Annotated in this window: 62 protein-coding genes and 2 other annotated features (1 of these 64 running past the window's edge); of the genes, 56 read left to right on the forward strand and 6 right to left on the reverse strand. The window is 37.8% G+C overall.

Translation table 11 applies throughout. The features are described from left to right. Positions 1-106: 106 nt before the first annotated feature. Positions 107-931 (reverse strand): aminoglycoside N(3)-acetyltransferase, encoded by an 825-nt coding sequence (locus AMD00_RS18410; RefSeq protein ID WP_053418501.1) that lies wholly within the window; start codon positions 929-931, stop codon positions 107-109. A gap of 92 nt (positions 932-1,023) precedes the next feature. Between AMD00_RS18410 and AMD00_RS18415 the strand changes: the two genes are divergently transcribed. From AMD00_RS18415 to AMD00_RS18425, 3 genes are all read left to right on the forward strand, one after another. Beyond that, a complete protein-coding gene (locus AMD00_RS18415; RefSeq protein ID WP_053418502.1) occupies positions 1,024-2,007 on the forward strand; it encodes a DUF4003 family protein in 984 nt (327 codons plus the stop codon). Positions 2,008-2,082: 75 nt separating this feature from the next. After that, positions 2,083-3,510: an aldehyde dehydrogenase family protein gene (locus AMD00_RS18420; protein ID WP_053418503.1), complete on the forward strand. Its 1,428-nt coding sequence runs from the start codon at positions 2,083-2,085 to the stop codon at positions 3,508-3,510. 242 nt (positions 3,511-3,752) lie between these two features. Next, positions 3,753-4,229, forward strand: coding sequence for an acyl-CoA thioesterase (locus AMD00_RS18425; RefSeq protein ID WP_053418504.1), 477 nt, complete (start codon positions 3,753-3,755; stop codon positions 4,227-4,229). A gap of 49 nt (positions 4,230-4,278) precedes the next feature. On the opposite strand, the gene AMD00_RS18430 is transcribed toward AMD00_RS18425, so the two are convergent. Next, on the reverse strand, positions 4,279-4,890 hold the full coding sequence (locus AMD00_RS18430) for a histidine phosphatase family protein (RefSeq protein WP_053418505.1): 612 nt from the start codon (positions 4,888-4,890) through the stop codon (positions 4,279-4,281). 105 nt (positions 4,891-4,995) lie between these two features. Here AMD00_RS18430 and AMD00_RS18435 point away from each other — a divergent pair, with 105 nt between their 5' ends. The 6 genes from AMD00_RS18435 to AMD00_RS18460 all read left to right on the forward strand — a co-directional run bounded on the left by AMD00_RS18435 (position 4,996) and on the right by AMD00_RS18460 (position 9,835). Further along, positions 4,996-5,943 carry a hypothetical protein gene (locus tag AMD00_RS18435; protein WP_053418506.1) on the forward strand — a complete coding sequence of 316 codons (948 nt, stop codon included), beginning with the start codon at positions 4,996-4,998 and terminating at the stop codon, positions 5,941-5,943. Between the two features lie 148 nt (positions 5,944-6,091). Then, a complete protein-coding gene (locus AMD00_RS18440; protein ID WP_053418507.1) occupies positions 6,092-6,871 on the forward strand; it encodes a hypothetical protein in 780 nt (259 codons plus the stop codon). Then, a complete protein-coding gene (locus AMD00_RS18445; protein ID WP_053418508.1) occupies positions 6,868-7,233 on the forward strand; it encodes a GntR family transcriptional regulator in 366 nt (121 codons plus the stop codon). The genes AMD00_RS18440 and AMD00_RS18445 overlap by 4 nt, the downstream gene beginning before the upstream one ends. A gap of 2 nt (positions 7,234-7,235) precedes the next feature. Then, positions 7,236-7,946: an ABC transporter ATP-binding protein gene (locus AMD00_RS18450; RefSeq protein ID WP_053418509.1), complete on the forward strand. Its 711-nt coding sequence runs from the start codon at positions 7,236-7,238 to the stop codon at positions 7,944-7,946. Further along, the gene (locus AMD00_RS18455) at positions 7,936-8,859 is read left to right on the forward strand and encodes an ABC transporter ATP-binding protein (protein WP_053418510.1); all 924 of its coding nucleotides are present in this window, start codon (positions 7,936-7,938) and stop codon (positions 8,857-8,859) included. The genes AMD00_RS18450 and AMD00_RS18455 overlap by 11 nt, the downstream gene beginning before the upstream one ends. Beyond that, positions 8,828-9,835, forward strand: a complete 1,008-nt coding sequence (locus AMD00_RS18460; protein WP_227751959.1) for an ABC transporter permease subunit — start codon at positions 8,828-8,830, stop codon at positions 9,833-9,835. Before AMD00_RS18455 ends, AMD00_RS18460 begins: the two co-directional genes overlap by 32 nt. A 98-nt stretch (positions 9,836-9,933) precedes the next feature. Here the strand turns inward: AMD00_RS18460 and AMD00_RS18465 are convergent, their stop codons facing one another. Further along, positions 9,934-11,244, reverse strand: a complete 1,311-nt coding sequence (locus AMD00_RS18465; RefSeq protein WP_245639562.1) for a globin-coupled sensor protein — start codon at positions 11,242-11,244, stop codon at positions 9,934-9,936. A gap of 323 nt (positions 11,245-11,567) precedes the next feature. Here AMD00_RS18465 and AMD00_RS18470 point away from each other — a divergent pair, with 323 nt between their 5' ends. Continuing rightward, complete coding sequence (locus AMD00_RS18470; protein WP_053418512.1) at positions 11,568-11,771, forward strand: hypothetical protein; 204 nt, start codon at positions 11,568-11,570, stop codon at positions 11,769-11,771. 40 nt (positions 11,772-11,811) lie between these two features. Here the strand turns inward: AMD00_RS18470 and corA are convergent, their stop codons facing one another. Both corA and AMD00_RS18480 read right to left on the reverse strand, forming a co-directional pair. Continuing rightward, positions 11,812-12,774 carry a magnesium/cobalt transporter CorA gene (gene corA, locus AMD00_RS18475; RefSeq protein ID WP_053418513.1) on the reverse strand — a complete coding sequence of 321 codons (963 nt, stop codon included), beginning with the start codon at positions 12,772-12,774 and terminating at the stop codon, positions 11,812-11,814. 147 nt (positions 12,775-12,921) lie between these two features. Beyond that, a complete protein-coding gene (locus AMD00_RS18480; protein WP_053418514.1) occupies positions 12,922-13,191 on the reverse strand; it encodes a hypothetical protein in 270 nt (89 codons plus the stop codon). 149 nt (positions 13,192-13,340) lie between these two features. Between AMD00_RS18480 and AMD00_RS18485 the strand changes: the two genes are divergently transcribed. The 6 genes from AMD00_RS18485 (at position 13,341) to radA (ending at position 20,040) form a co-directional block, all read left to right on the forward strand. Next, positions 13,341-13,646 carry a DUF4870 domain-containing protein gene (locus AMD00_RS18485; RefSeq protein ID WP_053418515.1) on the forward strand — a complete coding sequence of 102 codons (306 nt, stop codon included), beginning with the start codon at positions 13,341-13,343 and terminating at the stop codon, positions 13,644-13,646. 291 nt (positions 13,647-13,937) lie between these two features. Continuing rightward, positions 13,938-14,408: a CtsR family transcriptional regulator gene (locus AMD00_RS18490; protein WP_053418516.1), complete on the forward strand. Its 471-nt coding sequence runs from the start codon at positions 13,938-13,940 to the stop codon at positions 14,406-14,408. Positions 14,409-14,423: 15 nt separating this feature from the next. Continuing rightward, on the forward strand, positions 14,424-14,987 hold the full coding sequence (locus AMD00_RS18495) for a nucleotide excision repair protein (RefSeq protein ID WP_053418517.1): 564 nt from the start codon (positions 14,424-14,426) through the stop codon (positions 14,985-14,987). Beyond that, positions 14,977-16,098, forward strand: a complete 1,122-nt coding sequence (locus tag AMD00_RS18500) for a protein arginine kinase (protein WP_053418518.1) — start codon at positions 14,977-14,979, stop codon at positions 16,096-16,098. The genes AMD00_RS18495 and AMD00_RS18500 overlap by 11 nt, the downstream gene beginning before the upstream one ends. Next, positions 16,088-18,526, forward strand: coding sequence for an ATP-dependent Clp protease ATP-binding subunit (locus tag AMD00_RS18505; RefSeq protein WP_053418519.1), 2,439 nt, complete (start codon positions 16,088-16,090; stop codon positions 18,524-18,526). The genes AMD00_RS18500 and AMD00_RS18505 overlap by 11 nt, the downstream gene beginning before the upstream one ends. 137 nt (positions 18,527-18,663) lie before the next feature. Further along, positions 18,664-20,040, forward strand: coding sequence for a DNA repair protein RadA (gene radA, locus AMD00_RS18510; protein WP_053418520.1), 1,377 nt, complete (start codon positions 18,664-18,666; stop codon positions 20,038-20,040). 41 nt (positions 20,041-20,081) lie between these two features. On the opposite strand, the gene AMD00_RS18515 is transcribed toward radA, so the two are convergent. After that, on the reverse strand, positions 20,082-20,744 hold the full coding sequence (locus tag AMD00_RS18515; protein ID WP_053418521.1) for an acetate uptake transporter: 663 nt from the start codon (positions 20,742-20,744) through the stop codon (positions 20,082-20,084). 309 nt (positions 20,745-21,053) lie between these two features. Between AMD00_RS18515 and AMD00_RS18520 the strand changes: the two genes are divergently transcribed. The 40 genes from AMD00_RS18520 to rpmC all read left to right on the forward strand — a co-directional run. After that, positions 21,054-22,151: a PIN/TRAM domain-containing protein gene (locus AMD00_RS18520; RefSeq protein WP_053418522.1), complete on the forward strand. Its 1,098-nt coding sequence runs from the start codon at positions 21,054-21,056 to the stop codon at positions 22,149-22,151. Positions 22,152-22,214: 63 nt separating this feature from the next. Beyond that, entirely contained in the window at positions 22,215-22,904 is a 690-nt protein-coding gene (gene ispD, locus AMD00_RS18525; RefSeq protein ID WP_281173089.1) for a 2-C-methyl-D-erythritol 4-phosphate cytidylyltransferase, read from the forward strand. A 2-nt stretch (positions 22,905-22,906) separates the two neighbouring features. Next, entirely contained in the window at positions 22,907-23,383 is a 477-nt protein-coding gene (gene ispF / locus AMD00_RS18530; protein WP_053418523.1) for a 2-C-methyl-D-erythritol 2,4-cyclodiphosphate synthase, read from the forward strand. A gap of 76 nt (positions 23,384-23,459) precedes the next feature. Continuing rightward, positions 23,460-24,920 carry a glutamate--tRNA ligase gene (gene gltX / locus AMD00_RS18535; RefSeq protein ID WP_053418524.1) on the forward strand — a complete coding sequence of 487 codons (1,461 nt, stop codon included), beginning with the start codon at positions 23,460-23,462 and terminating at the stop codon, positions 24,918-24,920. Between the two features lie 49 nt (positions 24,921-24,969). Further along, positions 24,970-25,192: a binding site (T-box leader), on the forward strand. 51 nt (positions 25,193-25,243) lie between these two features. Continuing rightward, on the forward strand, positions 25,244-25,891 hold the full coding sequence (cysE, locus tag AMD00_RS18540; protein WP_053418525.1) for a serine O-acetyltransferase: 648 nt from the start codon (positions 25,244-25,246) through the stop codon (positions 25,889-25,891). 6 nt (positions 25,892-25,897) lie between these two features. Then, positions 25,898-27,298 (forward strand): cysteine--tRNA ligase, encoded by a 1,401-nt coding sequence (gene cysS, locus AMD00_RS18545; RefSeq protein ID WP_053418526.1) that lies wholly within the window; start codon positions 25,898-25,900, stop codon positions 27,296-27,298. Then, on the forward strand, positions 27,283-27,744 hold the full coding sequence (locus tag AMD00_RS18550) for a Mini-ribonuclease 3 (protein WP_083446299.1): 462 nt from the start codon (positions 27,283-27,285) through the stop codon (positions 27,742-27,744). Before cysS ends, AMD00_RS18550 begins: the two co-directional genes overlap by 16 nt. Then, positions 27,722-28,471 (forward strand): 23S rRNA (guanosine(2251)-2'-O)-methyltransferase RlmB, encoded by a 750-nt coding sequence (gene rlmB / locus AMD00_RS18555; protein ID WP_053418528.1) that lies wholly within the window; start codon positions 27,722-27,724, stop codon positions 28,469-28,471. The genes AMD00_RS18550 and rlmB overlap by 23 nt, the downstream gene beginning before the upstream one ends. Positions 28,472-28,481: 10 nt before the next feature. Next, complete coding sequence (locus AMD00_RS18560; protein ID WP_053418584.1) at positions 28,482-29,000, forward strand: NYN domain-containing protein; 519 nt, start codon at positions 28,482-28,484, stop codon at positions 28,998-29,000. Positions 29,001-29,062: 62 nt separating this feature from the next. Beyond that, positions 29,063-29,707: an RNA polymerase sporulation sigma factor SigH gene (gene sigH, locus AMD00_RS18565; protein WP_193738000.1), complete on the forward strand. Its 645-nt coding sequence runs from the start codon at positions 29,063-29,065 to the stop codon at positions 29,705-29,707. An 86-nt stretch (positions 29,708-29,793) separates the two neighbouring features. Next, entirely contained in the window at positions 29,794-29,943 is a 150-nt protein-coding gene (gene rpmG / locus AMD00_RS22985) for a 50S ribosomal protein L33 (RefSeq protein ID WP_083446300.1), read from the forward strand. Between the two features lie 44 nt (positions 29,944-29,987). Beyond that, positions 29,988-30,173, forward strand: a complete 186-nt coding sequence (gene secE, locus AMD00_RS18570) for a preprotein translocase subunit SecE (RefSeq protein ID WP_038179025.1) — start codon at positions 29,988-29,990, stop codon at positions 30,171-30,173. A 103-nt stretch (positions 30,174-30,276) separates the two neighbouring features. After that, a complete protein-coding gene (gene nusG / locus AMD00_RS18575) occupies positions 30,277-30,810 on the forward strand; it encodes a transcription termination/antitermination protein NusG (RefSeq protein WP_053418529.1) in 534 nt (177 codons plus the stop codon). Positions 30,811-30,986: 176 nt separating this feature from the next. Then, positions 30,987-31,412, forward strand: coding sequence for a 50S ribosomal protein L11 (gene rplK, locus AMD00_RS18580; protein WP_053418530.1), 426 nt, complete (start codon positions 30,987-30,989; stop codon positions 31,410-31,412). A 129-nt stretch (positions 31,413-31,541) separates the two neighbouring features. Then, positions 31,542-32,243, forward strand: coding sequence for a 50S ribosomal protein L1 (rplA, locus tag AMD00_RS18585; RefSeq protein WP_053418531.1), 702 nt, complete (start codon positions 31,542-31,544; stop codon positions 32,241-32,243). Positions 32,244-32,290: 47 nt separating this feature from the next. After that, positions 32,291-32,435: a sequence feature (ribosomal protein L10 leader region), on the forward strand. 32 nt (positions 32,436-32,467) lie between these two features. Continuing rightward, positions 32,468-32,968 (forward strand): 50S ribosomal protein L10, encoded by a 501-nt coding sequence (rplJ, locus tag AMD00_RS18590; protein WP_038179033.1) that lies wholly within the window; start codon positions 32,468-32,470, stop codon positions 32,966-32,968. A gap of 74 nt (positions 32,969-33,042) precedes the next feature. After that, a complete protein-coding gene (rplL, locus tag AMD00_RS18595; RefSeq protein ID WP_053418532.1) occupies positions 33,043-33,402 on the forward strand; it encodes a 50S ribosomal protein L7/L12 in 360 nt (119 codons plus the stop codon). A 77-nt stretch (positions 33,403-33,479) separates the two neighbouring features. Continuing rightward, the gene (locus AMD00_RS18600; RefSeq protein WP_053418533.1) at positions 33,480-34,079 is read left to right on the forward strand and encodes a class I SAM-dependent methyltransferase; all 600 of its coding nucleotides are present in this window, start codon (positions 33,480-33,482) and stop codon (positions 34,077-34,079) included. 241 nt (positions 34,080-34,320) lie between these two features. Next, entirely contained in the window at positions 34,321-37,884 is a 3,564-nt protein-coding gene (gene rpoB / locus AMD00_RS18605; protein WP_193738002.1) for a DNA-directed RNA polymerase subunit beta, read from the forward strand. A 130-nt stretch (positions 37,885-38,014) separates the two neighbouring features. Continuing rightward, positions 38,015-41,614 (forward strand): DNA-directed RNA polymerase subunit beta', encoded by a 3,600-nt coding sequence (gene rpoC, locus AMD00_RS18610; protein WP_053418535.1) that lies wholly within the window; start codon positions 38,015-38,017, stop codon positions 41,612-41,614. Positions 41,615-41,746: 132 nt separating this feature from the next. Further along, positions 41,747-41,995 carry a ribosomal L7Ae/L30e/S12e/Gadd45 family protein gene (locus AMD00_RS18615; RefSeq protein ID WP_053418536.1) on the forward strand — a complete coding sequence of 83 codons (249 nt, stop codon included), beginning with the start codon at positions 41,747-41,749 and terminating at the stop codon, positions 41,993-41,995. 100 nt (positions 41,996-42,095) lie between these two features. Further along, positions 42,096-42,515, forward strand: a complete 420-nt coding sequence (gene rpsL / locus AMD00_RS18620; RefSeq protein ID WP_053418537.1) for a 30S ribosomal protein S12 — start codon at positions 42,096-42,098, stop codon at positions 42,513-42,515. A gap of 35 nt (positions 42,516-42,550) precedes the next feature. Continuing rightward, positions 42,551-43,021 (forward strand): 30S ribosomal protein S7, encoded by a 471-nt coding sequence (gene rpsG / locus AMD00_RS18625; RefSeq protein ID WP_038179053.1) that lies wholly within the window; start codon positions 42,551-42,553, stop codon positions 43,019-43,021. A gap of 43 nt (positions 43,022-43,064) precedes the next feature. After that, the gene (fusA, locus tag AMD00_RS18630) at positions 43,065-45,143 is read left to right on the forward strand and encodes an elongation factor G (RefSeq protein WP_053418538.1); all 2,079 of its coding nucleotides are present in this window, start codon (positions 43,065-43,067) and stop codon (positions 45,141-45,143) included. A gap of 136 nt (positions 45,144-45,279) precedes the next feature. Next, entirely contained in the window at positions 45,280-46,467 is a 1,188-nt protein-coding gene (tuf, locus tag AMD00_RS18635) for an elongation factor Tu (RefSeq protein ID WP_038179057.1), read from the forward strand. Positions 46,468-46,612: 145 nt separating this feature from the next. Continuing rightward, positions 46,613-47,296 (forward strand): response regulator transcription factor, encoded by a 684-nt coding sequence (locus tag AMD00_RS18640; protein ID WP_053418586.1) that lies wholly within the window; start codon positions 46,613-46,615, stop codon positions 47,294-47,296. A 6-nt stretch (positions 47,297-47,302) separates the two neighbouring features. Then, entirely contained in the window at positions 47,303-48,328 is a 1,026-nt protein-coding gene (locus tag AMD00_RS18645; protein ID WP_053418539.1) for a sensor histidine kinase, read from the forward strand. Positions 48,329-48,427: 99 nt separating this feature from the next. Next, complete coding sequence (locus tag AMD00_RS18650; protein WP_053418540.1) at positions 48,428-49,189, forward strand: ABC transporter ATP-binding protein; 762 nt, start codon at positions 48,428-48,430, stop codon at positions 49,187-49,189. Next, the gene (locus tag AMD00_RS18655) at positions 49,179-51,167 is read left to right on the forward strand and encodes an FtsX-like permease family protein (RefSeq protein WP_053418541.1); all 1,989 of its coding nucleotides are present in this window, start codon (positions 49,179-49,181) and stop codon (positions 51,165-51,167) included. The genes AMD00_RS18650 and AMD00_RS18655 overlap by 11 nt, the downstream gene beginning before the upstream one ends. Before the next feature lie 124 nt (positions 51,168-51,291). Next, positions 51,292-52,608, forward strand: coding sequence for a Na+/H+ antiporter family protein (locus AMD00_RS18660; RefSeq protein ID WP_053418542.1), 1,317 nt, complete (start codon positions 51,292-51,294; stop codon positions 52,606-52,608). A 315-nt stretch (positions 52,609-52,923) separates the two neighbouring features. Then, positions 52,924-53,232 carry a 30S ribosomal protein S10 gene (gene rpsJ, locus AMD00_RS18665; protein WP_004233624.1) on the forward strand — a complete coding sequence of 103 codons (309 nt, stop codon included), beginning with the start codon at positions 52,924-52,926 and terminating at the stop codon, positions 53,230-53,232. 47 nt (positions 53,233-53,279) lie between these two features. After that, entirely contained in the window at positions 53,280-53,909 is a 630-nt protein-coding gene (rplC, locus tag AMD00_RS18670) for a 50S ribosomal protein L3 (RefSeq protein ID WP_053418543.1), read from the forward strand. A 26-nt stretch (positions 53,910-53,935) separates the two neighbouring features. Further along, positions 53,936-54,559, forward strand: coding sequence for a 50S ribosomal protein L4 (rplD, locus tag AMD00_RS18675; RefSeq protein WP_038179069.1), 624 nt, complete (start codon positions 53,936-53,938; stop codon positions 54,557-54,559). Continuing rightward, positions 54,559-54,840, forward strand: a complete 282-nt coding sequence (rplW, locus tag AMD00_RS18680; protein WP_038179071.1) for a 50S ribosomal protein L23 — start codon at positions 54,559-54,561, stop codon at positions 54,838-54,840. The genes rplD and rplW overlap by 1 nt, the downstream gene beginning before the upstream one ends. Positions 54,841-54,881: 41 nt before the next feature. Then, the gene (rplB, locus tag AMD00_RS18685) at positions 54,882-55,712 is read left to right on the forward strand and encodes a 50S ribosomal protein L2 (RefSeq protein ID WP_053418544.1); all 831 of its coding nucleotides are present in this window, start codon (positions 54,882-54,884) and stop codon (positions 55,710-55,712) included. A gap of 60 nt (positions 55,713-55,772) precedes the next feature. Further along, positions 55,773-56,054 (forward strand): 30S ribosomal protein S19, encoded by a 282-nt coding sequence (rpsS, locus tag AMD00_RS18690; protein WP_038179075.1) that lies wholly within the window; start codon positions 55,773-55,775, stop codon positions 56,052-56,054. A gap of 21 nt (positions 56,055-56,075) precedes the next feature. After that, positions 56,076-56,420, forward strand: a complete 345-nt coding sequence (gene rplV / locus AMD00_RS18695; RefSeq protein ID WP_038179077.1) for a 50S ribosomal protein L22 — start codon at positions 56,076-56,078, stop codon at positions 56,418-56,420. A gap of 3 nt (positions 56,421-56,423) precedes the next feature. Continuing rightward, positions 56,424-57,080, forward strand: a complete 657-nt coding sequence (rpsC, locus tag AMD00_RS18700) for a 30S ribosomal protein S3 (protein WP_038179079.1) — start codon at positions 56,424-56,426, stop codon at positions 57,078-57,080. Between the two features lies 1 nt (position 57,081). Next, on the forward strand, positions 57,082-57,516 hold the full coding sequence (gene rplP, locus AMD00_RS18705; RefSeq protein ID WP_038179080.1) for a 50S ribosomal protein L16: 435 nt from the start codon (positions 57,082-57,084) through the stop codon (positions 57,514-57,516). Next, positions 57,506-57,671: the 5' portion of a 50S ribosomal protein L29 gene (gene rpmC, locus AMD00_RS18710; protein WP_038179082.1), read on the forward strand. The gene runs 35 nt beyond the window's last position; 166 of the gene's 201 nt are visible here — the first part of the coding sequence; its start codon is at positions 57,506-57,508; the stop codon falls past the right edge of the window. Before rplP ends, rpmC begins: the two co-directional genes overlap by 11 nt.

Below are 57,671 nucleotides of genomic sequence, written 5' to 3' on the forward strand. Positions count from 1 at the left end.
CAGTCGCCGGTACAATACCGACAACTGGTTGGATAAATGCTTTTTTGATCCCTGTCTTAAATACAGGGGTCAGTTCCACTTCATGCTAGAGACCCTTTTCTTTTTCTTATTCTTCAGGAGTTTTTGCATGATCATTTAGCCAAATTGTACCGTATTCAATAAGTGGTTTCATTGCAATAACTTTAGTGATGGCTTGTCCTAACGTCCCATAATGTACATGTTCAGAATACGCCTTTTCAAATGAGTTACCAATCTCAAGGAAGCGGTCTGAATCTACATTGAGCATATCAAAGGTAACCCATTGGCGCTTACCTTCAATCAACATAGCCGCCCCTTGAGGAGATGTATTTTGTGCATTTGCAAGGTACTCTGATAAATGAAGTGCTGTACAGGAATCATAATCAACACCAATCAATAATATCTTCATATCGTGTTGAAACATTTTACCAAGAGGAGATGTAAGTCCAAATGAGCTTTCAATTGGATGTGAATTCATCCATTCTTTTGCATTTAATCCCCATGCCATAAAGGAATGTGCTGGATGCATGCTACGAACTGTTGAAGGGTGTCTTAGAAAGCATTCTGCTATTTTACCCATACCACGTAAGGAAGATAAATGTGGATCATAAGCTGGCATTGAATCACGAATTGATTGATGCCAAGGCTCTGGTACTGGCGGTAGTGCCCAATATGATGGTTCAGAATTAGTAGCGGATTGGGAAGGCATAACAATTGTACCTTTTTCAGTTATACTCTCCATTAAAGCCTCAATTACGGCCTGTTCAGCACCTGCAATCCATCCCATTTTGCTAAGGGAAGAGTGAACAATTATAGAATCACCCACACGTATGCCAAGCTCTTGGAGTTGTACTTTTAACGTGTCTTTTGATTGAAAGATATTCGTTTGTTGTATGACATCAAATTCTGTCATGCTACTCACCTCACTCGTAAATTATTTACATTATAACAAAATGAAACCAATCATTAACCAATACGTAAAATTTAAAAAAGGAGATGGATATTATGGAAATGATGCAAGTGAAGCGAGATATACAAGATACATATGAAAGATTGAAAAATGCTGTGGGCTGGGGTGTAGATAAACGCTTTTTAATTTCTATAGCTAGCTATTATGTTACAACTGGACGTACATTTAATGCAAAACGATTTATAGAAATATCAGATGAAATTAAAGCGCAGACAAAATTATTATCACCCCTAAGATCCCATATTCATCATAGTATGGTTGCTTTCTTAGATAGCACAGATGAGATGCCAAGTACAGCAGTAGGACTATTAATAGCACGTGAAGAGACCTTGAAGCAAGCAGGATTTAAGCGGTCGATGTATTCATATTTAGCAGCTCTTTTTATCAATAGTGATGTTATACCGGAAGAAGAACAAGCGAATAAAGGGAAAGAGCTTTATGATGCAATTCGAAAACATCATCCGTTTCTTACATCACATGAAGATATTCCATTTGCTGTGCTACTAAGTAAACAAGAAGGGGATATACAAGAACGCGCTACGACAATGAATGATTATTTTAAGGATTTAAAGGGGAATGGTTTTTATAGTAGTGATGAATTACAATGGACGTCACAAATTATGACCATTACAAACGCTGGATATAATCGCAAACTTATAGAAAATGTGTTGAATGTACGTGATTATTTTAAAAAAGCGGGTATTAAAGTAAAGAGACCGCATTATATGGTAATTGGTTTGTTGGGAGCTATCGGTGCGAAAGATGAACTCCTACAGAAAATTGTTTCTGTCTATTATGAACTTGAACAGATGAAGCTTTTTAAATGGGGTTATAAAGAGATGATTTTACCTATTGCGGTCCAGCTTGAAACAAAACATTTAATCGAAACACAAACTGGAACGACAATGACAGTACTCACATCTATAGAATCTATTTTACAGGCTCAGCAAGCTGCAATGATTTCTACCGCTGTAATTGTCAGTGCATCAACTGCAGCAAATAGCAATGGTAGTAATTAAACGCCCACCTGCACCGGTTCAAAAAAATAGTGATAATATGGAAGGTGTTGTGAACTACATATAGGAGGAATTCAAATGGAAGAAAAGAAACTTTGGATAGATGGTAAATGGGAAGATACAGTAGAAAGCTATGAGCTACAATCTCCTTATAGTGGTGAAGTAATTGCTAAAGTGGCAAAGGGAACAACAGCAGATGTGAAACGGGCTATTGAAGGAGCACATAATGCTTTTCAATCTTATAAAAAAACAACGGCATACGAGAGAGCAGAAATTTTATATCGTGTTGTTGAAATTATGCGTAGACGTCGTGAGGAATTAGCGGAAATTTTGACGTTAGAGGCGGGAAAACCAATTACAGCTAGCTTAAGTGAGTTGGATCGTACTATTGCAACGTATCAATTTGCAGCAGAGGAAGCGAAACAACTACATGGTGTGACAGTACCGATGGACGCAGCACCAGGGGTAACGAATCGAATCGGTTGGACAAAGCGCGTACCACTTGGTGTGGTCGCTGCTATTACACCATTTAACTTTCCGTTTAATTTGGTAGCACATAAATTAGGGCCAGCTTTTGCTGTAGGAAATGCTGTTGTCTTAAAGCCGGCATCTCAAACGCCATTAAGCAGTATTGTGATGGCAGAAATTTTTAAAGAAGCGGGTTTACCAGATGGTGTGCTTCAAATTGTTACGGGTAGCGGCAGTGAGCTTAGTGAGGAGCTTGTTACAAATTCAGCAGTAAAAAAAGTAACTTTTACAGGAAGTGGAGCTGTTGGATTGAAAATCAAAGAACAGGTCGGCTTACGTAAAATCACACTCGAACTTGGTTCAAATGCAGGATTAATAATAGAGCCAAGTGCACCGATTGAAAAAATTGTAGGACGTTGTGTGAACGGTGCATTCGGTTTTGCGGGGCAAGTTTGTATTTCATTGCAACGCATTTTTGTTCATGAATCGATTTACGATGAATTTACGAAGGCGTTCGTGGCAGAAACAGAAAAACTAAAAGTGGGTAATCCGTTTGATAAATCGACGGATGTCAGCGCAATGATTAATCCAAAAGAAGTAACAAGAATTACAGAGTGGATTGAAGAAGCAAAAACCCAAGGGGCAATCGTCGCCACTGGCGGAACATTCACTGAACGTACGTTGACACCAACCGTCATGACGAATGTCGAAACAGATATGAAAGTAGTTTGTCAAGAAGTATTTGCACCTATTGTGTCGATTGTTCCATATGAAACATTCGACAAAGCTATCGATTTATTAAACTCATCTGACCTTGGTTTGAATGCAGGCATTTTTACAAATAAGCTAGACGATGCTTTGCGTGCAGCCGATGAATTAGAAGCAGGATCTGTAATTATTAATGATATTCCCACATTCCGTACAGATAATATGCCATATGGTGGCGTGAAAATGAGTGGTTATGGTCGTGAAGGAGTTAAATTTGCAGTTGAAGGAATGACAGAATTGAAATTTATTACGGTAAACACTGGTCTTTAAAATAAAATAATGATTCCTTGTAGAATACGAATGGCTTTAACTGGAGAAGCTATAAAATGAAATCTAAAATTATTAGTATCATTAGTTTACTAAGAAGGTTTTCCTTAGGGAATTTTAAGTTAGTAAACGGTCATAAATGATTTTAGATATTATTTTAATCTGAATTGTAGAAAAACAAACGCATTAACTTTAAAATAACATTAGCTTGAGAAAGCAAAATGATCTAGGAGCGTGTTTAGAAAATGACAGAAGCAATTCCAATGAAAGAGTCTCGCACTATACAATCGAAATTAGTCTTGCCACCAGATACAAATCATATGAACTCTATCTTTGGAGGAAAAGTTTTAGCTTATATTGACGAAATTGCTGCAATTACATCAATGAAGCATGCAAAAAGTGCTGTAGTTACAGCTTCTATTGATTCAGTTGATTTCGTATCACCTGCTCATGTAGGTGATGTTTTAGAACTAGAAAGTATAGTGACTTCTACTGGTCGATCTTCTATGGAAGTGTATGTACGTGTAATTTCCCGAGATCTATTAACAGGAGAACAAAAATTAACTACGGAATCTTTTGTAACAATGGTTGCAGTTGATGAGAATGGTAAACCTATTCCTGTGCCCGGTGTGTTCCCAGAAACAGAAGCGGAAAAACGATTATTCGATACTGGTCCTGCACGTCGTGAGCATCGTAAAGCGAAGCGTTTAATGCCACACTGATAATAAACCGTCCTTCATGCATGGAATCATGTATAGAAGGACGGTTTTTTTATTCAAAATGTGAAGTGTCCCCAACTATTTTAAAGGTTGCTTGTCCATCATTATCTATTTCTACAACGGTTAAGCTTGTACCGTGAATAAAAGGGGGATCCCAAAGAGAATTTAATGGATTCCCTTTAAAATAATTAATAAGTAATTTTTTCACAACACTATGTGTAACGATTAAGACATTTCCTTCTGGGTCTGCTTCAATTATACGATTTAAAACTGAAAGAACTCGCTTTTCAACGTCATGAAAACTTTCCCCGGATGTAGGTTTGAACTGCTCAGGCTGCTCATAATAAGCAACGTACTGTTCAGGGAATGTGGATTCAATATTACTTAAAGTCATTCCCTGCCATTCTCCCGCATTAATCTCTCGTAAATCTTCGTCTAAAATGGTTGTTACTTCGCGTCCCTTCAAAAGAATTTCTGCAGTTTGTACAGTGCGCCCGCTTGGACTAATATAGGCTACTGAAAAAGGAATATTCTTTAACTTATGAGCTAATTTCCCCGCATCTTGATGACCTTTTTCTGTTAAAGGAGAGTCAGACCAACCTTGCATCCTCTTTGCTACATTCCACTCTGTTTGTCCATGTCTTGTTATATATAAAGTAACCAAAAGATCACCCTCTCACGATTATTCTTTTAGTTTATCAAAATAAATGAAACCATTTCATTAACTTTTTCGTATGTTAATAAAAGGTAATTGTGGGAGGTCGGGTAAATGTTACAACAAATAGATGGTCGACAAGCAGAATTAAAGCTTGAAATGGATAAGAGAGATAAAGTTTTGCGTCGTCAAATTGCGCTTCAAGAACAACTTGAAGAGATAGGTAGACGTTCAGAAAGATATTATAGAAAGTTACAGAAAGAAACAAAGGATGTCGATAAACTAGATCGATTTTCATTTTTAAATATGTTTAGAACATGGACAGGCAAGCAGGACGAAATTCGATTAAAGGAATTGTCGGAAATGGCATCAGCCGAAGCGAAGTGGCGTGAGGCTGAGAAGATGAAAGAGACTTTACAAGCTGATTTAGCAGAGATACAAACAGAACTTTACAACCCTATATGGCAAAATATTGAAGATAGATGGTCTGCAATTATTAAGGAAAAGGAAGATTTTATTTTCAATAACAATTTACCAGAGTGTCGTCTATTGGGGGACTTGTATGAAGAAAGAACGTTACTAACGACTTTACATCGAGAAATTAAAGAAGCAATAAAAGCTGGGGACGTAGCGAAGAGATCACTACAGTTTGCTCTAAAACGATTAGATAATGCTGAAGGCTACTCTACATGGGATACGTTTTTAGGAGGTGGTTTTATTGCGACTGCTTTAAAACACGGTGAATTAGATGATACCGAAAATGCTATACATAAAGCACAGGTTGCACTTCAAAATTTTCAAACAGAATTATTAGATGTAAGGGAGATTCAAGTTGAAAATTTACAAGTCGAAAGAGGTTCATTTATAACATTTGCGGATTATGTGTTTGATGATATCTTCTCTGAATGGTCATTGCATTCGCGTATTAAATCATCACAAAAGCATGTAGAACAAACATTGAATCAAGTGATTGCTACTTGTGATGAACTATGTAAACGCTTGGAAATGACAGAGGAGAAAGAAACGCAAATTCAGAAAAAAATTGATGCTATTTTAGGGTGAATTAAATTTAGTAATAGCAAGGTATGGAACGTTTAACTGAATAGCATTTTGCCAAGGTGTTAAGTAATCAAATTACAATTCCACTTGCGTTTTACCTTTTTTTAGGTGTACTATGTAACTAGTACACTAGAGCATGCGAGGGATACTTATGAAAAAATGGAATGGCCTATTTCAAAGAGAGTGGTTATTATATCGTTCTTGGATATGGGGAGTTATATTGGCCACTGTGGTAACAATTTTTCTGGTACCAGTAGGACTGATGAAGATGTTCGATTGGGATGGAATATATGTGGAAATCGCACTTGTACTAACAGGTTTATGGGTGCTCTTACAGAGTTTTATCGTATTGATCCAATTCTGTATTAGTCTAAATCAAGATGCTAAAAGAATAGACGTGTGGTTACATACACCTGCTACTACTGGGCAAATTATAAGCTCTAAAATTGCTTTTAGTATCCTTTTTGAAATTGTTGTGTTTATCGTGTTGGGTGTATTGGGTATTACTTTGCTAGTAGCTAGCCATATAGCTGAATTAGGAGAGTTAATTTTACTTGGGATTCATCTTCTACTCCTACTCGTTTCAAACTCGTTGTTTATGTTTGTTGTTGTGTTATTATTATGGATTTTCCATATGAAAATGAGACATTACACTGGAAAATTTACTGGATTTATTACCGTGGTCGTTGGAATTGTATCCTCTTTACTTTGGTCGAAAATGTTAGAGTTAGCATGGATGAAAAAGTGGCTTTATACATTTGAAATCAAATCGACTGTAGTTGGAAAAGTGGTACCAAAGATTACTGATATCCCAGGCACACTAGAAATTCAGAATCTTTATTTAGGTTCTATTCTATTTTATGCCATCGTAACAATTCTCTTCTACGCTATAGCGCTAAAGTGGTTCGACCGAGGAGTTGAACAACGATGAGTGTAGATTTTTTGAAGGATAAACCAATTTATCAACAGCTTGTAGATCGTATATGCGGTGATATTATTCGTGGAAGCTTAAAATCGGGAGACCGCCTTCCATCAGTTCGGGAATATGCTGTTGAAGCCGGGGTTAATGCGAATACAATGCAGCGTGTATACAAGGAGTTGGAGCAATTGGATATTACGGAAACGAAACGTGGTCAAGGTACATTCGTGACGGAAAACCGTGAGCGACTAGCTGAACTACGTGAAGAGATGAAGCTAGGATTAGTTGAAAGCTTCATTCACAACATGGAGTCATTAGGTTTTACTCAAAGAGAAATGATAGAGGTATTGCAAGCAAAGGAACGAGGTGAGTAAGTATGATTACAGTTGATAAAATCTCAAAAAAATATGGCAAAAAAACTGTATTATCCGATGTTTCTTTTACCATTCCAAAAGGGAAAATTATAGGGTTAGCTGGAGAAAATGGAAGTGGTAAATCTACACTGCTAAAAATTATTGCTGGTTTACTACATCCTACGGGTGGAAGAGTGCAGCTAGATGGTAGAAGGGCAAATCGAGGAAGTGCTGAGCACATCGCTTACTTACCTGACTTGGATTTATTTTATCCATACTTTACGGGAGAAGAACTTTTCCGTTATTACGACACACAATTTGTAGACTTTCATTATGACAAAGCTTGTATTGTGGCGCAATTTTTGAATATTCCATTAGATGTAAAACTTAAGAATATGTCAAAGGGTAGTCGTGGGCGTGTGAAAATGGCAGCTACACTGGGGAGAGATGCATCTTATTATTTAATGGATGAACCATTCTCTGGTTTTGACCCACTTGTACGAGAGAATTTGATTAAAGGGCTAATTCAATTTACAGATTCAGAAACACAAACAATTTTTCTTTCGACTCATGAAATTAGGGAAGTTGAGCCTTTGTTGGATAGTATTATCGTTCTTCAAAAAGGAAAGATTGTAGGGCAGGAAGAAATTGAAAACATCCGCGAAATATACAACCAAGATACGATTACATGGTTGAAAAATTTATTGAAGGAAGGTGACAAAGTTGGACAATAAACCAATTGTTGAACTGAAGAATTTATCGAAAACAATTAAAGGTAAGAAGATTATCCATGATTTAAATTTAGCTTTGTATCCTGGTCAAATTACGGGCTTTTTAGGACCAAATGGTGCGGGGAAAACGACAACAATCCGTATGATGGTAGGGCTTATGAAGCCGACGAGCGGTGAAGTTTTCATCGATGGGCAGTCGGTCCAAAGGCATTTTGAGGAAGCGATTAGCAAAGTAGGTGTAATCGTAGAAAACCCTGAGATGTATAAATACTTATCGGGCTATAAAAACTTGGAACATTTTGCGCGTATGAATAAAAACGTAACAAAAGAGAGAATTAACGAAGTTATTCGCCAAGTAGGTTTAGAAAATCGTATTCGTGAAAAAGTATCGACGTACTCGTTAGGGATGCGTCAACGTTTAGGTTTAGCACAGGCTTTGCTAAATAAACCTAAGTTTTTAATATTAGATGAACCTACGAATGGCTTAGATCCAGCAGGTATTCGAGAATTCCGTAACTACTTACGTAAAATTGCGGAGGAGGAAGGTGTCGCTGTTTTCGTATCAAGTCACTTACTCTCTGAAATAGAATTAATGTGTGACAGAATTGCAGTTATCCAAAATGGTAAGTTAATTGATATGCGTGAAATGAAAGATGATGAGCAATCACATTATTATATTGAAACAGAACAAAATGCTAATATCACGACAGTCTTTGCTGATGCGGGTGTTGTTTTTGAACAGCATGAAAAGGGATGGCTCATACAGGCAGAGAAAACAAAAATTCCAGCAATAGTGCAGTCGCTTGTTGCAAGTGATATTAATATTTATGAAATAAAACCTTATCATAAAACGTTAGAAGATCAATTCTTAGAAATGACAGGAGGTGGCCAAATTGCTGAAACTAATTCAAAATGAGTGGATGAAGTTATGGCGTAAAAAAGCCACTTGGATTATGTTAATCATGCTCATAGTAATAGTAATTGGTATGGCTGGGTTAAATAAGTGGATATCATCTAAGTATGGTTCTGCTGAGGATTCAACAGGCGGAGTAGTAACAATAGAAAATGCTGATGGGAAAGATGCACCAAAGCTGAGTTGGCAAGAACAGGAAAAAGCTGTTATTGCTGAGAATGAAAAAATGCTAAAAGAAGATAGTCTATCTAAAGATGAAAAAGAAGATCTAATCGAGCAAAAAAGTATTTCAGAATATCGCTTGAAGAATGATATTGCACCTGAAAATAACATGAGTACGGAAAGTTTTGTGTTAGGCTCTAGTGGTATGTTGTCGCTAGTTACTATGTTTGTTGTCGTTATTGCAGCTGGAATTGTGGCAATTGAGTTTTCAGAAGGCACAATTAAAATGTTATTAACGAGACCAGTGAAAAGATGGAAAATACTTACATCTAAATTTGCGACAGTATTATTATTTGGGATAGTAATGGCAGCAGTCACATGGATTACCTCAACGATCATTGGGTTTATATTATTTGATACAAGTGGTGAAGGTTATTTGAAATGGAATGGCAGTGAAGTAGTGGAACAGTCGATTTGGCTACGCTCATTGTATTTATATTTAATTTCATCAGTTAATATTTTTGTAACGGCAACATTTGCATTTATGATTGGATCAGTTTTCCGTTCAAATGCATTAGCAATTGGTATTTCAATGTTCCTATGGTTTATGGGAAGTACGATTGTTGTTTTCTTAAGCAAATATGAAATTGTAAAATATTTATTCTTCACTTATACGGATTTAACACAGTTTGTGAATGGTTATGTAATAGTTGAAGGAACAACGATGACACTTGCCCTAGCCGTGTTATCTGTTTACGTAATTATTTTCATGGCGATTAGTTATATTGTTTTCACTAAACGAGATGTTACAGCGTAATAGAGTCTAGTTTATGGCTTTTATGGAATAAAGAGATTTTATCAATAATATAAGACAGGCGGTTTACTATGAATCTCATAGCAAACCGCCTGTTTTTCTTAATTTAATTGGCTTGTAATTTCAATTAGATGGTCAGAAGATGCAGATACTTGAGCAGCTCCTTGGCTCAAATCCTCAAGCAAATGAGAAATACTAGTAATGTCTTTTGTTGTATTTTCATTTTTTTCTTTTATACCTGCAACCGCCTCTGCAATAATGTTGAATGATTGAGATAGGGTATTTTGCATATCAACGCCTTTAGAGATTTGAACATCGACATCCTTAACTGAACTGGACATATTCTCAATGTTATTTTCGGTGTCTTTAATAAGGAGTGATACATTTCGAACAGCACTCTTCGTTTCCTCAGCTAATTTACGTACTTCATCAGCTACAACAGCGAAGCCTTTACCATGTTCACCAGCACGAGCTGCCTCAATCGACGCATTTAATGCAAGTAAATTCGTTTGATCTGCAATATCTGTTACGAGACGAACAATCTGTGTGATTTCATTAGAAGAAATACGTAATCTATTCATTGTTTCATCTAATAAAGTGACGCTGGAAGACATTTTGTTCATCAATTTTGTTTGTGCGTCTAATAGCTCTCTGCCACTATCAGATTTTTCTTGAGTAGAAGTTACGAACATTAAACCTTGTTGAGTTGATTGGGCAATGTCATCTGATTGGCTAGCTAAAGATTGTAGTGAAGCAGTTGTTTCTTGGCTAATTGCACTAAGCTCTTGTGCCGTACTTTGAACTGAGACAACAACTTTTTGTTGCTTTTCATCTGAATTCTCCCTAATACGGTCTTGTTCATTTTCATATGCCTCAATAACTAGTTGTTGTTCAAGATTTATTAATTTTGAAAATGCACTAATTGCTAAAGTCGATTCCCTCGCACTTAGTTCTAGACTATTAACAAAATGAATGAAAGAGGTAGTTAAAGATTGGAATGAATTAATATACCATTTCGATTGTAAGCCTATGCGAACGTGTACTTGTGCGATAACCTTACGTTGTTTAATGTAATCATCATTAATATTACACTCAAACATTTCTGATAGGTGACGTGTTAATGTTACTTTTAATTTGTTGATTTCAGAATGCTTTTGAATAATACCCATTAAAGCGTCAGATTGGCTAATAGCTTCATAAAATTTCTCGACCATTTCGTTGATGAGATCCTGAGTTAATGGTTGTAGTTGTTTTAAAATAGCTAAATCTTGCTTGGTTAGATCTAATAATTGAAATTGTTTTTGTATATCATGATGTCTAGTTACGTTTAAAGTAACTTGATTCATATAGTGTTCTGTTTGAAAATAGGGTTCTTTTTCTTTTCTAGTTCTTCTCATTGTCCAAATTGACACGTCAATGTCTCCATTCTACTATAAGCGAAGTTTAGTTTATGATGATTCTATTCTACCATTTTTAACGTATCTATAGACATAACATAGATTTCTTTTTATTGAGAAATTAGTAATATTTAATTAATAAATAGGGGATTTTGAAGTTAATATTAAAGGTATAAAGTAATGCGTTGAGGATTTGATGGAACTGCGTATTAGAAAAGCTCTTTTAAAACTGATATAGAGAAGTGAACAATCGATGTCACATATTATTTCACCGTGTTCTGGTAGTGCGTCCATGCTACAATAAAAGAAATGTCTTGAAGAAAAGGATGTATTGGTCAATGGATCGTAAGCGAGGAATGAAATTTGCGTTACCAATTATGGCAGTTGTAGTGGTATCGGCGTTGATGTTATTGAATAAGGATTATACAGACGTTCCTTTGAACTCACGTATAATGATTGCCGTAGGTGCAGCATTATTTTCAGGTGCCATTTCTTTTGTATTATTTGGTTTAAAAGATGCTAAAGACGATGAACTAAAATAAAACGCAGACTCTCCTCAAATTGTGGGGAGCCTGCGTTTTTTTATGGTTTGAATAAGTCGAACCAACCTTTGTATTTAAACCATACTAACATGGATACGGCAATAAAAAGCATAATAGCTAAAACGATAAAGTAGCTGTAATACCAATGTAATTCAGGCATGTTTTCAAAGTTCATACCGTAAACACCTGCTATGAAGGTTAGCGGAATGAAAATAGATGAGATAATGGTCAAGATCATCATTATGCCGTTCATGCGACTTGCATTCATAGACATATGACTATCGCGCATATCAGCGGTAAGTTCACGGTTTGATTCAACCATTTCTGTTAGCTTTATCAAATGGTCATGAATATCGGCAAAGTAAGCACGTTCGGATTTGATCAATGTAAAGCGTTCGGAGTTTAAAATACGATATAAAAGGTCACGCATCGGTAAAATGGTACGGCGAATATGAAGTAAATCACTACGCAAATCAAATACATAGCGCATAGATTTTGTGTTGCTTTGATAGTTTAGCTCGTCCTCAATCGTATTTAAATGATCTTCAATGTTGTATACCATTGGGAAATAGCTATCTACGATTTTATCTATCGCTTGATAAGTAACGAAAATAGCACCGCTTTTCCAATACTGTGGTTGATCATTTATACGCGAACGGACGATATCAAATTCAGGTACTGGCGATTTATGAAAAGTCACAACAAATTTTTCGGAAACGAACATATTAACCTCTTCGGCTTCAAAGGTCTCTTCGTTTAACTTATGTGCAACTAAAAATTGGTAGTCGTCATAATAATCGAGTTTTGGTCGTTGTAATCGCATTAAACAGTCTTCAATAGCTAGTGGATGAAAGTGAAAGAATGTGTCTAGCAGTAGTTCTTCTTCCACAGTAGGTTCATCAAAATCAACCCAATACCATTCAAAAGTATTATTGCGTAATTCTTCTAGTGGAAAATCCATTTTTAGTTCTTGATTAATAGTAATGCCAAGGGTCCGAATCATAGATCGTCCTCATTTCAACTAATGTATAACTATCCTCTCATAAACGGTATCGTATTGTCACGGGAAGAAATCGAATAGAACATAATATAATATAAATAGTAAAGAGGGCGCTTATGCATAGCGGCCCTCTTTTTTATGTTAAGGTATTTAGTTATCACTTAGGAAAAGGCTTGATATAAATTGATCTCTATGACTTTTATCGGTTGAGTCTTCAATAGAATTCTGATCTTGATACAGGACATCAGACTCACTTATTGAATTGATGATTTTTATTTTATGCTCAATGGTTTTAGAGCATGAGGAAGTTTTAGATTCGCAATCATTTGAAAATGAATTTTTCAATAAACAATACGGCATTGCAATGAAAATGATTAAGCATAGTGCGATGCTACCGATGAATAATAATGCTTTTTTCAAAGGAAAAACTCCTCTCTTTCTTTTGTTACTTCAGAGGACGAATCGAAATAAAGAATGTTCCTTTTTGATGAGGATATGAAACTAATGAATTTTTGTATCGTATACATAGAATAAGAAGTATATTAATTTATGAAAGTGAGTTGCTCTAAATGGAATCAAAAGGATTAAAAGTGATTCTTCATGCAAGTGCATTTTTTGCTCCGTGTTTAGTACCAATCCTATTTTATATATTTATTGATGATAAACAAATTAAGCGTTTGTCTATTCAAGCGCTATTGTTCCAGTTTGTTATGTGGGTATTAGTCATTGTATCGGGGATCTTAAGTTTTTTATTAATTGGACTTCCATTCTTAGTAGTCTTTTTGATAATGGGCGTTGTCGTTCCAGTAATAGGTATTGTGAAGGCTCTTAATGATACAGATTGGGATTATCCGATTGTTGGGAAATGGTATTAATACGAAAAAACCGCGATGGCATTTGCTGTCGTGGTTTTTTGTTTGAGCAGAATATTAGATAGGTGAAACGGGTATCTTGAGAAAGTAGGATGCTTTTAACTTCCGATTCCTTAATCAAAACTGAAAATACATTTTCGATTTGAAGGTATGGGTGCTTTTCGAGGTTAAACAGGCACCTTACACATTTCAATGAGCATTTCAATTGCGTGTTTTTTATTAGGCTGTGTATAATGTAGTCAAATATAGTCAAAGATAGTCAAAGTCAGTGATGCAAGCGAGGTGGAATTTGAAATGCGTAATATCTCTGACATAATAGAAGGTTATTTGAAAGAGGTTATCGAATTAGGTGGAGAAGGACATATTGAGATAAAACGGAGTGAAATTGCTGATAAATTTCAATGCGTACCCTCCCAAATTAATTATGTGATAAATACTCGATTTACCGCCGAGCGTGGCTATTTGGTTGAAAGTAAACGCGGCGGTGGAGGATATATACGAATTTTGCGTGTCAAAGCTAGTTCAAAGTCAGATTTAATTGACCAAGTGATTGAGCAAGTGAATGAAGGTGCTTCACAAACTATGACGAATGATTTAATTTTCCGTTTAATTGACGAAGGTGTAATTACGAAAAGAGAAGCTAAAATGATGTTAGCAGCTCTTGATCGTTCTGTGTTACGAATAAATTTACCGGTACGTGATGAGCTACGCGCGCGTATCCTACAAGCAATGCTACTGACTATAAAATATGACAAGCAATTGTAAAAGAGGTGCGAGGGTATGATTTGTGAAAACTGTAAACAAAGACCGGCCACTATCACGGTGACACAAATGAAGAATGGCAAAAAAACGACAAGGCATTTCTGTGAAGTGTGCAATAAACAACTTGATTCTTTCCATTTGAACCTCGACTTTAATGCCGATCCAATTTCAATGCATAAACTTTTTTCAAATTGGTTTGGTACACCGAGTTGGTCAGTTTCAGCACCAAATGTAAATGAGCAGAAAACGCAGGAACAGGAGAATTGTCCTGAATGCGGCATGACATACCATCAATTTTTGAACGAGGGAAAATTTAATTGCCCTGGTTGTTATGAAACTTTTAAAGAGCAGCTACCTCAGGTCTTAAAACGTTTGCATAATGGAGCCGTGGAACACGTTGGAAAAGTGCCAGGTTCTATCAACGAGCTATATCAATTAAAAAGACAAATCGAGGCAATTCGTTTGGACATGAAAGTGGCCATAGAGGAAGAGCGGTTTGAAGATGCAGCAGCTATGCGGGATAATGTCCGCTCTCTTGAAAAAAAGTTGCAAGTAGGAGGTGAGTCTCAAGATGAACATTGAGCACTTTTTACACAATCCAACGACAAATTGGATGCAAGAAGAAGGACAATACGGTGATATCGTCATGAGTACTCGCATTAGGTTAGCACGTAACTTAACAGATTTCCGTTTTCCAAGAGCTTTTTCTGATGAAGAGGCAATGCAAATTGATAAGGCTGTTTCGAATGTATTGATTGATGCAGACGATGAGGAAGAACAACATTTTCAGTTCTCTTATTTTTCTTTGCATGACATGCCTGCATTGCAGCGTAAAGTATTAGTAGAAAAGCATTTAATCAGTCCTCAGCTTGCAGATAAAGAGAGAGTTGGATCGGTTTTACTGTCAAAAGATGAATCGATTAGCGTAATGATTAATGAAGAGGATCATATTCGTATTCAATGTTTACAGCCAGGCTTACAATTAGAAAAAGCTTATGAAAGTGCCGATCAAATTGATCGTCTATTAGAGCATCATTTACCGTATGCTTTTGATGATACATTTGGTTATTTAACAAGTTGCCCTACAAATACAGGAACAGGTTTGAGGGCGTCTATTATGATGCATCTACCCGCATTAACTATGACAAACCAAATTGGTTCACTCATAAGTACGATGCCACGACTTGGTATGGTTGTGAGAGGAATGTATGGTGAGGGGACTGAATCGGTTGGAAATTATTATCAAATCTCCAATCAAATTACACTTGGTAAATCAGAAAAGGATATTTTATTAGATTTACAAAGTGTTACTGAACAAATTATTCAAAAAGAGACAGAAGCACGTACAGCATTAATAGAGCATGCATCAATTGCTTTAGCTGATCGTCTCAATCGTTCATTGGGAACTTTACTTTATGCCAGAATTTTAACGAGCGAAGAAGCGGCAAATTGTTTATCTAACGTTCGATTGGGTATATATTTGGGTATAATCCAGAATATACCTATTGCTGTTTTGAACGAATGTATGCTTTATATGCAGCCGGGCTTTTTACAACAACATGCAGGTACTACACTTCAACCAAACGAACGAGATGTGTATCGAGCAAGTTTGTTGCGAGAACGATTGCAATGCAATAGAGAATTAAAAAAAGGTCATTCTGACGAAGAGGGAGAGGATTCTTATGATGTTTAATCGATTTACTCAACGCGCACAAAAAGTGCTTCAACTGGCACAAGAAGAAGCTATTCGTATGAAACATGAATCAATTGGTACTGAGCACATTTTGCTTGGCTTAATTCGTGAAGGTGGCGGCATTGCAGCTAAAGCGCTTGAAGCAATTGATATTAGCTCTGAAATGATAGAAGAAGGTATTGAGGAGTTAGTGGGTGTAGGTACAAAAGACGTTGGTCCAATCGTACATTACACACCTCGTGCAAAAAAAGTAATCGAACTATCTGTCGATGAATCACGTAAACTAGGTCACTCGTATATCGGTACAGAGCACTTATTATTAGCCCTTATTCGTGAAGGAGAAGGCGTAGCAGCTCGTGTTTTAAACAATGCAGGAGTTAGTTTAAATAAAGCGCGTCAACAGGTGTTGCAGTTGTTAGGTAGTCATGATCATGCTCAAAATGCAAATAGTGCTACTCAAGCTGCAAGTACACCAACGTTAGATAGCTTGGCACGTGATTTGACTCAAGTTGCAAGAGACGGCAGCTTAGATCCAGTAATTGGCCGTAGTAAGGAAATTACACGAGTAATTGAGGTACTATCTCGTCGTACTAAAAACAACCCAGTTTTAATCGGGGAACCAGGTGTCGGTAAAACGGCAATTGCGGAAGGCTTAGCTCAACAAATCGTCAACAATGAGGTACCTGAAATTTTACGTGATAAACGTGTTATGACACTTGATATGGGAACAGTCGTGGCGGGTACAAAATACCGTGGTGAATTCGAGGATCGCTTGAAAAAGGTGATGGATGAAATTCGCCAAGCAGGCAATGTTATTCTCTTTATTGATGAATTACACACATTAATTGGCGCAGGTGGAGCAGAGGGTGCTATTGATGCATCGAACATCTTGAAGCCGTCGCTAGCACGTGGAGAATTACAATGTATCGGTGCTACAACATTGGATGAATATCGTAAATACATCGAAAAGGACGCTGCATTAGAGCGTCGTTTCCAACCAATTCAAGTCGATGAACCAACTGTTGAGGAAGCAATCCTTATTATTAAAGGTTTACGTGACCGCTATGAAGCACATCACCGTGTGAAAATTACGGATGAAGCTATTGATGCAGCTGCGAAAATGTCAGACCGTTATATTTCGGATCGTTTCTTACCAGATAAGGCTATTGATTTAATTGATGAAGCGGGATCTAAAGTAAGGTTGCGTTCTTATACAACTCCTCCAAACTTAAAAGAGCTTGAGCAAAGATTAGAAGCGATTCGATCAGAGAAAAACGCTTCTGTTCAAAGTCAAGAATTTGAAAAAGCGGCTTCGCTTCGCGATACTGAACAAAAATTAAAAGAAGAATTAGAATCTACAAAGAAAACGTGGAAAGAAAAACAAGGTAAAGAAGAATCTAAAGTAACTGTTAATGACGTGGCTGAAGTTGTTTCTGTATGGACGGGGATACCAGTATCGAAGTTAGCACAAGAGGAATCAGCTAAATTACTTAACCTTGAAGAAGAGTTGCATAAACGTCTTGTTGGTCAAACTGAGGCAGTTGAAGCAATCTCGAGAGCAATCCGTCGTGCACGTGCAGGGTTAAAAGATCCGAAGCGTCCAATCGGTTCATTTATTTTCCTTGGACCAACTGGTGTTGGTAAAACTGAACTTGCTCGTGCGTTAGCAGAAGTAATGTTTGGTGATGAAGATTCTATGATCCGAGTTGATATGTCTGAGTACATGGAAAAACATTCGACTTCAAGACTTGTCGGCTCACCTCCAGGGTATGTAGGGTTTGAAGAAGGCGGTCAGTTGACAGAAAAAGTCCGTCGTAAACCATATTCAGTTATTTTACTTGATGAAATTGAGAAAGCACATCCGGATGTCTTCAATATTCTATTGCAAGTATTGGAAGATGGTCGTTTAACAGATTCTAAAGGACGCGTAGTAGACTTTAGAAATACAGTTGTTATCATGACATCAAATGTAGGTGCTTCAGAACTTCAATATAGAAAATCACTCGGTTTTAGCTCAGCTAACGCAAAAGACGTACACAAAGATAATAAGAGTGTGACAATGTCAGAATTGAAAAAAGCATTCCGCCCTGAGTTCTTAAACCGTATTGATGAAATGATTGTCTTCCATGCGCTGCAAAAAGAAGAATTAACGAAAATCGTTGCGCTAATGGCAAAACAATTGACAAAACGTTTGCAAGAACAACATATCGAACTAGAGTTAACTGACGCAGCTTTAGATAAAATCGCTAAAGAAGGTTATGATCCACAGTATGGTGCTCGTCCTTTACGTCGAGCAATACAAAAACATGTGGAAGACCGTTTATCTGAAGAGATTTTAAAAGGTACAGTGTTAACAGGTCAGCGTGTCATTTTCGATGTTGAAAACGATGAGTTCGTTGTAAATATTAAAGAGTTTGTAACAAAATAATTCATTCTAATGATGAAATTTTGTAGTTCGCTACTTAATTCATCAAAGGTCTGAGAAAGCAGGGCATTCCGAACAACATGTTTGGAGTGCCTTGTTTTATAATAGAGAGAACAATAGAAGGATTAGTGGGAGGAAATATGGTTAAAAAGAAAACGAAATTTTTATGTAATTCTTGTGGTTATGAATCACCTAAATGGATGGGAAGATGTCCTGGGTGCGGTGAATGGAATAAGATGGTGGAAGAAGTAGAAGTCATTTCTAAAGGACCTAGAGGAGCGTTCCAGCACTCATCAACTACTTCTCAAAAGGCTATGCCAATTATTTCGATTGAGACAGAAGATGCACCTAGAGTTGAAACAGAACTAGATGAATTGAATCGTGTATTGGGTGGAGGCGTAGTGCCAGGCTCTTTAGTGTTAATTGGTGGCGATCCTGGTATCGGTAAATCCACACTTCTTTTACAAGTTTCAGCGTTGCTCTCTAATAAAGGTCATAGGGTACTCTATATTTCTGGTGAGGAATCCATCCGCCAAACAAAGTTACGTGCAGAGCGACTAGGTGTGAAGTCAGCAGAGTTATATATTTACTCCGAAACGAATTTGGAGTTTTTAAATCAAACAATAGAAGAAGTTCAACCGAAGTTTGTCATTGTTGACTCCATTCAAACCGTGCATCATCCAGAAGTAACTTCTGCACCAGGTAGTGTATCACAAGTGCGTGAATGTACTGCTGAATTAATGCGTATTGCTAAGACAAAAAATATTGCCATTTTCCTTGTTGGGCATGTAACAAAAGAAGGGCAAATAGCAGGTCCACGTATTTTAGAACATATGGTAGATACGGTTCTTTATTTTGAAGGAGAGCGTCATCATACGTATAGAATATTACGTAGTCAAAAAAACCGCTTTGGGTCAACGAATGAAATTGCCATCTTTGAAATGTTACAGGGTGGTTTAAAAGAAGTATTAAATCCTTCTGAATTGTTCTTGCAAGAACGTTCGCAAGGGGCAGCGGGTTCTAGCGTCGTTGCCTCAATGGAAGGGACACGCCCAATATTAGTTGAGATCCAAGCTTTAGTGACGCCTTCGAGCTTTAACTATCCGAAACGTATGGCTACAGGCATTGATCAGAATCGTGTGTCGTTGTTGATGGCAGTACTTGAAAAGCGTATGGGTATGCTGCTACAAGCTCAAGATGCATATATTAAAGTTGCAGGTGGAGTAAAATTAGATGAACCAGCAATCGATTTAGCAGTCTTAACAAGTATTGTTTCAAGCTATCAGGACCGTGCTGTGAATGCAGGAGACTGTATTATAGGTGAAGTAGGTTTAACAGGTGAAGTGCGTCGTGTATCGCGTGTGGAGCAGCGTGTTCAAGAGGCTGCAAAGCTAGGCTTTAAACGTGCCATTGTTCCGGCCTCTAACATAGGAGGTTGGGATTATCCAGCTGGTATTGAAGTCGTTGGGGTAGAGACGGTAAACGAGGCGCTGAAACTTTGCTTCCGTGATTTATGATGTAGTGAATGAAAGCGACAACCAAAAGGTTGTCGCTTTTTCTAAAATGATTGGTTATTTGTTTGTAAGTGAGCGGTTTTTTCTTTTTCCATTGGTTTAGTAATAATTCCGAAGGGTTTACCTAAAGGTAAAAATTCGAAACCAAAATGTTTGTTCAAAACATTTGCGCCAGCACCGTATAAAGATAGGATGGCAATGCCAAACTCAGAATAAGCCGCTAGAAGGTGCATGCCGTGTTCCATGATACCAAGTGAACTTAGTGATAAGCCAACGAATAAAAAATTGATTAAGAAGAAGATGAAGAATAGTACTTTATTTGTTTCTAATGCACCAATGGTCATAAATATTGTAAAGACAAGGTACCCTATGTATACGAATCCTAATTGATGTACATCAGCACTTTCTTGTAACGTTAACCCAAAGGTTCCGGATTGAACAAACCAAGATGTAGCGACTGCCATCCAAAAAAGTCCATAAGCTCCGAAGGCAGTAGTACCGAATGTATTATTATGTTTAGAATCTAGTATAGAGGCATAAAATTGTGCGATACCGCCTAAAAATATTGCCCAGGGAATGACTAGACCTACACCTTCAGTCCATCCTAATTTTTGAGATGAGGCTACAAGTGTAACGATGGCTAGTCCAAAAAGCCCGATGCCTGATGGATCGGCAGTTGTTATTTTAATATCTTTGGTTTGATTCATAACAATCCTCCTATTTTGCGTTGTGAATTTTCTCGAATATGAAGATTGTAACCGATTTCAATAAATGTGACATGGCGATGTCACATTTGACTAAAGGATGGTCATTAACAAGAGGGATTTCTGTTGTAAAGAGCATATTCTGTTTAATTTATAAATTATCTTTTTGCGTAAAAAGCTGTTTTTCCTAGATAATTGGAAGTGGAAAGTAGAAAAAACATGCAATATAATTGATTTGAATTGCCTAAGGGGTTTGCCGAGCAAATAAAAGGCAAACTATGTATAATTAAAACTATAAAGGAGGTGTTCATTTTGTTGAAAATAGTTATTCAAGTTGCTTTCTTATTTATCGGAGGTACGTTGGGTTTATTATTTTTACCGCCATTATACGAATTCATTCATTTATCCTCAAACCCATGGCTAAATAATCCATATGTGTCAGTTGCAATTGGCGCATTCATTTTGTTTGGATTTTCATTTTTATTTTCCGATTCATGTGTCCGTTTTATTCGTTGGATGGAAGACAAGTTATTGAAAGCTCCAGTTGGTGATTTGTTATTTGGCACATTAGGTTTGATAGTAGGATTAATTGTGGCGTATTTTATTGGGTTTTCGATTGATAGTATACAACTGCCGCTCATTAAGCCGGTTTTACCAATATTATCTATTGTACTTGGGTATTTAGGATTTCAAGTAGGTTTTAAAAAACGGGATGAATTGCTTCACGTATTTTCGGCAGCAAGAGCAAGTAATTTAGCTAAAAAGAAAAGTTCAGATGAAGTGGCTTCAGAAACACCAGCAACTGCTTATAAACTACTAGATACTAGTGTTATTATTGATGGGCGTATTGCTGATATTTCGGGAACTGGTTTTATAGAAGGTACATTAGTTGTTCCACAGTTTGTATTAACAGAATTACAACATATTGCAGATTCGTCAGATACGTTGAAACGTACTCGGGGGCGTCGAGGTCTTGATATTTTGAGAACTTTACAGGATGAAAGAGCAACGGATATTTTAATTACAGAAGTGGATTTTGACGATATTCAAGAAGTGGATTTAAAATTAGTTCGTTTAGCTAAAAAAATGAGTGGGCAAATTTTAACCAACGACTTTAATTTAAATAAAGTGTGTGATCTCCATAATGTTGCGGTTCTAAATATTAATGACTTAGCCAATGCTGTGAAGCCTGTCGTTATTCCAGGTGAAGAGATGCATGTGGTTGTTATCAAGGATGGTAAGGAACACAATCAAGGAGTTGCTTATTTAGATGATGGTACAATGATTGTTGTGGAGGAAGGAAAATCCTATATTGGGCAAGCAATTATAGTCGTTGTGACAAGTGTTTTACAAACTTCTGCCGGTCGTATGATTTTTGCAAAACCAAAAAGTGGCGGTAAAGCAGCATAATAGAAAACAAAAAGAGACAGGGCAATTTGCCTTGTCCTTTTCCATGAGTAGGACGTGAAAATTTTGAAACAATATGATGTTATTTTACCAGCAGCTGGTAGCGGTAAGCGTATGGGTGCGGGACATAACAAATTGTTCTTAGAACTACGAGAGAAGCCAATATTAATCCACACACTTGAGGTCTTTGAACAAGACTCTGCATGTAAGGGGATTTGGTTGGCGGTAAAGCCTGAAGAACGAGAATATATCCAATCGCTCCTTGTGAAATATAATATTAAAAAAGTTAAAGCTTTACCGGATGGTGGAGCAGAACGCCAAGATAGCGTGTATTCTTGTGTTAAAAAAGTAGAAGATGGTGAAATTGTACTTGTTCATGATGCTGCTAGACCGTTTATCACAATTCCGGTTATTCACAAACTAGTAGAGGCTGCAGAAGAGAAGGGCGCGGTAATTGCTGGTGTGCGTACAAAGGACACGATGAAAAAAGTTGAAAATGGTGTCATAGTTGAGACGGTAGATCGTTCTAACTTATGGATGATTCAAACACCTCAAGCATTTCAGTTTACAATTTTGCAAGAAGCAGAACATGCTGCGGAGAAGGATCGATTTTTAGGAACCGATGAGGCTATGTTAGTTGAACGTTTAGGCCTGGTCGTACATATCGTTGAAAGTAGCTACGACAACGTTAAAATAACAACAAAAGAAGATTTAGTATTTGGAGAGGCGATTTTAAGCCAACGTATAGGAGGATAACTATGTTTCGAGTAGGACAAGGGTTTGATGTACATGCATTTGAAGAGGGTCGACCATTAATTATCGGAGGTATTACAATTCCTCATGAAAGAGGTTTAGTAGGTCATTCGGATGCTGATGTTTTATTACACACAATAACGGACGCTGCTTTGGGCGCAATCGGTGAAGGGGATATCGGTCGTCATTTCCCAGACACAGATCCTGAATTTAAAGATGCTGACTCAGCAAAGTTATTAGAATATATTTGGAAAATCGTTGAAGACAAAGGATATGTATTAGGTAATGTAGATTGCACAATTATGGCACAACGACCTAAAATGGCACCGTATATCGAACCTATGCGTAATCGAATTGCGGAACTCTTAAATGCAGAACCTGATCAAGTAAATGTCAAAGCAACAACAACTGAAAAATTAGGATTTACAGGTCGCGAAGAAGGAATTGCTTCAATGGCGACCATTTTACTAATAAAAAAATGACTTCCTTTAAATTTTAAACTTGCAGTGGTAAAATGAACAAAGTGAATTTTTGCAGGAAAACTAGGAGGATTATATCATGACTAAAAAAGTTCGTGTTCGTTATGCACCAAGTCCAACGGGACATTTACACATTGGTGGCGCACGTACAGCTTTATTTAACTACTTATACGCAAGACACCATGATGGAGATTTCATCGTTCGTATTGAAGATACAGATATTGAGCGTAATATCGAGGGTGGCGAAGCTTCTCAATTAGATAACTTAAAATGGTTAGGTTTGGAGTATGACGAATCAGTTGATATCGGTGGACCTTATGCACCGTATCGTCAAATGGAGCGTTTAGATATCTATCGTGACCATGCGTATCAATTAATCGAAAAAGGTATGGCTTATAAATGCTTCTGTACTTCAGAAGAATTAGAAGCTGATCGCGAAGTACAAAAGTCAAATGGTGTAGCGGCTCCAATGTACAATGGGAAATGCCGTCATTTATCTGCTGAAGAAGTTGCAGCAAAAGAAGCTGCTGGTGAAGCGTTCACAATCCGTATGCGCGTTCCTGAAGGCGTTACATACAAATTCGATGATTTAGTTCGTGGTGAGGTATCATTCGAATCTAAAGATGTTGGTGATTGGGTACTAGTCAAAGCGAATGGAATTCCAACATATAACTATGCAGTTGTATTGGATGACCACTTTATGGAAATGACTCATGTATTCCGCGGTGAAGAGCATTTATCAAATACACCAAAACAATTAATGATTTTTAATGCATTTGGTTGGGAAGCTCCAAGCTATGGTCATATGACTTTAATTGTTAATGAAAATCACAAAAAATTATCAAAACGAGATGAGTCTATTATCCAATTCGTTTCGCAATATCGCGATCTTGGTTATTTACCAGAAGCAATGTTCAATTTCTTCGGTTTATTAGGTTGGTCACCAGAAGGCGAAGAAGAAATCTTCTCCAAAGAAGACTTCATTCGTCTATTTGATGAAAAACGTCTTTCAAAATCTCCATCTATGTTTGATAAACAAAAATTAACGTGGATGAACAACCAATATATTAAAAAATTATCTCATGAAAAAGTAGTAGAACTGGCATTACCTCATTTGCAAAAAGCAGGTCTATTGCCAACTGAGTTAACAGAAGAGCAGCAAGCTTGGGCATCTGATTTAATCGGACTCTATCATGAACAAATGAGCTTCGGTGCTGAAATTGTTGAGTTAACTCAATTGTTCTTTACAGATGAACTTGCATACAATGAAGAAGAAAAAGAAATATTAGCTGGTGAACAAGTTCCAGAAGTAATGGCTTCATTCAAAGCGCAATTAGAAGCTTTAGAGGAATTTGAACCAGCAGCTATTAAAGCAGCTATTAAAGCAGTGCAAAAGGAAACTGGCCACAAAGGTAAAAACCTATTCATGCCGATCCGTGTTGCTACAACAGGTGAAATGCATGGTCCAGAACTTCCAAACTCGATAGCATTATTAGGTAAAGAAACAGTCATTAAACGTGTCGAACAATTTATCAAGTAATTTAGTTTGCTTTTTTCCAGCTTCATTGTAAAATGAAGCTACTATCGATAAAAAAGCGTTGAAGAGGAGAAGTATGTAGAGCAAGCTCTGTAGAGAGGACCATCACCGGCTGAAAGTGGTCTGAGCCAATGTAATACAGAAATGCACCTCTGAGCACTGAGTTGAACGTTAAGTAGGCTTAGTCGGTAAGTCACCGTTATAGACTTTAAGCGGGAAGTGTTTTTTTAATGCTTCCAACCAGAGTGGAACCGCGCATATCCAGCGTCTCTGTCCTATAGGGCAGAGGCGTTTTTATTTTGAAAAAAGAGGGGAGCTTTGAATATATGTTCAAAACTATAAGGGAAGATGTTGCGACGATTTTTGAAAATGATCCTGCTGCACGAAGCACCTTGGAAGTTGTGCTAACTTATTCTGGTTTGCATGCGGTTTGGGGACACCGTATTGCACATGCTTTTTACAAGAGGAAATTTTACTTTATGGCACGTTTTATCTCTCAGGTAAGTAGATTCTTCACGGGGATTGAAATTCATCCAGGTGCCAAAATTGGTCGCCGTTTCTTTATTGACCATGGAATGGGCGTTGTTATTGGGGAGACATGTGAGATTGGCAATGACGTTACCTTATATCAAGGGGTTACACTTGGTGGTACAGGAAAAGAGAAGGGGAAACGTCACCCAACACTAGAAGATAATGTACTTGTTGCAACAGGTGCTAAGGTGCTTGGTTCTATAACGGTTGGTGCAAATAGCAAAATTGGTGCAGGTTCTGTTGTGTTAAAAGCTGTGCCTCCCAATGCTACAGTTGTTGGCATTCCAGGGAAAATCGTCATTCAAGACGGTATCAAAGTAGAGAATAAACAAAAACTAGATCATCAAAATATTCCAGATCCAGTAGAGGATCGTTGTTCTACGTTAGAACGGAAAATAGAAGAACTTCAACAACAGATTGTACTAAGTGAAAAGGAGCTGTAAATTACAATGGGTGTTCAAATTTTTAACTCATTAACTCGACAAAAAGAGGATTTCGTACCACTTGAAGAAGGAAAAGTGAAAATGTATGTATGTGGTCCTACGGTTTATAACTACATTCATATCGGGAATTCGCGTCCTGTAATTGTATATGATACAGTGCGTCGTTACTTAACTTATAAAGGCTTTGAGGTTACGTATGTATCAAATTTCACGGATGTAGACGATAAAATTATTAAAGCGGCAAATGAACTTGGTGAAGATGTATCAGATTTAACAAATCGCTTTATTCAAGCTTATTTTGAGGATATTACAGCATTAGGTTGCCAAAAAGCAGATTCACATCCACGAGTTACGGAGCATATGGATCAAATTATTGAATTTATCGCTGTACTAATTGAAAAAGGTTATGCCTACGAATCTCAAGGGGATGTTTATTATCGTCCGCGTAAATTTGAAGGATATGGAAAACTTTCTCATCAATCTGTAGATGATTTGAAAGTTGGCGCCCGCATCGAAACTGGTGACAAAAAAGAGGATGCTTTGGACTTTGCTCTTTGGAAAGCGGCTAAACCAGGTGAAATCTTCTGGGAAAGTCCGTGGGGTCAAGGTAGACCGGGTTGGCATATTGAGTGTTCTGTAATGGTACATGAGCATTTTGGTGATACTATTGATATCCACGCAGGTGGGCAAGATTTAACATTCCCACACCATGAAAATGAAATAGCTCAATCTGAGGCATATACAGGTAAGCAATTTGCACGTTACTGGATGCATAATGGCTATATTAATATCGACAACGAAAAAATGTCTAAGTCACTTGGTAACTTCATTCTTGTAAATGATATTCGCAAGCAAATTGACCCTCAAGTTTTAAGATTCTTTATACTATCAGTACACTATCGTAACCCAATTAACTTTGCGCAAGACTTAGTAGAAGCTGCAGCTGCAGGATTAGAACGTATCCGTACTTCTTTCAACAACTTGCAACATCGACTAACTGCAACAGCTAATTTGGGAGAAGAAAAAGACGAGTGGTTAGCAAATATTGCTGAAGTAAAAGAACAGTTTGAACTTGCTATGGACGATGATTTTAACACTGCAAATGCAATTGCGGCGCTATTTGAGTTATCAGCAACTGCCAATAAATATTTACTTGAACAAAATACGAATGAAGAAGTATTAACGAAATTTGCCGATACTTTAAGTACGTTAGCTAATGTACTTGGAATAGAATTAGATGTAGCAGAAGAATTGCTGGATGAAGAGATCGATGCGCTTATTGAAGAACGTATTCAAGCGCGTAAGGATCGTGATTTTAAACGTGCTGACGAAATTCGTGATCAACTAAAAGAGATGAATATTATTTTAGAGGATACACGCCAAGGCATTAGATGGAAACGAGGTTAATGGCAGTGGGAGAGCTTCGTAACCAAGATGTCAAACAGTTAAATGCATTGGCGTTGGCGTATATGGGAGATGCTGTACTGGAAATAGCGGTACGTGAGCATCTATTACGCTCTGGACGCGTCAAACCGAATATTCTTCATAAAGAGGCAACGCATTATGTTTCTGCAAAGGCTCAGTCAAGTGTTATTCACCGTATGATGGATGAAGAGTTTTTTTCTGAAGAAGAAATGGCGGTCTTAAAACGCGGTCGCAACGCAAAATCAGGATCGGTACCAAAGAATACTGATGTTCAAACATACCGCTATAGCTCGGCGTATGAAGCTGTAATTGGCAGCTTATATTTAACAGGTCAAATGGATCGTGTAAATGAAATAATCCAATATACAATTAATATTATTGAAGAATCAAAAGGAGTGTCAAAAGATGACGGAAGAACAGTCAAATGAGATGATTGCCGGGAAAAACCCGGTATTAGAGGCACTTCGTGCAGCGAGAGAAATGAATAAAATCTGGATTGCAGAAGGTGTTCAGCATGGTAGCTTGACGGAGCTTCTTGCATTAGCGAAAGAACAGGGAATTATCGTACAATTCGTTCCGAAGAAGAAATTAGATCAGTTAACAGATGCTAATCACCAAGGGATTGTGGCGTCTGTTGCGGCTTATAAATATGCTGAATTAGATGACTTGTTTAAATTGGCGGAAAGTCGTGGAGAAGATCCATTTTTCCTTATTCTCGATGAATTAGAAGATCCACATAATTTAGGCTCGATTATGAGAACTGCAGATGCTGTCGGTGCCCACGGTATCATCATTCCAAGACGCCGTGCAGTTGGCTTAACGGCTGTTGTAGCAAAAGCGTCTACAGGCGCGATTGAACATATTCCAACTGTTCGTGTGAATAATCTTTCACAAACGGTGGATGAGTTAAAAAAACGCGGTGTTTGGATCGCGGGAACAGACGCAAAAGGCTCAGCAGACTATCGTAAAATGGATGCAACTTTGCCACTAGCGGTCATTATCGGCAGTGAAGGAAAAGGTATGAGTCGTTTGTTAACAGAAAAATGTGATTTCCTATATAATTTACCAATGTTTGGTCATGTTACATCACTAAATGCATCTGTAGCTGCTGCATTATTGATGTACGAAGTATTGCGTAAACGCCAAGAAGTTTAAGGTGAATGCCATGAATATACTGTTGGTTGATGGTTATAACATTATTGGTGCTTGGGAAGAACTCAGAAGATTAAAAGAGCAAAGGCTAATAGATGCGAGAGACCGACTGGTAGAAATGATGGCAGAGTATAAAGCATATTCTGGCTGGCGCGTCATTGTTATCTTTGACGCGTATCTCGTGCCAGGAATTGAAACGAAAAATGTGCAGCATGACGTAGAAGTTATTTATACAAGAGCTAGAGAGACTGCGGATGAAAGAATTGAAAAGCTTACTGCTTCTTTAATTAGTAAAAGAGTTCGTATTTATGTAGCGACATCTGATATGACAGAGCAAAATGTCGTTTTCGGACATGGAGCATTAAGAAAATCTGCTAGAGAATTAGAAATTGAAATGCAATCTACACAATCTAAAATCACGCAAACTGTAAGGGATATTCAAGTGCAAAAGCCCAGTTCTAAGATACAATTAAGAGATGATATTGCTGCAAAGTTTGAGTTATGGCGAAGAGGAAATAAAATGAATGATTGACTCATATTTTCCAATTCCGTTATACTGTTTTTAACAATGCTAGCGCAATTGGAGTGATACTATTGATTATTAGCGATCATTTACACTTGAAGCAGCAACAACAATATGAGCAATATACCGACGAAGAGCTAGTGGGAATGGTCCATAGTGGTGATAGTGAAGCGTTAGACTTCCTCATTACGAAGTATAAATCATTCGTTCGTATGAAAGTGAAGTCGTATTTTCTCATTGGTGCTGATAAAGAGGATATTGTGCAAGAAGGTATGATTGGACTTTATAAGGCTATTCGCGATTTTAAAGGAGATAAGTTGTCTTCTTTCAAAGCTTTTGCGGAACTTTGTATTACACGTCAAATCATCACTGCAATAAAAACTGCAACTAGACAAAAGCATATTCCACTTAATTCATACATCTCATTGGACAAACCAATTTTTGATGAAGAATCCCAGCGCACGTTAATGGACGTGTTAACGGGTTCAGTTGTTGACGATCCAGAAGAGCTTATCATTCATCGTGAGGAATTTAGCTACATGGAAGAAAAAATTGGCGAAATATTAAGTGATCTCGAACGTCAGGTATTGGCACTCTATTTAGATGGACAATCTTATCACGAAATTTCCGCTGAATTGAACAGGCATGTAAAGTCGATTGACAATGCTTTACAACGCGTAAAACGGAAATTAGAACGTCATTTAGATATTGAATGATTGCAAGAATGCTAGCTGTAGGCAAGTTGACAGTATTTGTGATAGGTGTTAGTCTTTAAAAGGACAAATGCCGAAAAGGTGATAAAATGGCAAAAAAAGTCGTGCTTAGCTGTGAAAAGTGTGGTTCAAGAAACTATTCACTTCCTGCATCTAAAGACAGTACAACTGCAAGGATGGAACTGAAAAAATATTGTTCTCACTGTAATGAACATACATTACATAAACAAACTAGATAATACGATTCGCTTTGTATATATGATTTTATTCGGGGGTTAGTTAGATGGGTAAGATTAGTAACTTTTTCCGCGGTGTTATGTCGGAAATGCAAAAAACAAGCTGGCCTAAGCGTAAAGAACTTACGAAATACACAATAGTTGTTATTTCAACTTTACTTTTCATGGCTGCATTTTTCATGTTAGTAGACTTAGGGATTTCTAAATTATTCCGCATGTATTTGGATTTATAATTGAATTAATGTTAATATTTTTGAAATGGCCCGTGAATGATCTGTAACGGGTTTTTTCATTTGCCTTTAGCGAAGGAGGGAAGGACGAGTAGTCCTATCTATTATGGAAAAAAATTGGTATGTAGTTCATACTTACTCTGGTTATGAAAATAAAGTTAAAGCAAACCTAGAAAAACGTGTTGAAACAATGGGTATGCAAGATAAAATTTTCCGCGTCATCATTCCTGAACAACAAGAGACGGAAGTTAAAGATGGCCGCAAAAAAGAATATATGCGTAAAACATTCCCTGGTTATGTACTAGTGGAATTAATTATGACAGATGATGCATGGTATGTAGTGCGTAATACACCAGGTGTTACTGGATTTATCGGTTCATCGGGCGGTGGGGTAAAACCTACACCATTATTACCTGAAGAAGTTGAATTCATCCTTAAACAAATGGGTATGCAAGAAAAATCACTTGAAATTGATTTCGCTATTGGCGATTTAGTTGAAGTGCTAGAAGGGCCGTTTGCTCATTTCCAAGGTAAGGTCGAAGAGATTGTTGCTGATAAAGGAAAAGTTAAAGTAACTATTGATATGTTCGGCCGCGAAACTAAAATGGAATTAGACTACGACCAAGTGTTAAAAGTATAATTGACAATTATGCTTGCCTTAGAATGTTAAAAGTGATATCATTTCAAAGGTCAGACTGTCATTTTATTATAGACTGGCATTTTTATTTTTAATGTTATCGGAATAAGCCGACAGACAGATATTGAGTGGGAGGGGCAACCCAATTACCACATCACGGACTTAAGGAGGTGTGTCTCGTGGCTAAAAAAGTTATTAAAGTTGTAAAACTTCAGATTCCAGCTGGTAAAGCAAACCCAGCGCCACCGGTAGGTCCTGCATTAGGTCAAGCAGGTGTTAACATCATGGGATTCTGTAAAGAATTCAACGCTCGTACTGCGGACCAAGCAGGTTTAATCATTCCAGTAGAGATTTCTGTATTCGAAGATCGTTCATTCACTTTCGTTACAAAAACTCCGCCGGCAGCAGTTCTACTTAAAGTAGCAGCTGGTATCCAATCAGGATCAGGTGAACCTAACCGTAAAAAAGTAGCTACAGTGAAACGCGATAAAGTTCGCGAAATAGCTGAAACTAAAATGCCAGACCTTAACGCTGCAACAGTTGAAGCAGCTATGTTAATGGTTGAAGGTACTGCACGTAGCATGGGTATTGTTATCGAAGACTAATCCCATTACTTGATAGAAGTATTGTTTTTTGAGGGTTGCGAATGTTTCTAATAGTCATATTTGAAACTCGCAGCCTTTATTCGTGGGAGGTTTATTCCGCTACAACCACAATCAAGGAGGAAATTTATAATGGCTAAAAAAGGTAAAAAACTACAAGATGCAGCTAAATTAGTAGACCGTACTCAAGTGTATTCTGTACAAGAAGCAGTTGAATTGGCTAAAAAAACAAGCACTGTTAACTTTGACGCAACTGTTGAAGTAGCATTTAACTTAAATATTGATACACGTAAAAATGACCAACAAATCCGTGGAGCAGTAGTACTTCCAAACGGAACTGGTAAAACTCAACGCGTATTAGTTTTCGCTAAAGGCGAAAAACTTAAAGAAGCTGAAGCAGCTGGTGCAGACTTCGCTGGTGATGCTGAATATATCGCTAAAATCCAACAAGGATGGTTTGACTTCGATGTAATCGTTGCAACTCCTGACATGATGGGTGAAGTTGGTAAATTAGGTCGCGTATTAGGACCAAAAGGCTTAATGCCAAACCCTAAAACTGGAACAGTTACTTTCGACGTTGCTAAAGCAATCGCTGAAATCAAAGCTGGTAAAGTTGAATACCGTGCTGATAAAGCTGGTATCGTTCACGCTCCAATCGGTAAAGCTTCATTCGAAGCTGACAAATTAGCTGAAAACTTATCAACTCTAGTTGATGTAATTATTAAAGCTAAGCCTGCTGCAGCTAAAGGTACTTACATGAAATCAGTACACGTAACAACTACAATGGGACCATCAATCAAAGTTGATGCTTCTACTTCAGTTGCTGCAAAATAATTTTTGATTGACAAACGACATCATATTTTGATATGATGTACAACGTTGTGAATCATCCATTTGTACCGTAGACCGTAGGGGCAAGGAATTGCTTAATCAACCTACCGAGGACAAAGGAACTCAGACTCTTATTTAAGATGATGACTTTCCGCCTCTTTGTCTACATAGACAGGAGGCTTTTCTTTTGTTGGTATAAATGACCCATTCTTATAGGAGGTGTCAAAATGAACAAAGCAGTTGAAGCTAAACAAGCTGTCGTTCAAGAAATCGCTGACAAGTTCAAAAGCGCTGCATCCGTAGTAGTTGTTGACTATCGTGGTCTTTCTGTTGCTCAAGTAACAGAACTACGTAAACAACTTCGCGAAGCTGGTGTTGAATTCAAAGTATACAAAAATACTTTAGTTCGCCGTGCTACTGTAGAAGTTGAACAAGAAGAACTTAATGAATTCCTTACAGGTCCAAACGCAATCGCATTCTCAACTGAAGATGTAATTGCTCCTGCTAAAATCATTAACGATTTCGCAAAAGCTAACGAACAACTTGAAATTAAAGCTGGTCTTATCGAAGGTACATTTGCATCTGCTGAAGATGTTAAAGCATTGGCAGAACTTCCATCACGCGAAGGTCTACTTTCTATGCTATTATCTGTGCTTCAAGCACCAGTACGCAATTTCGCTCTTGCAACAAAAGCTGTTGCAGAACAAAAAGAAGAGCAAGGCGCTTAATTTTAAGCGTAGCTTAATCTTCTCGGCATAATATGCCAAAACAAAACTAATATTCCGTATAGGAGGAAATTATAATGAACAATGAACAAATCTTAGAAGCTATCAAAGCTATGACAGTTCTTGAATTAAACGATTTAGTAAAAGCAATCGAAGACGAATTCGGTGTTACTGCTGCTGCTCCTGTAGCTGCTGCTGGTGGTGCTGCTGCTGCAGTAGAAGAAAAAACTGAATTTGATGTAGTTCTTGCTTCTGCAGGCGAATCAAAAATTAAAGTAATCAAAGTGGTACGTGAAATCACTGGTCTTGGCTTAAAAGAAGCTAAAGAAGTAGTAGATAACGCTCCTAAAGCTATTAAAGAAGGCGTTTCTGCAGCTGACGCTGAAGAAATCAAAGCTAAACTTGAAGAAGTTGGCGCTAGCGTAGAAGTTAAATAATTTCTACTTTCTATTTGAAAAAAGCTCGTCAATTCTGACGAGCTTTTTCTTCATTTTACGTGATGGAGGGCATTTTTTTGTCAGAACATTATTATTCGAAAAAACCTCAAGTCGGAAGTAATCCGAGTAAATGGAAATTCACTCTTCGAGGATTTTCTTTTGTATTTGAAACAGATGCAGGGGTTTTTAGTAAAAGCGAAGTAGATTTTGGCTCCCGTGTGTTAATTGATAGTTTTGAATTGCCTGATGTTGAAGGGTGTATTTTGGATGTGGGTTGTGGCTATGGTCCAATTGGCTTGTCTATTGCAAAAAATTATCCTGAACGAGTCATTCATATGATGGATGTTAACGAACGTGCGGTTGCATTAGCGAAGAAAAACGCTGAGGTGAACGGGGTACAAAATGTGCAGATTTTTGAGAGTGATGGACTTTCTGCTGTTCAAGAAGAACAAGTCGCTGCCGTTATGACAAATCCTCCGATCCGAGCGGGAAAAGATACAATCTTCCGTTTTTATGATCAAGCTTTTGAAAAACTTGTGGATAACGGTGAGTTGTGGATAGTTATTCAGAAGAAGCAAGGTGCTCCATCGACTATTGCGCATTTGGAAGAGAAATTTACTGAAGTAACAGTCGTAGAGAAGAAAAAAGGCTATTGGATTATCAAGGCCAAAAAATAATCTGTTAAAGTTTATAGATTGACTTGACAAATTAGCTGTGATATTATAATAAAATGCAAAAATATTAATTTGAATAGGTCTGTCCTTTTGTATAAAAACTATATCAATATGGTTAGACTTTTCAAAGTTATGTTTGGTTAATCGAAAATGAGCTCTTTAACGAACTCGTTTTCTTTTTGTCTTTCGATATCATACACCATTTGTATGATTTCGCAAAGACCTATTATCGCTTTATTGAGGGGTGAATGAGTTGACAGGTCAACTAGTTCAGTACGGACAACACCGCCAGCGTAGAAGCTTTGCGCGTATTAATGAGGTGCTGGAACTTCCGAATCTAATTGAGATTCAAACCGCATCTAACGAGTGGTTTCTTGAAGAAGGTTTACGTGAAATGTTCCGCGATATTTCACCGATTGAAGACTTTACAGGGAATCTTTCACTTGAATTCGTCGACTACAGTCTCGGAGAACCGAAATATGATGTCGATGAATGTAAAGAACGCGATGTTACTTACGCTGCACCATTACGTGTAAAAGTACGTTTACACAACAAAGAAACAGACGAAGTGAAGGAACAAGAAGTATTTATGGGTGACTTCCCACTTATGACTGAAACTGGCACTTTCGTTATCAACGGCGCAGAACGCGTTATCGTTTCACAATTAGTAAGATCACCAAGTGTATACTATCACGATAAAACAGATAAAAACGGTAAAAAAGGTTTCGGCGCAACAGTGATTCCTAACCGTGGAGCATGGTTAGAGTACGAAACAGACGCAAAAGATGTTGTCTATGTTCGTATCGACCGTACACGTAAATTACCTGTAACAGTACTTTTACGTGCTTTAGGTTTTGCTTCAGACCAAGAAATCATCGAACTTATTGGTGATAACGAATATTTACGTAATACTTTAGAAAAAGATAACACTGAAAGTACAGAGAAAGCGTTGTTGGAAATTTACGAACGTCTACGTCCAGGTGAACCACCTACAGTAGAAAGCGCTAAAAACCTCTTGTACTCACGTTTCTTTGACCCAAAACGCTATGATTTAGCTAATGTTGGTCGTTATAAAATGAACAAAAAGCTGGATATTAAAAATCGTCTATTCAATCAAACAGTGGCAGAGACACTAGTTGATCCTGAAACAGGTGAAATTTTAGTTGAAGCTGGAACTTTAATCGATCGTCGTGTACTGGATCGCTTAATACCACATCTAGAAAAAGGCATTGGCTTCCAAACAATGTCTAAAGTTGCAGGCGTTTTAGAAGGCGATGTTTTAATTCAAGAAATTAAAATCTTTGCACCTAATGATGAAGCGCAAAAAGAAATTAAAGTAATCAGTAATGCTTACGTAGAAGAAGAAGTGAAAAATATCACTCCTGCTGACGTTATTGCATCTGTATCTTACTTCTTTAACTTATTATATGGTGTTGGTAACACAGATGATATCGATCATTTAGGTAATCGTCGCTTACGTTCTGTAGGTGAATTGTTACAAAATCAATTCCGTATCGGTTTATCTCGTATGGAACGTGTTGTACGTGAACGTATGTCGATTAACGATACACAATCTATTGTTCCACAACAATTAATCAATATTCGTCCTGTAATTGCTTCTATCAAGGAATTCTTTGGTAGTTCTCAATTATCTCAATTCATGGACCAAACAAACCCATTAGCTGAATTAACGCACAAACGTCGTCTATCAGCTTTAGGACCTGGTGGTTTAACTCGTGAACGTGCTGGTTTTGAAGTACGTGACGTTCACTACTCTCACTATGGTCGTATGTGTCCAATTGAGACTCCTGAGGGTCCGAACATTGGTTTAATTAACTCACTTTCAAGTTTCGCGAAAGTGAATAAATTTGGCTTCATCGAAACACCTTACCGTCGCGTTGATCCTGAAACAAGTCGAGTTACTGGTCATATCGACTATTTAACTGCTGACGAAGAAGACAACTACGTAGTGGCACAAGCGAATTCAATCTTAAATCCAGATGGTTCATTTGCTAAAGAAGAAGTTGTAGGTCGTTTCCGTGGTGATAACACTATCTTCAAACGTGAAAACGTTGACTATATGGACGTATCACCAAAACAAGTTGTTTCTGCTGCGACAGCATGTATTCCTTTCTTAGAAAACGATGACTCTAACCGTGCTCTAATGGGAGCGAACATGCAACGTCAAGCTGTTCCATTATTAAATCCAGAAGCGCCATTCGTTGGTACTGGTATGGAACACGTAGATGCACGTGATTCTGGTGCTGCAGTAGTTGCAAAATATCCAGGTATCGTTGAACATGTTGAAGCTCGCTCTATTCACGTTCGTCGTATTGAAGAAATTGACGGCAAAGAAGTAAAAGGCGACTTAACTAAATATAAATTACAGAAATTCATTCGTTCTAACCAAGGTACAAGTTATAACCAACGTCCAATTGTTAAAGTTGGCGACCGCGTAAACCCACGTGATATTCTTGCTGATGGTCCTTCAATGGAATGTGGCGAGCTAGCACTTGGTCGTAACGTTGTAGTTGGCTTCATGACTTGGAACGGTTATAACTATGAAGATGCCGTAATCATGAGTGAACGTCTTGTTAAAGATGACGTTTACACATCTGTTCATATTGAAGAATATGAATCAGAAGCTCGTGATACTAAATTAGGACCTGAAGAAATCACTCGTGATATTCCGAATGTTGGTGAAGAAGCATTACGCAATCTTGACGAACGTGGAATCATCCGTATTGGTGCTGAAGTTCATGACGGAGATATCCTTGTAGGTAAAGTAACTCCTAAAGGTGTAACTGAATTGACAGCTGAAGAACGCTTATTACATGCAATCTTCGGTGAAAAAGCACGTGAAGTACGTGATACGTCGCTACGTGTTCCTCATGGTGCAGGCGGTATTGTTCTTGACGTTAAAGTCTTCAATCGTGAAGATGGCGACGAATTGCCTCCAGGCGTTAACCAACTTGTACGCGCATATATCGTTCAAAAACGTAAAATTCGCGTAGGGGATAAAATGGCCGGACGTCATGGTAACAAGGGTGTAATTTCTCGTATTCTTCCAGAAGAAGATATGCCATTCCTTCCAGACGGCACACCAATTGATATCATGTTAAACCCACTTGGTGTACCATCACGTATGAACATCGGTCAAGTATTAGAGCTACATTTAGGTATGGCAGCTCGCTACTTAGGCGTTCACATGGCAACACCAGTATTTGATGGTGCCAATGAAGAAGATGTTTGGGAAACAATGGAAGAAGCGGGCATGAACCGTGATGGTAAAACAATTCTTTATGATGGACGTTCAGGTGAACCTTTTGATAACCGAGTATCTGTTGGTGTCATGTACATGATCAAACTTGCTCACATGGTTGATGATAAACTTCACGCACGTTCAACAGGACCATACTCATTAGTAACGCAACAACCATTGGGTGGTAAAGCTCAATTCGGTGGACAACGTTTCGGTGAGATGGAAGTTTGGGCTCTTGAGGCTTATGGCGCTGCTTATACTCTTCAAGAAATCTTGACAGTTAAATCCGATGACGTTGTAGGTCGTGTGAAAACATACGAAGCAATTGTTAAAGGTGAAAGTGTTCCAGAACCAGGCGTTCCTGAATCATTTAAAGTATTAATTAAAGAACTTCAAAGTTTAGGTTTAGATGTGAAAATGCTAACAATTGACGACGAAGAAATTGAGCTTCGTGACATGGATGAAGATGAAGATCTTCAACCAGCAGACGCGCTTAATATCTTACCGAGCGCTGATGAAGAAGCACCAGTAGGATCTGTTGAATAATTATAAATAACTAATAATTGAAAGGCTGGCAGGTCCACTAGGGCTTGTCCAGCTTTCCAATTATCATTAAATCAATCGTCGAGCTAAGAATAAAGTCGAAAAGACTTCATACTAAAGGGAGGTAGGCTCCTTGATAGACGTTAATAATTTTGAGTATATGAAAATTGGTTTAGCTTCACCTGATAAAATCCGCTCATGGTCTTATGGAGAAGTAAAAAAACCAGAAACTATTAACTATCGTACACTCAAACCAGAAAAAGATGGTTTGTTCTGTGAACGAATTTTCGGACCTACAAAGGACTGGGAATGTCACTGCGGTAAGTACAAACGTGTACGCTATAAAGGTGTAGTTTGTGATCGTTGTGGAGTTGAAGTAACACGTGCAAAAGTACGTCGTGAGCGCATGGGTCATATTGAATTAGCTGCTCCAGTCTCACACATTTGGTATTTCAAAGGAATTCCAAGCCGTATGGGGCTTATTTTAGATATGTCTCCACGTGCATTAGAAGAAGTAATCTACTTCGCTTCTTATGTTGTAGTAGAGCCTGGCGATACTGCACTTGAGAAAAAACAATTGCTTTCAGAAAAAGAATATCGCGCGTATCGTGAAAAATACGGCAATACATTCCAAGCTGCAATGGGCGCTGAAGCAATTAAACGTCTTTTACAAGAAATCGATCTTGATAAAGAAACAGAATCTTTAAAAGAAGAACTTAAAACTGCACAAGGTCAACGCCGTACTCGTGCAATTAAACGTTTAGAAGTTGTTGAGTCATTCCGTCATTCTGGTAACCGTCCAGATTGGATGATTTTAGATGTACTACCTGTTATTCCACCTGAGCTTCGTCCAATGGTGCAATTAGATGGTGGTCGTTTTGCAACAAGTGACTTGAATGATTTATATCGTCGAGTTATTAACCGTAACAACCGTTTAAAACGTCTTCTTGATCTTGGAGCACCTGGTATTATCGTTCAAAACGAAAAACGTATGCTTCAAGAAGCAGTAGATGCTTTAATCGATAATGGTCGTCGTGGCCGTCCAGTAACTGGTCCAGGTAACCGTCCATTAAAATCTCTTTCTCATATGTTAAAAGGTAAACAAGGTCGTTTCCGTCAAAACTTACTTGGTAAACGTGTTGACTATTCAGGTCGTTCTGTAATTGTTGTAGGACCTAGCTTGAAAATGTATCAATGTGGTTTACCGAAAGAAATGGCAATCGAATTGTTTAAACCTTTCGTTATGAAAGAACTTGTTGAACGTGGTCTTGCACACAACATTAAATCGGCAAAACGTAAAATTGAACGTATGCACTACGAAGTATGGGATGTATTAGAAGATATAATCCGAGAACACCCAGTATTACTTAACCGTGCACCGACTCTTCACAGACTTGGTATTCAAGCTTTCGAACCAACTTTAGTTGAAGGGAAAGCGATCCGTCTTCACCCATTAGTATGTACAGCATATAACGCTGACTTTGATGGTGACCAAATGGCGGTTCACGTTCCTTTATCAGCAGAAGCACAAGCGGAAGCACGTTTATTAATGCTTGCAGCTCAAAATATCTTGAACCCTAAAGATGGTAAACCTGTTGTTACACCATCACAAGATATGGTACTAGGTAACTACTACCTTACTCTTGAACGTAAAGGTGCTCGAGGCGAAGGCGCTGTATTTTATGGTCCTGAGGAATTAATTGTTGCTTATGAAAACCATGAAGTCCACTTGCATACACGTATCGCTATTAAAGCTTCATCATTGAATAACCAAACATTTACAGAAGAACAAAATAGCAAGTTGTTATTAACGTCAGTTGGTAAGGTAATATTTAATGAAATTTTACCAGAATCATTCCCGTACATTAATGAACCAACAATAACTAACTTACAAGTTGAAACACCAGCTAAATATTTTGTTCCTACAAATACAGATATTAAGAAATATTTATCAGAAGTTGATCCAGTTAAGCCGTTTACGAAGAGCTATTTAGGTAAAGTTATTGCTGAAGTATTTGCTAACTTCCACATTACTGAAACTTCTAAAATGCTTGACCGTCTGAAAGATCTTGGGTTCAAATATGCAACTAAAGCTGGTATTACAATCGGTATCTCAGATATCCTAGTACTACCTGACAAACAAGAGATTCTTGAAGAGGCTCAAGAAAAAGTTGATAAAGTATTGAAACAGTTCCGTCGTGGTTTGATTACTGAAGAAGAACGTTACGATCGTGTAATCTCTTATTGGAGTGCAGCGAAAGACGTAATCCAAGAGAAACTTATGAAGTCATTAGATAGCTTTAACCCTATCTTCATGATGAGTGACTCTGGTGCCCGTGGTAACGCATCTAACTTTACTCAACTTGCTGGTATGCGTGGTCTTATGGCCAATCCAGCTGGTCGTATTATCGAACTTCCAATCAAGTCTTCATTCCGTGAAGGTTTAACAGTATTGGAATACTTCATCTCTACCCATGGTGCTCGTAAAGGTCTTACCGATACAGCACTTAAAACGGCCGATTCAGGTTACCTTACTCGTCGTCTAGTTGACGTAGCACAAGATGTTATTGTCCGCGAAGATGATTGTGGAACTGACCGTGGTTTAACAATAGGTTCATTAAAAGAGGGCACAGAAGTAATCGAAGCTCTTGAAGAGCGTATTCTTGGCCGTTATGTTAAGAAAACAATTCGTCATCCAGAAACAAATGAAGTTATGGTTGAAAGAAATGCATTAGTAACACCAGAACTAGCTCGTAAAGTAATTGAAGCAGGAATTGAAGAAGTAACAATCCGCTCAGCATTTACATGTAACACTAAACATGGTGTATGTAAAAAATGTTACGGCATGAACTTAGCAACTGGTGATAAAGTTGAAGTCGGCGAAGCAGTAGGTATTATCGCAGCTCAATCTATTGGTGAGCCAGGTACACAGTTAACAATGCGTACTTTCCATACAGGTGGGGTAGCAAGTAGCGATATTACACAAGGTCTTCCACGTATCCAAGAGATTTTCGAAGCGCGTAACCCTAAAGGTCAAGCGGTTATTACGGAAATCGCAGGTACTGTAGTTGACATTGACGAGATTCGCGAAGGTCAAAAAGAAATTACAATTCAAGGTACAGTAGAAACTCGTAAATATTTGGCTCCGTACAATGGTCGTATTATAGTACAAGTAAACGATCAAGTTCACCACGGACAAACGCTTACTGAAGGTTCTATCGATCCAAAAGAATTGATTAAAGTAACTGATGTAGCAACAGTTCAAGAATACTTATTGAAAGAAGTTCAAAAAGTATATCGTATGCAAGGTGTAGAAATTGGAGACAAACATATCGAAGTAATGGTTCGCCAAATGCTTCGTAAAGTGCGTGTAATTGAAGCTGGTGAAACAGATGTACTTCCTGGTTCACTACTTGATATTCACCAATTCTCTGAAGCCAATGCAGAGGCGTTGTTAAATGGAAAACTTCCAGCAACATGTCGTCCTCTTATCCTTGGTATTACTAAAGCATCTCTTGAAACTGAATCATTCCTATCTGCAGCATCATTCCAAGAAACAACTCGTGTGTTAACGGATGCAGCTATTAAAGGTAAGCGTGATGAACTACTAGGTCTGAAAGAAAATGTAATCTTAGGTAAACTTGTTCCTGCTGGTACAGGTATGCAACGATATCGCCAAATCAAAATTGAGGACAGCGAAATTGAAGATGCTGAACCAGCTTTAGCTGAATAATAAAATGATCCGGGAGGAAGCGGTTTTCCCTTCTTCTCGGAATTTTTATGATTTTAATTGACAATAAATACATTGAGTGATAATATATTTTAGGTTGATAGTTGATTGTCTATCATTTCGGAGGATATGCAAATGTCTTATGAAAAAGTCAAAAAGGCTAAAAAAACAATCATCGGTACTAAGCAAGCAGTAAAAGCAATGTGTACTGGTCATGTTACTGAAATTTTCGTTGCTCTAAATGCAGATGATCGAATTACCACGCATGCGGTGCAATTAGCACAAAAAAATGGTATTCCCATTGTATTTGTAGACTCGAAAAAAGAACTTGGTAGAGCCTGCGGAATTCAAGTAGGTGCTGCAGTTGTTGCAATTACTGAATGATGGTTTTTGTGTATGATACACAAAGACTTTGTTTTTTACCTAAAAATGAACCACCTGGATGTGTGGATTTAAACTGAAGATATGAAGGGAGGAAAAACCGATGCCTACAATTAACCAATTATTACGTAAGCCTCGCCAATCCAAAAGCAAGAAATCAAACTCACCTGCGTTAAACAAAAGTTATAACAGCTTCCAAAAAGCTTTAACTGATGTTAACTCACCACAAAAACGCGGTGTATGTACACGTGTTGGTACAATGACACCTAAAAAACCTAACTCAGCGTTACGTAAATACGCTCGTGTACGTTTAACAAACCAAATCGAGGTTAACGCTTATATTCCTGGTGAAGGCCACAACTTACAAGAACACAGTGTTGTACTTATCCGTGGAGGTCGTGTAAAAGACTTACCAGGTGTACGTTATCACATCGTTCGTGGTGCGCTTGATACTGCTGCAGTATCTGGCCGTATGCAATCTCGTTCTCTATATGGTGCTAAAAAACCAAAAGAAAAAAAATAATTAAAATTAAGCTCTAATCGAAAGGAGGAAAACACATGCCTCGTAAAGGTCCTGTTTCCAAACGTGACGTGTTACCAGATCCAATTTATAATTCAAAACTAGTAACTCGTTTAATCAATAAAATGATGGTAGATGGTAAAAGAGGTACTTCTCAAAAGATTTTATACGGTGCGTTCGAATTAGTTAAAGAACGTTCTGGTAATAATCCAATCGAAGTATTTGAAGCTGCATTAAACAATGTAATGCCAGTTCTTGAAGTTCGTGCTCGCCGTGTAGGTGGTACTAACTATCAAGTACCAGTAGAAGTACGTCCAGAACGTCGTACAACTCTTGGTCTTCGTTACCTAGTAAACTACTCTCGTCTTCGTGGCGAAAAAACTATGGAAGAACGTCTAGCTAACGAAATTCTAGATGCTTCTAACAACACTGGTGCGTCAGTTAAAAAACGTGAAGATATGCACAAAATGGCAGAAGCAAATAAAGCATTTGCTCACTACCGTTGGTAATATAAAATCGGCTTAACCCCCAATATGGAAGGAGAAATTTCCTATGAAACGCGAATTCTCACTTGAGAATACTCGTAATATTGGGATCATGGCTCACATTGATGCTGGTAAAACAACAACAACTGAGCGTATCCTTTATTACACTGGTAAGATTCACAAAATCGGTGAAACTCATGAAGGTGCTTCTCAAATGGACTGGATGGAGCAAGAGCAAGAACGTGGTATTACAATCACTTCTGCTGCGACAACAGCCCAATGGGAAGGCCACCGTGTAAATATCATCGATACTCCTGGACACGTAGACTTCACTGTAGAAGTAGAACGTTCATTACGCGTACTTGACGGTGCTGTAACAGTACTTGATGCTCAATCTGGTGTTGAGCCTCAAACTGAAACTGTATGGCGTCAAGCTACAACATACGGTGTTCCACGTATTGTATTCATTAACAAAATGGATAAAACAGGAGCGGATTTCTTATATTCTGTAGGAACTCTTCATGAACGTTTACAAGCAAACGCTCATCCTGTTCAATTACCAATCGGCGCTGAAGATCAATTCTCTGCAATCATTGACTTAGTTGAAATGAAAGCTACTTTCTACGGCGACGAAAAAGGTACAGCAGTAACTGAAGGAGAAATTCCTGAAGAACACCGCGAACTAGCTGAAGAATACCGTGAGAAATTAATCGATGCTGTTGCAAGTGTTGATGAAGAAATCATGGAAAAATATTTAGAAGGCGAAGAAATTACTGTTGCTGAACTTAAAGCGGCTATCCGTCGTGCTACGATCGCAGTAGAATTTTACCCAGTAATCTGTGGTACAGCATTCAAACACAAAGGCGTACGCCCTATGTTAAATGCAGTTATCGATTACTTACCATCTCCATTAGATGTACCAGCAATCAAAGGTACAGATATTGATGGTGAAGTAGAATTAGAACGTCATCCTTCTGATGAAGAGCCATTCTCAGCTCTTGCATTCAAAGTTATGACTGATCCATTCGTAGGTAAATTAACTTTCTTCCGTGTGTACTCTGGAACATTAGATTCAGGTTCATACGTACAAAACTCTTCTAAAGGTAAACGTGAACGCGTAGGTCGTATCCTACAAATGCACGCTAACTCTCGTGAAGAAATCTCTAAAGTGTATGCTGGGGACATCGCAGCAGCAGTAGGTCTTAAAGATACTACTACTGGTGATACTCTATGTGACGAGAAAAACCTAGTTATTCTTGAATCAATGGAATTCCCTGAGCCAGTAATCTCACTTTCTGTAGAACCAAAATCTAAAGCAGACCAAGATAAAATGGGTCAAGCTTTACAAAAACTACAAGAAGAAGATCCAACTTTCCGTGCTCACACTGACACTGAAACTGGTCAAACAATCATCTCTGGTATGGGTGAGCTTCACCTTGATATCTTAGTTGACCGTATGCGCCGTGAATTCAAAGTAGAAGCTAACGTAGGTGCTCCAATGGTATCTTACCGTGAAACATTCCGTAGCTCTGCAAAAGTTCAAGGTAAATTCACTCGCCAATCTGGTGGTCGTGGACAATATGGAGATGTTACGATTGAGTTCTCTCCAAATGAAGAAGGTAAAGGCTTTGAATTCGAAAACGCTATCGTTGGTGGTGTAGTACCTCGTGAATACATTCCTGCAGTAGAACAGGGTCTTCGTGACTCTCTTGACCGCGGTGTAGTTGCTGGATACCCATTAATCGACATTAAAGCGAAATTAGTATTCGGTTCTTACCATGACGTTGACTCGAATGAGATGGCGTTCAAAATTGCTGCATCTATGGCTCTTAAAGAAGCTGCGAAACAATGTAACGCTGTTATCTTAGAACCAATGATGAAAGTTGAAGTTGTAATTCCAGAAGAATATCTTGGTGATATCATGGGTAACATTACTGCTCGTCGCGGACGCGTTGAGGGTATGGATGCTCGCGGTAACTCTCAAGTTGTTCGTGCAATGGTGCCACTATCTGAAATGTTCGGATATGCTACAACTTTACGTTCTGGTACACAAGGTCGCGGTGTATTCTCTATGACATTTGATCATTATGAAGAAGTGCCAAAATCAATTGCTGCCGAAATCGTTAAAAAAAATAAAGGTGAATAATTTCTAAGTTGAATTTTCACTCTAATTAAAGTATAAATAACTTGTATGCTATATATGGAAGAGGATAGGGCCCTATTCTCTGAAATATATGACTATAAAACTAAAATTATAAACATTATTGAGGAGGCATTTTCTAATGGCTAAAGAAAAATTTGACCGTTCTAAAACGCATGCTAACATTGGTACAATCGGACACGTTGACCATGGTAAAACAACTTTAACTGCTGCAATCGCTACAGTTCTTTCTAAAAAAATGGGTGGCGAAGCTAAATCATACGCTGATATCGACAACGCTCCAGAAGAAAAAGAACGTGGTATCACAATCAATACTTCTCACGTAGAATACGAAACTGATACTCGTCACTACGCTCACGTAGACTGCCCAGGACACGCCGATTATGTTAAAAACATGATCACTGGTGCTGCTCAAATGGATGGCGGTATCTTAGTAGTATCTGCTGCTGATGGTCCAATGCCACAAACTCGTGAACACATCCTTTTATCTCGTCAAGTAGGTGTTCCATACCTAGTAGTATTCATGAACAAATGTGATATGGTTGACGACGAAGAACTACTTGAATTAGTAGAAATGGAAGTTCGTGACCTATTATCTGAATATGATTTCCCAGGCGATGACCTTCCTGTAATTAAAGGTTCTGCTCTTAAAGCTCTTGAAGGCGAAGCAGAATGGGAAGAAAAAATCGTTGAATTAATGGACGCTGTTGATTCTTATATCCCAACTCCAGAACGTCAAACTGACAAACCATTCATGATGCCAGTAGAGGATGTATTCTCTATCACAGGTCGTGGTACAGTTGCAACTGGCCGTGTTGAACGTGGTCAAGTTAAAGTCGGCGACGTTGTAGACATCGTTGGTATTGCTGAAGAAGCTAAACAAACAACTGTAACAGGTGTTGAAATGTTCCGTAAATTATTAGACTACGCTGAAGCTGGAGACAACATTGGTGCTCTTCTTCGTGGTGTAGCTCGTGAAGATATCCAACGTGGACAAGTACTTGCTAAGCCAGGTTCAATCACTCCACACACAGACTTCAAAGCTGAAGTTTATGTTCTTTCTAAAGAAGAGGGTGGACGTCATACTCCATTCTTCTCAAACTACCGTCCTCAGTTCTACTTCCGTACAACTGACGTAACTGGTGTTTGTAATCTTCCTGAAGGCGTAGAAATGGTTATGCCTGGAGATAACATCGAAATGACTGTTTCTTTGATCTCTCCTATCGCTCTTGAAGAAGGTACTAAGTTCTCTATCCGTGAGGGTGGACGTACTGTAGGCGCTGGCGTTGTAGCTTCAATCACTAAGTAATTTCTATTACTTTTTTTAAAACCATCTCGTGACGACGAGATGGTTTTTTATTTATAAATGCATTAAAGTTTTCCCTTTTACTGGAGAAAGCTTTTTTTATTTGCTCTATTTCTTGTACAATATAGTATGAGAGGGTGAATGTATGATGAAAGTTTTTATTATCGAAGATGATCGAGCTATTTTTGAAATTATTCGAGAACGATTCAGTCAGTGGTCTATGGAAGTTACAAAACCTACAGATTTCCAAAAAGTGATGGAATGCTTTCATAATGAAACTCCACAACTAGTTATTATTGATATTCAGTTACCTGCATTCGATGGTTTCCACTGGTGTCGCGAGATTCGGCATATTTCAAAAGTGCCGATTATCTTTTTGTCTTCACGAGATCATCCTATGGATCAAGTTATGGCTATGCAAATGGGCGCAGATGATTTTATACAAAAACCATTTAATATGGATGTACTATTGGCTAAAGTACAAGCCATTGTACGGAGAACATACGATTATAAACAAGAAAGACTACATACTGCATTATGGAATGGGGCTACCATTGATTATTCAAGAGGTACCATTACTAAAGAAGACTGCTTAGTTGAATTAACTAAAAATGAATTATTTATTTTAAGGGTTTTAATAGAACATTTAAATCAGATTGTATCTCGTGATGAATTAATGAGAAAGCTATGGGATGATGAACGCTTTGTTAATGATAATACGTTATCAGTGAATATGAATCGTTTACGCTTGAAGCTTGAAGAAATTGGATTGGAAGAAGTTATTCTTACAAAAAAAGGACTAGGCTATATGGCTATTACTAAGGAGGTCTAATTTGTAATGCTTTTAATGTTTCTTAAGGAAAGAAAGTCGTGGATTCTTTTTTTTATAGCCGTTCAGCTGTGGTTAAATTTAGTTCTTTTCTTAGATGTAGGATTATCTAATGTATCTGCAGTTTATCTTAATTTAACTAATGTAGTTGTATTTATTCTTTTTTTAATATGGCGATATATAAAAGAGACCAAATCAATTCGTAGACTGAAACATTTCCTGGGGAATGATTTAGATATAGAGAGTGTTCTACCTGCTCCTTCAGAAAAGTTATCGAGTTTTGAAGGGGTATTTTTTAAAGCTATTGAAAATGTTGAAGTAAAGAGACGGGAACAAATTAACGATGTACATGTTGAGTTTTCAGAAGATCAGGATAGAGCATTAGGATGGATTCATGAAGTGAAAACGCCTTTAACTGCAATGAAGCTTATGATTGACTCCTTAGAGGACACTACTTTTAAGAAGCGCCTTGAAATTGAATGGTTAAGAATCCATTTGCTACTTGATCAGGAACTACATCATATTAGACTTTCTACAATAGAGAATGACAACAGGATGGAAATGATATCAATTAGGCCAACAATACTGAGAGAGATTAAGAATTTGCAAACATGGTGTATTGAAAAAGGTATTGGCTTTGATATTGAGAATCTCGATGCTGAAGTACTAACTGATCAAAAATGGACATCCTTTATTATTCGTCAATTACTTTCTAATGCAGTCAAATATAGTAATGATAATTCAGATATACAGGTATATTCATCAAAGGATTCAGACGGTCATGTATATTTATATATTAAAGACTCGGGTATAGGGATTAGCCAGGCTGACTTGCCACGCATTTTTAATAAGTCTTTTACGGGTAAAATTGGTCGGCATCAAACTGCTTCAACTGGAATGGGGTTATATTTGGCCAAAAATGCAGCATCAAAATTAGGTATCCAAATATTTGTACAGTCTGAAGAGAAAATAGGAACAGTCTTTTCCTTACGTTTTCCTTTGAAAAATGAATTCGTTAAAATCATGAGTAGATGACGAAAATGTCACCTACTCTTTTTGTTTGTCATGTTAATCAAACGATTCTTTTTTTGAAATTATATAGAATGGTCATATAAGCGAGAGGGAGGAATTGTATTGGCTATTTTAAAAGCACGTAAAGTTAAAAAAGTTTATGGACGTAAATTAGCTGCTCAAGAAGTCTTGAAAGGTATTGATATAGAGGTTAATGAAGGAGAATTTGTTGGTATTATGGGTCCATCAGGTTCTGGAAAGACAACTTTGTTAAATGTTCTATGTTCGATTGACAATGCGACTGAAGGTGTTATAGAAATTGGTGGTAATGATTTAAGGAAGATGAAAGAGAAGGAATTATCGAAGTTTCGCCGGGAACAGTTAGGTTTTATATTTCAAGACTATAACTTATTAGATACATTAACTGTGAAAGAGAATATATTACTACCGCTATCTATTAGTAAAGTATCAAAATCTGAAGCTGAAAGTCGTTTCAATACACTAACGGATTTATTAGATATACGTGAATTAGCTAATAAATATCCAAATGAGATCTCAGGTGGACAAAAACAAAGGACATCTGCAGCACGTGCACTTATTTCGAATCCATCTATCGTATTTGGGGATGAGCCAACAGGAGCGTTAGATTCAAAATCAGCTACCGCTCTTCTAGAAAACTTATCTACTATTAATGAGAAGCAAAAGGTGACAATTATGATGGTTACCCACGATCCAGTAGCAGCGAGTTTTTGTAGCCGAGTGTTATTCTTGAAAGATGGTCAACTCTATACAGAGCTTTATAAAGGTGAAAAAAACCGTAAAATGTTCTTCCAAGAAATTATGAATACGCAAGGTATTTTAGGCGGTGACGGTTATGACGATTAGTCAACTCGTACTCCGAAGTATGAAAAAGAATATTACACATTATTATTTATACTTTTTTGCTCTGATATTTAGTGTGACATTGTACTTTTCATTTGTGACTTTGCAATTTAACCCGAGTATTTTAGAAATGACAAAAGAAAGTACTACAGGTGCAGCGGGATTTAAAGCTGCTTCAGTGATGTTAGTATTCATTGTGACGTTTTTTGTGATTTACGCTAACCATCTTTTTATGAAGCGCAGAAGTAAAGAAATCGGTTTATATCAATTGATTGGGATGTCGAAGGGCACTGTTGTACGTCTATTAGCACTTGAAAATATGCTATTGTGGACTGGTGCAACAGCTGTAGGGGTTAGTATCGGTTTTTTAACATCACGGGTATTTGCGATGATTCTATTGAAGCTAATTGCTAAAGAGGCTCTTGTGGAAATCGCATTTTCTTCACAGGCACTTTTTCAAACACTTGTTGTTTTCTTAATTCTATTAGTAGTAATAACTATTCAAACTATTTTCGTGATTCGTCGTTCAACGTTACTTGATTTGTTTTCTGCAAGTAAAAAAGGTGATACGCGTGTGAAACGTTTTGGATTGTTTCAAATGTTATTAGGTCTAATAGGCTTAGTGTTAATTACCTTTGGATATTATAAATCAACACATTTATTTGATTTTGATTCTGCCACTATTAATCAGTTAGTAATAAAGATGATTGTAATATTGGCTTCAACTATTATAGGGACTTTCTTCGTTTTCCGTTTTTCAGTATCTTTAATTATGAATATAATTCGTAAAGGAAAGAAAGGGCATTTATCATTAACTGACGTATTGGCATTAACGCCTATTATGCATCGTATGAAAGGGAATGCGAAGTCTTTAACACTGATTACAGTAATGACTGCGGTTGCTTTAGCTATTATGTCATTATCTTATATTGCGTACTATTCAGCGGGTGCGAGTGCAAAGCAAGCTGTACCTTTTGACGTCATTACATTAAATGAACAAAATAAAACGTTTGAAGAACAACTTCAAAAAGAAAATATAAACTTTAAAAAATATGAGTTTGCTTTGTTGAATGTAGATATTGATATTTCAAGCTTGATGAAGAAACCAATATCAAGTGATATTAAAGAAAATATACGACTTGATTCTATAGTGACAAAGTTAAGCGATATGAAGAAAATCTACCCTGAAGCTAGTTTAAAAGAGGGAGAAGCCTATCTAGTGGGATATAGCGGTATGCTTGCAGAATTAATGCCTCTAGAAGTTGGTAAGTCTATGACTGTGCATACAACAGAAGGTAAATCAAAACTAAAAATGATTGGACTTGAAAAGAGGGGGATTATTACAAGTCAACTTTCATATGGCAGTGCAGCTATCGTTGTTACAGACAGATATTTCGATAAGTTAGCAACAGAACCGAAAATTCAGAAGAACTCCATTTGGTACGAGCAAGAAGGTTACTCATTTGAAGAAAAAGATTTGGAGAAGGTTCAAGGAATATATATAAAGACAACCAATGGTGGAAAATTCACCACAAAGGATACAAAAGGGAAAGAAAAACAATTTTTCGCATGGACTCAGGAAGGTAATAAAACTGATGCATTAGAATTATGGGGTAATGTCATTTTCATTACAGCATTCCTCGGCTTAGCATTCTTACTGGCAACAGGTAGTGTTTTATACTTTAAGCAAATGTCCGATGCAGAAGATGAAAGAGAGTCTTATACGGTTCTTCGTAAAATCGGCTTTACCAAGTCAGAGATTATGAAGGGGATATATATGAAACAAACTTTTAACTTTGGTGTACCACTTCTGATCGGGTTATTACACAGTTATTTTGCTGTTAAATCAGGGTGGATGCTATTTGGTACAGAGCTAACAACACCATTAATCCTGACAATGAGTATTTACGCATTACTTTATTCGGTATTTGCATTGTTGTCCGTTACGTATTACCGCAAAGTTGTAAATGAAAGTTTATAATTACAGAACAAACCCACGTAGAGTATTATTTTACGTGGGATTTTTTTATTGACATTAATAATTAATCTATTTATAATTACTTTATCGAACTAGAGAACTAGAGTATGAAAGTGAAGTGTGAAATATGAATGCAGTAATAATAGCGATAGCTGTCATGCTAATATTAAGTCTATTACGTATAAATGTTGTACTTTCACTTGTATTAGGTGCATTTGCAGGGGGCCTTACAAGTGGTATGGGAATTTCTAAAACTGTAGAAACATTTACAGAAGGGTTAGGAGCAGGAGCGACAATAGCTTTGAGTTACGGTTTATTAGGCGGTTTTGCAATCGCCATTTCAAAAACCGGAATTCCAGAATTAATGATTGCTTCGATTCTGAAACTTTTAAATAAAAATGGTGAAAATAATAAACAAGGATTAGTGAAGGCTTTAATCTTCTTTTTAATTTTTGCAATGGCCGTATTCTCTCAAAACTTGATTCCGATTCATATAGCATTTATTCCATTATTGATTCCGCCAATTTTGAAAATCCTAAATATGCTTGAAGTAGATCGCCGAATTATCTCAACAATTATTGCAGTTGGTTTAGTGGGCACGTATAGCTTTGTACCTTCAGGATTCGGTTCTATTTTCCAAGAGATTATAGCAACTCAAGTAACAAAGGCTGGTATGAATGTATCCGTAAGTGATGTTCCAATGGCAATGGCTATTCCGGTGTTAGGCATGCTTATTGGTTTAGTTGTTGCATTATTCTTTTATCGTAAACCACGACGCTACGAAGAAGTGGGTGTTGAAACTTCTTCTATAGAACTAAAGGTTAGCAAAAAAGTAATTATTTCAACTATCATTGCATTAATTGCAGCGCTCTATACACAGATTGCAACTGATTCTATGATAGTTGGTGCATTTGCAGGTATTACAGTTATGTACGTAACTGGGGCATTAAAATGGAGAGAAGCAGATGAAGTTTTAACAGATGGTATGCGCATGATGTCATTTATCGGATTTGTTATGATTGCGGCAAACGGTTTTGCATCTGTTATAAATGCAACAGGAGATATAGATAGTCTAATCAACAGTTCATTAAGTATATTCAAAGGAAATACGAGTTTAGCTGTATTTGCTATGCTAATAATAGGTTTAATCGTTACGATGGGAATTGGTTCATCCTTTGCGACAATTCCAATCATTGCAACACTTTTTGTTCCTTTGTCTGTAGGACTAGGGTTAAGCCCATTAGCAATTATGTGTTTGATTGGGACAGCGGGTGCTCTTGGAGACGCTGGATCGCCAGCTTCTGATACGACTCTAGGGCCAACAGCCGGATTGAACGTTGACGGACAGCATAATCATATTTGGGATACATGTGTTCCGACGTTTATCTTCGTAAATATTCCACTCATTATTTTTGGCTGGATTGCTTGTGTATTCTTCTTATAATAGTAAGGTGCAATTCAAGTTGAATTGCATCCTTTTTTTTATTACATATAGTTTGCAATATAGCTGTATTTTTTATATACTTGGAATCTGCTGAAGAGCAAAAGATGAAGATAACATAGAATAAACAAGACATTGAAAAGAGTTTAGCAAAAACACTTGCTTATTCTTTTTTTTATGTGTATAATATCAAATGTTGGTCTTCGACTGCGATGAAGCGGGAGGTTGCCGACACACCCGGCCGCATTGCCATGGCGCGTGTGACGGAGAAATTTCCGTGGAGAATGTCTAGGAAATAGGCGAAAAGGAGGGAAAATAATGGCAAAACAAAAGATCCGTATCCGTTTGAAAGCATATGATCATAGAATTCTTGATCAATCTGCTGAGAAAATTGTGGAAACTGCTAAACGTTCAGGTGCAAGTGTATCAGGTCCGATTCCACTTCCAACTGAAAAATCGGTGTACACAATTCTGCGTGCCGTGCATAAGTACAAAGATTCTCGTGAGCAATTCGAGATGCGTACTCATAAACGTCTGATCGATATCGTTAACCCAACACCACAAACTGTTGACGCGTTAATGAAACTTGATTTACCATCTGGCGTTGATATTGAAATCAAACTTTAATGGTAAAAATGAAAATAGAAAAACAATAATCACAGGAGGTGTGACAAATGACCAAAGGAATCTTAGGTAGAAAAATCGGTATGACGCAAGTTTTTGCTGAGAACGGTGATTTAATCCCTGTAACTGTTGTTGAAGCTACTCCAAACGTAGTACTTCAAAAGAAATCAGTTGATACAGATGGTTACGAAGCAATCCAAATCGGTTTCGAAGATAAGCGCGAAAAGCTTTCTAACAAACCTGAAAAAGGACACGTAGCTAAAGCAAGCACTGCTCCTAAGCGCTTCATCCGCGAAATCCGCGATGTAAACTTAGCTGAGTACGAGGTTGGTCAAGAAGTCAAAGTTGAAATTTTCGCAGAAGGCGATGTAGTAGATGTAACAGGTGTTACTAAGGGTAAAGGTTTCCAAGGTGTTATTAAACGCCACGGACAATCTCGTGGTCCTATGGCCCACGGTTCTCGTTACCACCGTCGTCCTGGTTCAATGGGTCCAGTTGCTCCGAACCGCGTATTTAAACAAAAGAAATTACCTGGTCAAATGGGTGGCGGAGTTGTTACAATCCAAAACTTAGAAATTGTAAAAGTTGACGTTGAACGCAACTTACTACTTATTAAAGGTAATGTTCCTGGTTCTCGTAAAGCATTAGTAACAGTAAAAGCTGCTATTAAAGCTAACTAACTTACCGAAGAAAGGAGGAAACAGGAATGACAAAAGTATCTTTGCTTAGTCAAACGGGTTCTTCTGTTGGTGAAATCGAATTAAACGATGCAATCTTCGGAATCGAACCAAACCAAAACGTGTTATTCGACGCAGTAATCGCTCAACGCGCTTCATTACGTCAAGGTAACCATAAAGTAAAAAACCGTTCTGAAGTTGCTGGCGGTGGTCGTAAACCATGGAAGCAAAAAGGAACAGGACGTGCTCGTCAAGGTTCTATTCGCTCTCCACAATGGCGTGGCGGTGGTGTAGTATTCGGTCCAGTACCTCGTAGCTATAGCTACAAACTACCGAAAAAAGTACGTCGTTTAGCTCTTAAATCAGCTCTATCTGCTAAAGTATTAGAAACTAATTTCTTAGTACTAGATGCTCTTAAACTAGACGCACCAAAAACTAAAGATTTCGTAAAAGTTCTTAAAGATCTTTCAATCGAATCTAAAGCATTATTCGTAACTGCTAATTTAGATGAAAACGTAGCATTATCTGCTCGTAACATCCAAGGCGTTACTGTTGTACCAGCTGCTGGTATTAACGTTCTTGATCTATTAGGTCATGAAAAAGTAGTTTTCACTAAAGCTGCTGTAGAAAAAGTTGAGGAGGTGCTTGGTTAATGGAAGCACGTGATATTTTAAAACGTCCTGTCATTACTGAGCGTTCTTCAGAACTAATGGCAGAAAACAAATATACATTTGAAGTTGACACTCGTGCCAACAAAACTGAAGTTAAAGATGCAGTTGAATCTATCTTTGGTGTTAAAGTTGAGAAAGTAAACATCATGAACTACAAAGGTAAATACAAACGCGTTGGTAAATTCGGTGGTTACACAAACAAACGCCGTAAAGCAATTGTTAAATTAGTTGCTGGCAACGAAATCGAATTATTCGAAATGTAATTTTCGTTCATTATTGAACAATAAAGAAGGAGGGAACTCAAATGGCGATTAAAAAGTATAAGCCTACCTCAAATGGTCGTCGTAACATGACGTCATCTGACTTTGCTGAAATCACAACTAACAAGCCTGAGAAATCATTGTTAGAACCGACTAAACGCAAAGCTGGTCGTAATAACCAAGGTAAAATCACTGTTCGTCATAATGGTGGTGGCCATAAACGCCAATATCGTGTCATCGATTTCAAACGTTTGAAAGATGGCATTCCAGGACGCGTTGCTACTATCGAATATGATCCAAACCGTTCTGCAAACATTGCATTAATTAATTATGCAGATGGTGAAAAACGCTACATCCTAGCACCTAAAGGTCTAGTTGTAGGAATGACAATTGTATCAGGTGCAGATGTTGATATTAAAGTAGGTAACGCATTACCACTTGAAAATATCCCAATGGGTACTACAATCCATAACATCGAAATGAAACCTGGTAAAGGTGGACAATTAGTACGTTCTGCTGGTACATCAGCTCAAATCCTTGGTAAAGAGGGTAAATACGTAATAGTTCGTCTTCAATCTGGTGAAGTTCGCATGATCCTTGCTACTTGCCGTGCTACAATCGGTCAAGTTGGTAACGAACAACACGAATTAATCAACATTGGTAAAGCAGGTCGTACTCGTTGGTTAGGCAAACGCCCAACTGTACGTGGATCTGTAATGAACCCGAACGATCACCCACACGGTGGTGGTGAAGGACGTTCTCCAATCGGACGTAAATCACCAATGACACCATGGGGTAAACCAGCTCTTGGTTATAAAACTCGTAGCAAGAAAAACAAATCCGACAAACTTATCATTCGTCGTCGTAAAAAATAAAGTGATTAGACTGCGGTTCGTTGAAAGAACCGTAGTGGGATCACGGAGGGAGGCTCCAATATGGGTCGCAGCTTGAAAAAAGGACCTTTTGTCGATGACCACTTAATGAAAAAAGTGGAAGCACAAGAGGCTTCTGAGAAAAAACAAGTTATCAAGACTTGGTCTCGCCGTTCTACAATCTTCCCGAACTTTATCGGACTAACTATCGCTGTATATGATGGACGTAAACATGTTCCTGTATACGTGACTGAAGATATGGTAGGTCATAAACTAGGTGAGTTCGCACCAACACGCACATATAAAGGTCATGGTGCAGATGATAAGAAAACATCAGTACGCTAATATGAGGGGAGGTAAATCCTGATGCAAGAAGCAAAAGCTATTGCTCGCACAGTTCGCATTGCTCCTCGTAAAGTCCGCTTAGTGGTTGATTTAATCCGAGGCAAGCAAATTGGCGAAGCAGTTGCAATTTTACGTCACACTCCAAGAGCAGCGTCTCCTGTAGTTGAAAAAGTACTAAAATCTGCAGTTGCAAATGCTGAACATAACTACGATTTAGATGTAAATAACTTAGTTATTTCAGAAGTATTCGTTGATGAAGGTCCAACGTTAAAACGTTTCCGTCCACGCGCACAAGGACGTGCAAGCGCAATTAACAAACGTACAAGCCACATTACTCTAGTGGTATCTGAGAAGAAGGAGGGATAATACGTGGGTCAAAAAGTACATCCAATAGGATTACGTGTTGGTGTCATTCGTGATTGGGAATCTAGATGGTACGCTGAAAAAGAGTACGCTACTTTACTTCATGAAGACATTAAAGTACGTAAATACATTGAAACAAGCTTAAAAGAAGCTTCAGTTTCTAAAGTAGAAATCGAACGCGCTGCAAACCGTGTTAATATTACAATTCACACTGCGAAACCAGGTATGGTAATTGGTAAGGGCGGTACTGAAGTGGAATCACTTCGTAAAAACCTTGGCAAAATCACTGGCAAACGCGTTCACATCAATATTGTTGAAATCAAACGTGCGGATCTTGACGCTAAATTGGTAGCAGAAAACATTGCTCGCCAATTAGAAAACCGTGTATCATTCCGTCGTGCACAAAAACAAACTATTCAACGCACAATGCGTGCAGGCGCTAAAGGTATTAAAACTCAAGTATCTGGTCGTCTAGGCGGCGCTGATATCGCGCGTGCTGAACATTATAGTGAAGGAACTGTTCCGCTTCATACTCTTCGTGCTGACATTGATTATGCTCATGCAGAAGCTGACACTACTTATGGTAAATTAGGTGTTAAAGTATGGATCTACCGCGGTGAAGTCCTTCCAGTGAAGAAGAACTCTGAGGAAGGAGGCAAATAATATGTTATTGCCAAAACGCGTAAAATACCGTCGTGTACACCGCGGAAAAATGCGTGGAGAAGCGAAAGGCGGTAAAGAAATAGCATTCGGCGAATTCGGTTTACAAGCAACTGAAGCTAGCTGGATCACTAACCGTCAAATCGAAGCTGCACGTATCGCGATGACTCGTTACATGAAACGTGGCGGTAAAGTTTGGATTAAAATCTTCCCACATAAACCATATACGAAAAAGCCTCTAGAAGTGCGTATGGGTTCAGGTAAAGGTGCTCCTGAAGGATGGGTAGCAGTAGTTAAACCAGGAAAAATTATGTTCGAAATCGGAGGCGTTTCTGAGGAAATCTCTCGTGAAGCACTTCGTTTAGCATCTCATAAGCTTCCTGTGAAATGTAAGATTGTTAAACGTGAAGAAATTGGTGGTGAATCTAATGAAAGCTAATGAAATCCGTGAACTTACAACAGCAGAGATCGAAACTAAAGTAAAATCACTGAAAGAAGAGCTTTTTAACCTTCGCTTCCAATTGGCGACTGGTCAATTAGAAAACACAGCTCGCATCCGCGAAGTACGCAAAGCAATTGCGCGTATGAAAACTG

The organism is Viridibacillus arvi, assembly GCF_001274945.1.
In the GTDB taxonomy this organism is placed as follows: Bacteria; Bacillota; Bacilli; order Bacillales_A; family Planococcaceae; genus Viridibacillus; species Viridibacillus arvi.

What these genes read in the sequence shown, in the direction of transcription:
- fusA (WP_053418538.1), top strand. Translation starts at nt 43,065, where the DNA reads ATGAAACGCGAATTCTCACTTGAGAATACTCGTAATATTGGGATCATG.
- AMD00_RS18490 (WP_053418516.1), top strand. Translation starts at nt 13,938, where the DNA reads ATGCGTAATATCTCTGACATAATAGAAGGTTATTTGAAAGAGGTTATC.
- AMD00_RS18450 (WP_053418509.1), top strand. Translation starts at nt 7,236, where the DNA reads ATGATTACAGTTGATAAAATCTCAAAAAAATATGGCAAAAAAACTGTA.
- rplA (WP_053418531.1), top strand. Translation starts at nt 31,542, where the DNA reads ATGGCTAAAAAAGGTAAAAAACTACAAGATGCAGCTAAATTAGTAGAC.
- AMD00_RS18445 (WP_053418508.1), top strand. Translation starts at nt 6,868, where the DNA reads ATGAGTGTAGATTTTTTGAAGGATAAACCAATTTATCAACAGCTTGTA.
- cysS (WP_053418526.1), top strand. Translation starts at nt 25,898, where the DNA reads ATGGGTGTTCAAATTTTTAACTCATTAACTCGACAAAAAGAGGATTTC.
- AMD00_RS18515 (WP_053418521.1), bottom strand. Translation starts at nt 20,744, where the DNA reads ATGAATCAAACCAAAGATATTAAAATAACAACTGCCGATCCATCAGGC.
- AMD00_RS18440 (WP_053418507.1), top strand. Translation starts at nt 6,092, where the DNA reads ATGAAAAAATGGAATGGCCTATTTCAAAGAGAGTGGTTATTATATCGT.
- tuf (WP_038179057.1), top strand. Translation starts at nt 45,280, where the DNA reads ATGGCTAAAGAAAAATTTGACCGTTCTAAAACGCATGCTAACATTGGT.
- AMD00_RS18415 (WP_053418502.1), top strand. Translation starts at nt 1,024, where the DNA reads ATGGAAATGATGCAAGTGAAGCGAGATATACAAGATACATATGAAAGA.
- rpmG (WP_083446300.1), top strand. Translation starts at nt 29,794, where the DNA reads ATGGCAAAAAAAGTCGTGCTTAGCTGTGAAAAGTGTGGTTCAAGAAAC.
- AMD00_RS18495 (WP_053418517.1), top strand. Translation starts at nt 14,424, where the DNA reads ATGATTTGTGAAAACTGTAAACAAAGACCGGCCACTATCACGGTGACA.
- nusG (WP_053418529.1), top strand. Translation starts at nt 30,277, where the DNA reads ATGGAAAAAAATTGGTATGTAGTTCATACTTACTCTGGTTATGAAAAT.
- rplV (WP_038179077.1), top strand. Translation starts at nt 56,076, where the DNA reads ATGCAAGAAGCAAAAGCTATTGCTCGCACAGTTCGCATTGCTCCTCGT.
- AMD00_RS18410 (WP_053418501.1), bottom strand. Translation starts at nt 931, where the DNA reads ATGACAGAATTTGATGTCATACAACAAACGAATATCTTTCAATCAAAA.
- AMD00_RS18505 (WP_053418519.1), top strand. Translation starts at nt 16,088, where the DNA reads ATGATGTTTAATCGATTTACTCAACGCGCACAAAAAGTGCTTCAACTG.
- rlmB (WP_053418528.1), top strand. Translation starts at nt 27,722, where the DNA reads ATGACGGAAGAACAGTCAAATGAGATGATTGCCGGGAAAAACCCGGTA.
- rpsG (WP_038179053.1), top strand. Translation starts at nt 42,551, where the DNA reads ATGCCTCGTAAAGGTCCTGTTTCCAAACGTGACGTGTTACCAGATCCA.
- AMD00_RS18550 (WP_083446299.1), top strand. Translation starts at nt 27,283, where the DNA reads ATGGAAACGAGGTTAATGGCAGTGGGAGAGCTTCGTAACCAAGATGTC.
- AMD00_RS18640 (WP_053418586.1), top strand. Translation starts at nt 46,613, where the DNA reads ATGAAAGTTTTTATTATCGAAGATGATCGAGCTATTTTTGAAATTATT.
- rplP (WP_038179080.1), top strand. Translation starts at nt 57,082, where the DNA reads ATGTTATTGCCAAAACGCGTAAAATACCGTCGTGTACACCGCGGAAAA.
- AMD00_RS18500 (WP_053418518.1), top strand. Translation starts at nt 14,977, where the DNA reads ATGAACATTGAGCACTTTTTACACAATCCAACGACAAATTGGATGCAA.
- gltX (WP_053418524.1), top strand. Translation starts at nt 23,460, where the DNA reads ATGACTAAAAAAGTTCGTGTTCGTTATGCACCAAGTCCAACGGGACAT.
- radA (WP_053418520.1), top strand. Translation starts at nt 18,664, where the DNA reads ATGGTTAAAAAGAAAACGAAATTTTTATGTAATTCTTGTGGTTATGAA.
- AMD00_RS18660 (WP_053418542.1), top strand. Translation starts at nt 51,292, where the DNA reads ATGAATGCAGTAATAATAGCGATAGCTGTCATGCTAATATTAAGTCTA.
- rplL (WP_053418532.1), top strand. Translation starts at nt 33,043, where the DNA reads ATGAACAATGAACAAATCTTAGAAGCTATCAAAGCTATGACAGTTCTT.
- rpsL (WP_053418537.1), top strand. Translation starts at nt 42,096, where the DNA reads ATGCCTACAATTAACCAATTATTACGTAAGCCTCGCCAATCCAAAAGC.
- AMD00_RS18470 (WP_053418512.1), top strand. Translation starts at nt 11,568, where the DNA reads ATGGATCGTAAGCGAGGAATGAAATTTGCGTTACCAATTATGGCAGTT.
- AMD00_RS18435 (WP_053418506.1), top strand. Translation starts at nt 4,996, where the DNA reads ATGTTACAACAAATAGATGGTCGACAAGCAGAATTAAAGCTTGAAATG.
- rplD (WP_038179069.1), top strand. Translation starts at nt 53,936, where the DNA reads ATGACAAAAGTATCTTTGCTTAGTCAAACGGGTTCTTCTGTTGGTGAA.
- rplC (WP_053418543.1), top strand. Translation starts at nt 53,280, where the DNA reads ATGACCAAAGGAATCTTAGGTAGAAAAATCGGTATGACGCAAGTTTTT.
- ispF (WP_053418523.1), top strand. Translation starts at nt 22,907, where the DNA reads ATGTTTCGAGTAGGACAAGGGTTTGATGTACATGCATTTGAAGAGGGT.
- AMD00_RS18420 (WP_053418503.1), top strand. Translation starts at nt 2,083, where the DNA reads ATGGAAGAAAAGAAACTTTGGATAGATGGTAAATGGGAAGATACAGTA.
- cysE (WP_053418525.1), top strand. Translation starts at nt 25,244, where the DNA reads ATGTTCAAAACTATAAGGGAAGATGTTGCGACGATTTTTGAAAATGAT.
- rpsJ (WP_004233624.1), top strand. Translation starts at nt 52,924, where the DNA reads ATGGCAAAACAAAAGATCCGTATCCGTTTGAAAGCATATGATCATAGA.
- AMD00_RS18425 (WP_053418504.1), top strand. Translation starts at nt 3,753, where the DNA reads ATGACAGAAGCAATTCCAATGAAAGAGTCTCGCACTATACAATCGAAA.
- AMD00_RS18560 (WP_053418584.1), top strand. Translation starts at nt 28,482, where the DNA reads ATGAATATACTGTTGGTTGATGGTTATAACATTATTGGTGCTTGGGAA.
- rplJ (WP_038179033.1), top strand. Translation starts at nt 32,468, where the DNA reads ATGAACAAAGCAGTTGAAGCTAAACAAGCTGTCGTTCAAGAAATCGCT.
- corA (WP_053418513.1), bottom strand. Translation starts at nt 12,774, where the DNA reads ATGATTCGGACCCTTGGCATTACTATTAATCAAGAACTAAAAATGGAT.
- AMD00_RS18615 (WP_053418536.1), top strand. Translation starts at nt 41,747, where the DNA reads ATGTCTTATGAAAAAGTCAAAAAGGCTAAAAAAACAATCATCGGTACT.
- AMD00_RS18655 (WP_053418541.1), top strand. Translation starts at nt 49,179, where the DNA reads ATGACGATTAGTCAACTCGTACTCCGAAGTATGAAAAAGAATATTACA.
- rplB (WP_053418544.1), top strand. Translation starts at nt 54,882, where the DNA reads ATGGCGATTAAAAAGTATAAGCCTACCTCAAATGGTCGTCGTAACATG.
- AMD00_RS18645 (WP_053418539.1), top strand. Translation starts at nt 47,303, where the DNA reads ATGCTTTTAATGTTTCTTAAGGAAAGAAAGTCGTGGATTCTTTTTTTT.
- secE (WP_038179025.1), top strand. Translation starts at nt 29,988, where the DNA reads ATGGGTAAGATTAGTAACTTTTTCCGCGGTGTTATGTCGGAAATGCAA.
- AMD00_RS18485 (WP_053418515.1), top strand. Translation starts at nt 13,341, where the DNA reads ATGGAATCAAAAGGATTAAAAGTGATTCTTCATGCAAGTGCATTTTTT.
- rpsS (WP_038179075.1), top strand. Translation starts at nt 55,773, where the DNA reads ATGGGTCGCAGCTTGAAAAAAGGACCTTTTGTCGATGACCACTTAATG.
- rplW (WP_038179071.1), top strand. Translation starts at nt 54,559, where the DNA reads ATGGAAGCACGTGATATTTTAAAACGTCCTGTCATTACTGAGCGTTCT.